A 54,457-nucleotide genomic window follows, 5' to 3' on the forward strand; every position below is an offset into this window, starting at 1 on the left:
GCTCGGCCGCACCGCCGAAGCGGTCGCGCAGCTGGTCGACGAGGCCCGCTATCCGGTGGTGATCGTCGGCGGCCGGGCCCGGTCGGCGCGCGAGGAGCTGATCGCCGTCGCCGACGAGCTCGCGCTCCCGGTGTACAACGCGTTCCGCCGTCAGGACGCCTTCCCCGAGAACCACGCGCGCTACGCCGGCCATCTCGGCATCGGCATCCCCGCCCGGCAGCTCGACGCGCTGGAGCGCGCCGACCTCGTGCTCGCGCTGGGCACGCAGCTCGACGAGGTCACCACCCAGTCCTACCGCTATCCGACGCCGTCGCAGACGCTGGTGCTGGTCGGCACCGGGATCGAGCCGGCCCGGCGCGGCGGCCTGACCTTCCGGGTCGACTCCGAGGTCGAGCCGTTCCTGCGCGAACTGCGTGACGTCGCCTCGCCACGGACGCGCCGCGCGTCGGCCGCGAACGCCGCCGTGCACACCTTCATGACGCCGCCCGACACCAGCGGCGCGACCCGCGTCCACCCCGCCGACGTCATCCGCGCGGTGCGCAAGCTCGCGCCCGAAGACGCGATCGTGACCAGCGACGCGGGCAACTTCGCCCAGTTCATGCACCGCTACTGGTGTTTCACCGCGCCGCGCAGCCAGCTCGGCCCGAGCAACGCGGCGATGGGTTACGCGGTCCCCGCGGCGGTCGCGGCGAAACTCGCCGAACCACGCCGCACGGTGATCGCGATGGTCGGCGACGGCGGCGCGCTGATGACCGGGCAGGAGATCGAGACCGCCGTCCGCTACCGCGTGCCGGTGACCGTCCTGGTGTTCCAGAACGGACTCCACGGTCCGCTCGCCGTGCGCCAGGCGCGCAAGCACGGGCGGCTTTCGGGGGTCACCGTCCCCGTCACCGACTTCGCGTCCTGGGCGCGCGGGCTCGGCGCCGCCGGATACACGGTGGACGACCGGGAGCAACTGGAGCCGATCATCGCGAGCGCGCTGGTCCGGCAACGGCCGTGCGTGATCGACATCAGGACGGATCCGGACGTGGTGACCCCGGACATCCGGCTGACGAGCCTGCTGGGCGCCGCGCGGCCGCAGCAGGGGCAGCAGTAAAGACACGGTTTTCTCAGGGGATACACAGAAACCCTTGTGGCGCCGCCTTCACCTGCTCCAAAAGGTGGGATCGAGATGACGACTCGGCCGACTTTCGGTCGCGGAGACCGGATTTTGTCGGTCGGCCGTGGCACAATCGCCGCAACACCGAGAGTCCGATATGGACCGGACGATCACCGGTGGGGTTGTTGGCACGCAGGGCGTCACGTCCTACTACGAGCATTGTGTTGACACTGGGAGAAAACATGGCTGACGAGACGAAGCCACAGGACAAGTCCGTTTCCGGCGTGGTGCCGGTGCTGTTCAGCGCGGACGCGGAGACCCACGACATCGCCGTCGTGGCCACGAACCGGGAGGCGTTGCGCCGTTCGCCGTTCGGCGCCGAGGTACCGTTGCGGGCGGCCAGCGGGGAATAGCCCTGCCGCCGGGAGCCGCGCCGCCGGGTAGTACAGTGCTGCCGCGCACACAGGGGTGAAGGCGCTTGTCGGCCTGCGTGAGGTGTGCTTTACTGCTCCAGGTCTCGATTTTTGTGTTCGTGTTGGTTCACGCTCGCAGAACTCAGCGGGCGTAGTGTCTCCTCGTGTTTCCGGGGAAGCAAACCGTCTGGTCATGACCCGGGCTGCCGACGTGGCTTCCTGTTTGTTTGTGTTGCATATGGAGATTTTATGACTCAGGGCACTGTGAAGTGGTTCAACTCCGAGAAGGGGTTCGGCTTCATCACTCCCGACAACGGCGGCGGCGACGTCTTCGTGCACTACAGCGAGATCAAGGGCAACGGCTTCCGTACCCTCGAGGAGAACGCCCGCGTGGAGTTCGAGATCGGGCAGGGCGCGAAGGGTCCGCAGGCCACCTCGGTCACCGTGATCTGATCCAGGTTTTCCAAGCAGGGCCGCCATCCCTTCGGGGAGGCGGCCCTGCTGCTTTTCACGGGGGCTTTCCCGGGGCCGCCGCCCGCCGAACTGACCAAAATGGCCGTGTTCGCACAGCGAGTCGCGATGCAACCTCGTGCAACTCTTTCTTTCGCGGCCCGGACGTCGTTTCCTTGTAGGGACTTGGCGCGGCAGCGGAGGACATGTGGGCGAAGCGGTTGCGGGGATCGTGGCGAACCCCGCTTCGGAGCGTGACATCCAGAGCCTGCGCTCGGCACTCCGCGTGGCCGGGGTCGGCCGGGTGATGGTGTGGACCGAGGCGGGGAAGATCATCGGCACGGTCCGCCGGATGGTGGACGCGGGGGCGAGCGTGCTCATCTGCCTCGGCGACGACGGCCTGATGCGGGCCGCCGCGGCCGCGTGTGGCGACGTCCCGCTGCTCATGATGCCGACCGGGAGCACCGACGTGCTGCCCGAGCCCACCGTCGCCGGGCTCGCCGCCGGGCTGCTGGCCACCCACCAGGTGGACGCGGACCTGGTCACGAACCGCGCGACCATCCTCGAAGTCGTCACGAAGGCACGCCGGGAGATCGCGCTCACCGACGTCAGCGTGTCCTCGGAGAGCCAGTGGGGCCCCGCCTCGCTGACCGAGCTGTACTGCACGTTCGCCGTCCCGGACGGGATCGGGCTCTCCAGCATCCCCGGGCGGCTGTGCCCCAGTCCTAAGTCCACTGTGGACGGTGTCGCGGTCTCGCTCGGGCCGGTCGACGAGACGCCGTACGTCGTGCAGGCGCCGATCGCGCCCGGCGAGGTCCGGTCGGTGGGTGTCCGGGGCTGGAGCGTGCTGCATCCCGGGGTCCGCGTCGACCTCCGCGCCGGCGGCGGTTCCATCGCGCTCGACGGTCAGCCGCACTTCGTGCTGAGGCCGGAAGAGAGCGCTTTCGTCGAGTTGAAGCCCGACGGCCCGTGGTGCGTCGACGTCCGCGCCGTGATGGCCGAGGCCACCAGGACCGGCCTGCTCCTCGGACGACGGCCGAAGGGCGCCTTTCCCGCGTCCCGCCTGGCGGACGCGCCCTTCTCCGGGTAAACCTCGCCCAGGTCACAGAGCCCTTCCGCGCGCCGGGATCCCCAGGCACACTGGCCGGAACGGACCAAGGGAGTAGGCCAGGTGCAGCTGGAGGCGGCGTTGCCGGTCGGCGCGGATCCGCGGCGGCACGCGCTCGCCCTCGCGAAGGTGCACGAGGCCGCCCTCGCCGGGGCCACCCTCCCGAGTCACCCGCGCGCGGTCATCGGCGCGTCCTGGCGGCGCATGCGCCGTCTCGGCCTGGACCCGGATCGCGGCGCCCCCGTGCCCGCGCTCACCCCGGAACAGCTGGAGACCCGCCGTCGCCAGAGCGGTCTCGCCGCCGTCCTGCCCACCCTGCGTGGTGGTCTGATCAGTCTCGCCGAGCAGTCCGCGCACATCATGGCCGTCGTCGACGCCGACGGCCGCGTCCTCTGGCGCGACGGCAGCACCGCGGTCCGCCGCCGCGCCGACGCGCTCGGATTCGTCGAAGGCGTCGACTGGCACGAGAACTCCGCCGGTACCAACGCCATCGGGACGGCGCTGGTCGCCCGGCATCCGGTCCAGGTCTATTCCGCCGAGCACTACGTCCGTAACCAGCACGACTGGACCTGCGCCGCCGCGCCGCTGCACGATCCGCGGGACGGCAGGCTCCTCGGCGCCGTCGACCTCTCCGGCCCGGCCTCCACCGTGCACCCGACGACGCTGGCTCTGGTCGACGCGGTCGCGAAACTCGCCGAAGCGCAGCTGCGCACCACCCATCTCTCGGAACTCGAACGGCTGCGCGGGCTGGCTTCGCCCCTGCTCACCAAGCTGAAGGGCCGGGCGGTCATCGCCGACCCGCACGGCTGGGTCGCCGCCTCGGCGGGTTTCGTCCCGGTCGGCCGGATCGCGCTGCCGAACGACGCGACCGCGGGCCGGACCTGGCTGCCCACCTACGGGAACTGCCTGCTGGAACCGTTGCCCGGTGGTTGGCTCGTCCGGGTCGCCGACGAGGAGGACGCGCCGCCGACCCGCGTCGTCCTCGACCTGAAGTCGTCGCGGGAGAGCACGCTGCACGTCTCGGGCGCGGCGGGCACCTGGTCGCATCGGCTGAGCCCGCGCCACGCGGAGATGCTGTACGTCCTCGCGCTCCACCGGGAAGGGCGGTCGGCGTCGGAACTGTCGTTCGACCTCTTCGGCGACGCCGGCCGCACCGTCACCGTCCGCGCGGAGATGTCCAGGATGAGGCGGCATTTCGGCGGGATCCTGCTGGCCAGGCCGTACCGGTTCGACGACGGCGTCGAGGTCGTCGTCGAGCGGCCCGCCGACGGTGGCGAGGTCCTCCCGTACTCCGTCGCGCCCGCCGTCCGCGCCTGAACCTCCACCCCCGGTTCAACCCGGCGACGGTCCCGGTCCACCCCTTGGCGTGCCTAACGTCCGGGCCATGGGAAAAATGAACGTGAAAGGCCTGTTGGGGCTGGTAGTGATAGGTGTCGTCGTCCTGCTGGGGTTCCTGGCGTACCGCCTGATCCTGGTCGAGATGATCACGCGGCTGAGCGATCACTGAGGGAGCACATGGGGAAGCGTGAAAGGCCGCTGCTGCCGGACACGATCGCGCCGAGCTGGCTGGTCGTCCAGCTGCTCGGCACGGCCGCGGTCGTGGTGGTGCTGCTGACCGCACGCGAGTCCAGTGCGTGGATCTGGACGGCGTACGGCGTCTGCGGGGCCTGCTGGCTGGGCTTCGTGGCGGCCTCTCCGCGCTTTCCCCGGGTGGCGACCGTCCTGCTCGCGGTGGCGAGCGTCGCGCCGTCGATCGCGCTCGGCTGGGCGGAGGACTCCTCCGCCATCGTGCTGGCGGTGGTCACGGTCAGCCGGTTCGCCACCCTCACCGAGCCGTCGGTGGCCGCCATCCTGGGGGTGGTGGGGCTCGACGCGAGCCTCGCGGCGGTCACCGGCCTGGTCGCGGGCGCGTCCGAACCGCTCGTGTTCGGCAACGTCGGCGTGCTGCTCGTGCTGATGCTGCTGGGGTTGAACCGGCGGCAGTACGAGGTGCAGGCGGCGCAGGCGGCCGCGCTGCTGGAACAGACCAAACTGGCGCAGAGCGAACACGCGCGGGCGGCCGCGCTCGACGAGCGCACGCGCATCGCCAGGGAGATCCACGACGTCCTCGCGCATTCGCTGGGAGCGCTGGGAATCCACCTGGAGGTCGCCGAGGCCCTGCTGGCCGAGAAGTCCGATGTGGACGGTGCGCTCGGCAGGGTCCGGTTGTCCCGCCGGCTGGCGGCGGACGGGCTCGCCGAGGCGCGGGACGCCGTCGCCGCCTTGCGCAGTGACGTCCCGTCGCTGGCCGAAGCCTTGCGTCAGCTGGCGAACGCGCACCACGCCGGGGTGTCCTACGAGGTTTCGGGGGAGCAGCGGCCGTTGCCGTCCGCCCAGGTGGTCTCGCTGGTGGGGGTCGCACGGGAGGCGTTGACCAACGCGGCGAAACACGCGTCCGGGCGGCCGGTGTCGCTCCGACTGATCTTCACCCCATCGGAGGTCCGCTTGCGGGTGTGGAACGAACTCGGCGACGTCGTCCGATCGGAGGAAACCGGCGGTTTCGGGCTCACCGGGATGAGGGAGCGGCTCGCGCTCGCCGGTGGCACGCTGACCGCGGGCCCGGACGGCGGGCGCTGGACGGTGGAGGCGGTGGTGCGGGCGTGATCCGGGTGGTCGTGGTCGATGACCAGCAGGTGATGCGCGAGGGGCTCGTCGCGTTGCTCGGGCTGATCGACGGTGTCGAGGTCGCCGGTTCGGCGGGCGATGGACGGCAGGCGCTCGACCTGCTCCGTCACACCGCGGCCGACGTCGTGCTGATGGACCTGCGCATGCCCGTACTGGACGTGGTGGCCGCGACCAGGCTGCTCAAACGCGATCACCCGGAGATCGCCGTCGTCGTCCTCACGACGTACGCCGACGACGCGTCGATCGCCGACGCGTTGCGCGCCGGAGCCCGCGGCTACCTGACGAAGGACGCCGGCCGCGCCGAGATCGGGGCGGCCGTCCGCTCCGCCGCCAACGGGCAGGCGATCTTCGCCGCCGAAGTCTCCGACAGACTCGTCGCCGCACTCGAATCGAGAACGGTCACCCGGGCCAAGACCGGATTCCCGGACGGCCTCACCGCCCGCGAAGCGGAAGTGCTCGGCCTCATCGCGCGCGGGTTGTCCAATCCGGAAATCGCCGCCGAGCTGTTCATCGGCGAAGCCACCGTGAAAAGCCACATCAATCACGCTTTCGCCAAGATCGGTGTGCGCAATCGTGCGGAGGCCGTGCGATACGGCCTGGAAAAAGGCCTCTGACCCAGGCGGGAGATCACGTGCCGATGACACACGCCGGTGTCACTGGCTGCGCCGATCCCGACTCGGATACCTTCTTTGCGGGTAGAGCCAATGGGGAGGATCGGCGATGACGAGCACTGTGACCCGGCCGGGGCCGCCGGGCAGCCCCGCGCCGCCCCCTGCGCCGGAAGGCCGCAGCGGGATCGCCGGGCTGCTCGAACTGCCGGGGAACGGGGTCCGCGCGATCATCCGGTCCGCGGCGACCACGCCGGGCAGGCTTTCGGTCATCGCGATCGGGCTCGTCCTGCTGTCCCTGGTCGCGGGCCTGTTCGGCGCGCTCGCGGCGCAGGACAAGAAGGACACGATCAACGGCCTGATCGACCACCGCGAACCCCTCGCGGCCGCCGCGCAGCAGGTCTATCGCGCGCTCTCGGACGCGGACGCGACAGCGGCCAGCTCGTTCCTCTCGATCGGCACCGAGCCGCTCCCGATGCGCCAGCGGTACGAACGCGACGTCGCGGAGGCCGGTGCGGCGCTGGCGAAGGCGGCGTCGGACTCTTCCGGTGTCGACGAAGCGGCCGAGCAGATCAACACCCTCGGCCGTGAGATCCCTGTCTACACAGGACTGATCGAGACGGCGCGCACCTACAACCGGCAGGGTTATCCCGTCGGTGCCTCGTATCTGCGTGAAGCCTCCGAACTGATGCGGGCGAAAATCCTTCCCGCCGCACAGGATCTGTACCGCATCGACACCGACCGGCTCGCCGCCGAACAGGACGACGCGACCGGATTTCCTTGGCTGGCAACGGCTTTGCTGCTCGCCCTGCTCGCCGCGCTGATCGTCACGCAGGTGCATCTGACCCGGAAGACCAACCGGTTGCTGAACGTCGGGCTCGTCGCCGCGTCGGTGTCGGTGGTGGTCGCCCTGCTGTGGGGCGCGGTGGCGCTGATCGTGCAGAGCAGCCTCGTCGGCAGCGGCGAGGAAGACGGCTCGCACCAGGTCGACGTCCTCGTCCGCGCCCGGATCGCGGCTTTGCAGGCACGAGCCGACGAAACGCTGACCCTCGTCGCCCGCGGCGACGGCGCGGCGTACGAAAAGGACTTCGGCGATCTCGCCGCGCAACTCGGCGGGTCGGACGGCCAGGGCGGCCTGCTGGGCGAGGCCCGCGGTCTCGCGGCGGGCGGTGTGGCCGCGGACAAGGTGGACGCGTCCATCCAAGCGGCGTCGGCGTGGTTCAAGGCGCACCGCGAAGTGCGGCGCCTGGACGACGACGGCTTCTACCAGGACGCCGTCGACACGGCCATCCGTGACGACAAGAAGGACGGCGCGGCCGGGGCGTTCCTGCGGCTCGACGAGAACCTGGTGGCCGCGATCAACGTGGGACGACAGGAATTCCTCGACGACACCCGCGGCGGCGAACGCGCGCTGACCCTGCTCGCGCCGGGGATCGCGGTGCTGGCGTTGATCGCGGCGGCGGGGTCCGCGTTGGGGATCCGTGAACGGCTGAGGGAGTACCGGTGATGCGGAACGGTCTGCGAACGGCCGTGCTCGGCGCGGTCTTGGTGCTGGCGACGGCTTGCGGCAGTGCGGGGGCGCCGGTCGATCCGGCTCCCGCCGGTGACGTCGCCCCGCCGCAGCCCGCCAACGTCGGCGGTGCCGACAACGCGGGTGGTGGCGGGACGGCCGACACGAGCTGCAACCCGTTGGCCAGCCTGCGGCCGATCAACGGCACGTCGATCACGAGCGGTTCGACGATGGCGAAGATCAAGGAGAACGGCAAGCTGATCGCCGGCGTCGACCAGACGACGTTCCTGTTCGGTTTCCGGAATCCGACGTCGGGTCAGCTCGAAGGCTTCGACATCGACATGGTCAACGAGATCGCGAAGGCGATCTTCGGCAGCGCGGAAGGCCGCGTGCAGTTCCGGGCGATCCCGTCGAAACTGCGGGAAGAGGTGCTGGAGAAGAAGCAGGTCGACATCGTGGTCCGGACCTACAGCATCACCTGCAGCCGGCTGAAGAAGGTCGGCTTCTCGACGGCGTATTACAAGGCCGGGCAACGGATCCTGGTCGAATCCGGGTCGAACGTCACCCAGCTCTCGGATCTCGGCGGACGGCGGGTGTGCGCGACCAAGACGTCGACCTCGCTGACGAAGATCGCGGCGGATCCGTCGAAGCCGGTGCCCGTTTCGGTGGACAACTGGTCGGACTGCCTGGTGATGTTGCAGCAGAAGCAGGTCGAGGCCGTGTCGACGGACGACGTCATCCTCGCCGGGATGCTCGCGCAGGACCCGACGCTGAAGATCGTGGGGGACCGGTTCAGCGAGGAGAACTACGGCATCGGTGTCCCGAAGGAGAACGAGGACATGGTGCGGTACGTGAACGCCGTGCTGGAAAACGTGCGCGGTGGCGCGTGGCAGGCGAGCTACGCGAGGTGGGTCGGGAACAAGCTCGAAGGCGGGACACCGCCCCCGGCTCAGTACAAGTGAGAACGGGCCGTTCGGGATTCACTCCCGAACGGCCCGTTTCTCGTCACGAGGACTTCTCGCCGATCACCGGCGGCACCGGCTTCATGTCGCCGTCGTAGCCGCCGAACAACACGTCGGCGTCTTCTTCCTGCAGGTAGTTCGGGGCCTTCTTTTCCTTGTCCTCTTCCTTCTGCCCCTTGCCGCCCGGAGCGCCGGCACCCATCGGACCGTGGCCGCCGCCCTTGCCCGCGGCCGCCGCGCCACCCCGGGTGACCCGCTCCTCGGGCAGCTTGCCCGACCCGGATCCGCCCTTGCCCGCGAGCTTCTCGGCCTCACCGGCCGGAACCTTGCCGCCCGCGAGCCGCTCGGCGACGTTGCCCGACCCGCCGTTGCGCCCGAACCCGCCGCCGCCACCGGTCAACCGGCTGGCCGCGCTGCCACCAGGCCCGCTCGGCGTCCGGCCCGGCTTGCCGCGGTACTGCTCGCTGCCCAGCCGTCCGAGGCCGGACGGCCCAGGACCGTTCACGGCCGCCAGCCCCGGCGTCGGCCCCGGCCGGAGCGACCCCGGCGGCCCGCTGAGCGGCTGACCCGGCCCCGGCACCCCGGTGTGCCCGCCACCTGTGGTGATCCCGGGCCCGGGACCCGACGTCGGCCCCGGCCCACCCGAGTAGCCCGGACCGCCTGTGTAGCCCGGCCCACCCGTCTGGCCAGGACCACCCGTCTGGCCCGGTCCGCCACTGAAGCCTTTGGCGTCGGTACCCCCGGAGAACCCGGACGCCGTCGTCGAATCGCCCATTTCCGGCGGCGGGGCGAAGGTGGGCTGCTTGGAATTGACGTCGAAGAGCGACTGGTCGTAGGTGTGCATCACCTGCGCGGCCTGCTGGTGCGCCTGGAACGACTGCTCCTGCTTGGCCGAGATGTTGCCGACCGTCTCCACCGCGCCCGCGAAGTTGCCGTCCCCGAGCTGCTGCATCGCGTTCTTGTACTCGGCGTTGCGGTCGAAGGGAACCTCTTCGGGCATGGAGTTCTTCGCGGTGGTGGCCGCGGCCGCCGACTGGGAGAACCGGTTGGACGCGAGGTAAGCGCCGTCACCCGACGTCTTGGCCCAGGTGCTCAAGCTCTTGAAGAACCCATGAGCCGTGTTGGCGGCCGTCCCTTGCCAGTGCGCCCCTTCTTTGTTGGACGCCGTCATGAGAGCGTCACTGAAGGTATGGAGCGCATCCCCCTGGGTATTCCACAGCTCGCCTTGCCTGTCGACGTCGACGGGATCAAGGTTGTCGGTGACCATGTTCTTGAGGTCGCTATGAGGTCTGGCCTCGTAGCGCTGGTCGGACGGGTTGAGACCCGACCTGAATTCCTGGCCCTGCGCTAGCTTTTCGCCTTGCTGGGCTGAGTATTCACCTGCCCGCATCTCCGCGGTCGCTTTGGCCGTGACTGAGTTGCCACCGGGTCCCTGGGCAGTCCGGTCGTACTCTTCGGAGTAGCGCTTTCCCTCGTAGGTTCGGTGCACCTTGCCGGTCAAGCTTACGTCGATTCCGGATTCCGTCCGGTCGTGGCCGCCAGCCATTGTCCCTCCGCTTCAGCTGCCCTGTGGCAATTTCGAGGCGAGTTGTTCGGCGACTTCTTTGGAAGAGGCGCACGCCTCTTCGTTCGAGCCTTTGAGGAGAGTGGTTCCCACGGTCATGCGAGCTTTGGGGCCCACCGCGACGCCGATCATGCAGGTGTATGTGCCGCCTGACCCCGGAATCTCCACGGCTTCCCGGCCTGCGATCTGTGTGGGAACCTTGGTGCCGCGACCAGGGGTGAGTTCATCGATTCCGGCTTTGTCGACCAGGTAGGTGCTGATGACACCGTATTCGCTTTTCTGCGCCTGGCATCCGTTGTCGCTCTCGTAGTCTTCTTCGGTGGGTTTCGAGAACCCTTTTGGCGTGGTCACCGGTTCGAGCAGTGCGCAGGCCTTCAGGTCTCCGAATATCTTTCCAGAAGGCGTTGTCTGTGGTGAAGAGCCGGCGGAGGCGGAAGTTGATCCGGGACTCGGAGTTCCTGTCTTTTCGGGCGAGCAGCCCGAGGAAGTGAATGCGATCGCGAGGATCGCGGGAATCGCCACGCTGCGGACGTTGATCTTCATTGGCCTTTATCAGTCCCGATCGAATTGCTTGAGTTGGTCGGCGCCATCCGAATCTCGTTGCTTGTATTTGGTTATGGCGATTTCGATGGCTTCGCGCGCTCTGTTCGCAACATCTTGGAGGGCGTCGAGCTGAGTCTTGGCGGAAAGATCGTCGCCATCCGCCACCCGCACCGCGTGGTCCCCGACCTGCTGGGAGTACGGGCTCTTGCCGAGCTTGGGGCTTTGGGCGAGATGGTCGAACCGCGTCTTGGTCCCCATCCAGCTGTCGAGGTAGTCGCGCAGTGCCGTCTTGTACGCCTCTCCCATTTCGGGACTGACAGCGAACTGCCCTTCCTTCGCCGCCGTCAGCATCTGGTCGGCCTGCGCCGAGAAGTCCCCCAGCATCTGCGAGAAGTCGCCCGGTGGTCCGCCGGTGCCGTCAGTCATGGTCTCTCCCCTGTACCAAGTGCCGGTTACTCGTAGCGCTCGTCAGATCACGATATCAGCGGAAACGGCCCCGAAGGCCGCTGTCCGGCGAGGATCACGCGCTGCCGACGCGGGCGGCTTCGACCAGGTCGTGGATCCATCGTGCCAGGTGAGAGCCACTCGTCGGGGTGAACGTGCGGCGGACTTCGCCGTCGGGGAAGCGGTCGGTGGCGAGCATGAAGCGGCCCTGGACGCTGTCGAACCACTGGACGCTCTTCTGCTGCGGTTTCCCCCGATCGTCGCGCAGGGTGATGCCGAGCGTGCCGAGCCGCGCGAGCGGGAATTCGAAGAAGCGGCCGGCCGCGCCCAGACGGAGGTTGCCGGGGTCTTCGTCGAACGGGTCGTCCGGTCGTTTGGCCGGGGGGAGGGTGGTGGATGTTGTCACCCGTCCGGGGAACGGTGGCAGTGACGGCAGGTAGCCGAGGAGGGTCGCGACGACCTGTTCGGGGTAGACCGGCTCGAAGAGGATGTCGAATCCGCGTTGCTGGCTCACGACGCCCAGACGTTGGTTCCAGGCACCCCGATAGAGGTATTCGGCGTCCTGCTCTACCTCGTGCGCCTCCAGGGTGACGACGAAGTCGCCCGTCGCCCAGAGCCGGAGCGCTTGTTCGTAGTCGCGCAAGAGTTCGCGGCCGCGGGCGAAGCCTCGGTCGGCCAGGCCGGCCCAGACCTCTTCGCAGTGCCGCTCGCGTTCGGTGACGGTGGTACCGACGGTCGGGATTTCGAAGGGCAGCACGAATCTGCCGAGCCCGAGTTCTTCGAGTACGACGTCGAGCTGGGCCATCGACATCGAAAATGACGCAGGCACCCGGTCCTCCCCCTCATCACCTGCTGAATCGGTTCTCTCCCGAACCGTAGCGGGTTCGACCCGGCGCGGGCACGACCTGCCTGCTCACGTCTAGGATCAGGTCCCAAGCCGTCGCGGGGATTCGGGAGGTACCAGTGTCGGAAGAGCCGCGCCGTCCTCGGCACGCAGCGCCGGATGACCCCACACCCGAGCGCGAGGCGGAGTCCGCCTCCTGGACGCCGCCGGCGCCGGTCCGCTGGGAAACGCCCGAACCGTCCATTTCCGGCAGGCTCGACTTCTCGGAGCCGCCGAAGGCGAAGCCCCAGCCCCCACCGGAGACGGACGCCGAGCGCACTATCTTCCACGCGCCCGTCCAGCGACCGCAGACGCCGCCGCGCGGCCAGCAGCGGCCGATCCCCGGCGCCGAGGACCCGACGCGTCCCCCGGGCGAGATGGCCCCCGTGAGCCCGCAGACCCAGATCGTCCGCCCCGCCTGGCAGGCCCCGGTCGACGCGCCCCAGCCGACCAGCGTGCTCTCCTCGCCGACGCCGGAGACGCAGAGCATCATGCCGCCGTCGCCGCGCGTCGACCACGGCCCCGGCACACTTCCCGACCCCGGCACCGAAAGCGTCCTCCCCGAACGTTCGAGTGAAAGCCGGGGCACGGGTACCGGCACCGGGACCGGATCGGGCAGCCGGGGCACCGGCACCGGAACGGGTTCGTTCCCCGGCACCGCCCGCCGGACGTCGTCGCGCACCTCTCGTCGCGGCCGCCTCGGCGCCGGGCTCGTCGACGTCCCGCAGGTGCCCTACCGCGACCCGGCGTCCGCCGTCCTCGACAACCCGATGGTGTCGGAGGAGAAACGCTTCTGCGGTAATTGCAGCGCCAAGGTCGGCCGCGGCAAGGACGGCGAACCCGGCTCGCCGGAAGGCAACTGCGAGAAGTGCGGGAACCCGTTCTCCTTCGTGCCGAAGCTGCGGCCGAACGAGATCGTCGGCGGCCAGTACGAGGTGCTCGGCGCCCTCGCCTACGGCGGGCTCGGCTGGATCTACCTCGCGCAGGACCACAACGTCAGCGACCGCTGGGTGGTGCTCAAGGGCCTGATCGACACCGGTGACGCCACCGCGATGGCGGCCGCCGCCAACGAGCAGCGGTTCCTCGCCGAGGTCGAACACCCCAACATCGTCAAGATCCACAACTTCGTGCAGCATCCGGACGGCGACACCGGCAACTCCGTCGGCTACATCGTCATGGAGTACGTCGGCGGCCAGTCGCTGCGCCAGCTCGCGCTCGCGCACCACCGCGAGACGAAGCGCCCGGAGCCGCTGCCGATCGGCCAGGTGATCGCCTACGGGCTCGAGATCCTGCCCGCCATGGGCTACCTGCACAGCCAGAACCTGCTGTACTGCGACCTCAAGCCCGACAACGTCATCCAGACGCACGAACAGCTCAAGCTGATCGACCTCGGCGCGGTCCGCCGGACGGACGACTACGAGAGCCCGCTGTTCTTCACCACCGGCTACAGCGCGCCCGAACTGGCGACCCATGGCGCTTCGGTGGCCTCGGACCTGTACACGGTCGGCCGCACGCTCGCCGTCCTCAGCTTCGAGTTTTCGGGCTACACCAGCAAGTACAAGACGACCCTGCCGGGCCCGGACGTCGTCCCGCTGTTCGCGCTCTTCGGTTCGTACTACCGCTTCCTGAAGCGCGCGACGCACACCGACCCGGATCGCCGGTTCATCGCCGCCGAGGAGATGGGCGACCAGCTGACCGGTGTGCTCCGCGAGATCATGGCGCTGGGCACCGGAAAACCGCGACCGGGCGCTTCGACCGTCTTCGGCCCGGAGACCCGCACGTTCGGCGTCGAGCTGGTCGTCCCTGAGCACGGCGGGAGCGTTCCGCTGCCGGATCCGGGCGAGGTGGTCTCGGGGCTGCCGATCCCGCAGGTCGACACGGACGACCCGGCGGCGGGGGTGCTCGCGTCGACGGTCGCGCTCGACCCCAAGGGCGCGATCGAGTCGCTGGCCGGCGCGCCGCGCGAGTCGATCGAGGTCCGGTTGCGCATCGTCCGCGCCAGGATCGAACTCGGTGAGCTGGTCGAGGCTCAGCGGCAGCTCCAGGCCGCGCAGTACCTCGCGATCAAGGCGGGTTTCCCGCACGACTGGCGGATCGACTGGTACCGCGGCCTGATCGAGCTCGCGGGCGGCCGGTCCCGCGTCGCGCACGTCGCTTTCGAAGCGGTGTACGACGACCTCCCCGGCGAGATCGCGCCGAAGCTGGCATTGGCCGTCAGCGCGGAGGGCGTCGGAGACTACTTCGGCGCCGCGCGCTACTACGAGCTGGTGTGGCGAACGGACCGGTCGTACGTCAGCGCCGCCTTCGGACTCGCTCGCGTGTACCTCGCGCAGGGCGCCAGGGCCAGCGCGATCGAGGTGCTGGAGGCCGTCCCGGCGTCCTCCTCGCACTACGTCGCCGCGCAGGTGGCCGCGATCAAGATCAAGACCAGGATCAACGGCGGCGGCAAGGACCCGGTGATGGTGTCCGAGCGGGATCTCGTCGACGCTTCGTCGAGGCTCGAGCGCCTGCAACTCGACGCCGAACGCCGCACGCGTTTGTCGGCGGAGGTCCTCGAAGCCGCGCACGGCTGGCTCAACGCGCAGAACCGGCCGACGCCGGGCGCGAAGGTGCTGGGTTGCGACCTGGAGGAACGGGATCTGCGGTTCGGGCTGGAGCGGTGCTACCGGACGCTGGCCCGGCTGGCCGGATCGGTCGATCAGCGCGTCGAACTCGTCGACAAGGCCAACGCGATCCGGCCGAGGACCCTGACCTAGAACGCATTTCGTCCTCTGAATGCGGTAGTTGGTACGTCGAACTACCGCATTCAGAGGACGAAATGCATCATGGGTTGATGTCCCACTCGCGGTCGCGCTTGGCCTTTTCGTGCGCGGCGGCGAGCTTTTGCAGCGCCTGGGGATCCCCGTGGGTGCTGAAGTGCTCGAACTCGACCCGCACGAACAACGCCCGCGCCCGGACCGCGACCGGGCCGTCCTCGGCGTCCAGCCGACCGTCGGCGCTCACGTAGATCTTCCGGCCGGCGACGCCGTCCAGTTTCGTGACGATGTAAAGGGTCGAACCGACCGGCACAGGCCGGAGGAAGTCCGTCTCCAGTTTCCCGGTGACGGCGGGGCGCCGCAGCAGGTTGCCCACCGTCGCGCCGAGCGCCTCGTCGAAGGCGCAGGCCAGCAGGCCGCCATGGGCGAGGCCGGGCGCACCCTGGTGGGCGGAGGTGACGGTGAACTTGGAGTACACCGTCGTCCCTTCGCCCACCGTCGAATGCAGGTGGAGCCCGGCCTCGATCTCGTCGCCGCACCCGAAGCATTCACCGAAGTGGATGCCGAGATGGCTGCCCGGCTGCGGGGCTTTCGGGTGGACCGTCGCCGGTTCGACTTCGACCGGCGGCCACGGCTGCGAGATACGGCTCATGGACAGACGTTAACTCGCGGGTAGCTCCGAGGCGCCGCCGGGAGTGGCCGTTTCCGGCTTCCGGCGCCGCGCGATCCGCGAGTTCACGATGCCGCGCAGCGAAACCCCGGCCGTCTCCGGCAGCAGCAGGATCGGGATGGCCGCGATCGCCGCCGCGCCCATCAGGTAGTACGCGGGCCACAGGTTGTCGCCGGTGTTCTTCACCAGGCTGCCGATGATGTACGACGCCGTCCCGCCGAAGAGCGCGGTGGAAACGCTGTACCCGATGGAGAAACCGCCGTAGCGCTCCTGCGTCGGGAACATCGCCGGCAGCGTCGCCGCGAGCACGGCGAGGATCAGCACCAGCGGCACCGCGATCATCACGAGGCCGAGCATGAGCTGCCAGGCGTTCCGGTCGTCGGCGGCCGCGCCCATCAACGAGAACGCCGGGATCGGCAACACCAGGAAGCTCGCGCAACTCGCGATCAGGATGGGTTTTCGCCCGATCTTGTCGGACAGGATGCCGACCGGCACGATCAAGATCAGCATCAGCGCGATGGTCGCCAGGATGATCAGCAACGGTGTGTGGCCGCTGAAGCCGACCACGTCCTTGAGATAGGTCTCCAGGTACGTGATCACGATGTAGTCGGCGACGTTCAGCATCACGACGATGCCGATCAGGTGCAGGATCGACGTCCAGTGCTTCTTGAGCAGCGCCTTCAGCGGCGACTTCTCGACCTGATCCTTCTTCTCGATCTCCTGGAACAGCGGAGTGTCCTCCAGCTTGTTCCGCAGGTAGAGACCGACGATGCCGAGCGGGCCCGCGATCAGGAACGGCAGTCGCCAGCCCCATTCGCGCATGGCGTCGTCGCCGAGGACCACGGTGAAGATCGTGACGAAGCCGGCGCCCATCGCGAACCCGACGAGCGTGCCGAACTCCAGCCAGCTGCCCCAGAAACCCCGGCGCCGGGCGGGCGCGTACTCGGCGATGAACGTCGCCGCGCCGCCGTACTCACCGCCCGCCGAGAAGCCCTGGATGGTCCGCAAGAGGATCAAGAGGACCGCCGCGGCCGGACCGATCGTCGCGTAGGACGGCAGCAGGCCGATGATGAACGTCGACCCGGACATCAGGATGATCGTCAGCGCGAGAACCTTCTGGCGCCCGATCTTGTCCCCCAGCGGACCGAACACGAAGCTGCCGAACGGCCGCACGACGAAGGTGATCGCCAGCACCGCGAAGGTCGCCAGGGCGCCCTCGGAAGTGCTGGAAGCGTTGAAGAAGACCTGTCCCAGAATGGCCGGCATGAAGCCGAAGACACCGAAGTCGTACCACTCGATGCAGTTACCCATCGCCGCTCCGGCGACGGCCTTTCTGATCTGCTCAGGTGGGGCCTCCGCGGGTTCCCCTTTTTCCTGATGCGACGCGCTCAGCGCCTCTTCGGCCATGGGTTTGACCTCCCGACCCACCCGTTTACTTACCCATCGACGAGGGTTTGTTCCCCCGACCGTAGGTGTTCAAACGTCCGGGCTCAGCGCTTTGGATCGATCGCGCGAGGGTCGTTCCCCCAAAAAGGTGACGAACCACCAGGTGAAACCGATGTCGGAGAATTTCCGATTACTTTGGGTGACACCTCGGGATTCGGACGTTCCGGGCACCCGGTCATCGCGTCGAGCTCGCCGGCGGTGGTGGCTCGCTCGGCTCCTTCGTCGGGGTGGGCCCGCCGCGGGGAGGGATCGCCGTCGTCGTGCGCCCCGGCTGAGGGGTCCTGGGCGTAGTACGTGTCTGACCCGATTTCGACGACGTCTCGGGAACGACGGGTGGCGGATCGTGAGGTGCCACCTCCGGACTCGGGGGCGGCTCGGCGGGAACGGGCGTGACGGGCGACGGAGACACGGTGGACAGTCCCGGCCCGGCGGGCTGCACCGGCGCGGTTCCTTCGCCGCCGTGACCGCCGACGGCGATCGCGCCGAGCACGATCACCGCGACCGTCGCCAGCGAACTCCCCGCCACCGCGAGTCGCTTGCGTCGTCGCCGGATCCGGCCACCGCGCTCGATGATGTCCGCCGCCCGGATGCCCAGCGGGGGACCGCTCGCACCGTACGAAAGCACGCCTCTGATGTCCTCGTCCATCTCCTCACCTCCCATCGTCGTGCGCTCCGCTCAGGGCCAGTTCACTGAAATGCGGCCCGAGCCGCTTGCGCAGGGTCGCCAGACCCCGCGCGCCCTGACTCTTCACGTTCCCGGTGCTGCAACCCAGCGCCGCGGCCGTCTCCTCGACGCTGAGATCTTCGAAGTAGCGCAGCACCAAGACCGCCCGCTGCTTCGGGGCGATGCCGGACAGGGCGTGCCTGACCAGCATCTCCTGTTCCGTGCCGCCCGTTTCGCTCGGCGTTTCGGGAAGGGCGTCGGTGAGCTTCTCCCGTTTGCGCCAGACCCGCCGATGCTCGGAGAGAAACGTCCGCAGCACGATCTTGCGCGCGTAGCCGTCGAGCGCGTCGTGCCGGGAGAGCCTCGGCCAAGCCAGGTAGAGCTTCAGCAGCGCGGCCTGGGTGATGTCCTCGGCCTGGTGCCAGTCCCCGCACAGGAGGTACGCGGTGGCTCGCAGGCTGTGCGCGCGCTCGTCGAAGTACCGGGCGAACTCGCCGTCCCACGGCGAGCCCGTCCCGGTCTTCGACGAGCGGCTCGACGACACCTAGTTGCCGGCTCCTTCGACGATGGCGGGGAGGTTCAGGTCCCCGGTCGGCCCGGCCGGGACGGCCTTGGGCACGCGGTGCTCACCCGGGGCGGCGACCTCCGGGGTCCTCTGCGCGGGCCGCGGCTCGGTGGTGGCGCGGGTCGGCGCGGGCGCCGGCTTGTCGGTGGTGGGGGCCTTGGTGGGCGGCTGGGGCGCCGGGGTGACCGTCGACGACGGGGCGCTCTGGTCGGCCGACGCCAGCGACGTGGTCGCGAAGGCGGCACCGCCCGCCAGCAGCAGCGCGCCGAGGGTAAGAGCGATACGAGTACGCAAGAGTGTCTCCTCGATCCGGGCGCCGCTCATTGGCCGCGGCGCCTCACGTCGTTAGACATGCGCCCCGCCCGGCTTGGGGTTGCAGTGACTTTTCCGCGCGCTGACGGAAATATTTCGCCGGGCGCTCGACCGCAGGTCAGCGGCGGTTCACGAGTAAGGCGCCCGGCAAAATATTTCCGTGGCCTCCGGCCGAAAGCGGCGCGCGGGTGAAGTCTTCCCGTCGCGCTGGCGCGCTCCCGGAAGACATGTTCTCGGTCAAGACGCGAACGGCCGGAGACCGCAGGGGTCTCCGGCCGCCCGGTTCCATGGAAGTACTTCAGCTCGCGAGAGCGGAAAGCTTGGACCACTCGGCCCAGTCGTAGGTCCAGTCGCTGTAGTCGCGCGCCCGGTTGATCTTCTGGGTGCTGCCTTCGATCTCGACGGGGTCCCCGACCAAGGCGCCGTCCATGTACGCCTTGGCGTTCGCCGGCGCCAGGTTCACGCAGCCGTGCGAGATGTTCTTCTTGCCCTGCGCCCAGATCGACGGCCCGTATCCGTGGATGAACTCGCCGTTGGTGGAGAACCGCACCGCGGACGGCACGACGATGTTCTCGTAGTTGTAGCGCTCGTTGGTCATCGAGTACGTGTCGTGCTTCGACATCACGACGTGCGTGCCGCTCGGCGTGACGCGGCCCGGGTCGGCGTCGAGGCCGTAGCTGGCCGGGTAGTCCGCGATCTGCTGACCGTCACGGATCACCAGGAGCCGGTGGGTCTGGGTGTTGCCCTTGACGACCTGAGAGCGGCCGATGGTGAAGCTCGCCGAGCGGTCTTCCTTGCCGTACACGCCGTCGCCGATCTTGACGCCGTAGATCTTGGCGTTGAACTTCACCGTGGTGCCGGGCTGCCAGTAGGCCTTGGGCCGCCAGTGCACCGAGGTGTCGTCGTGGACCCAGGCCCACGATCCCTCGGTCTTCGGCGTGGTCTCGACCGACAGCGCCTTCTCGACCGAGGCCTTGTCCGTGACCTTGCTCGGGAACGTCAGCGTGATCGGCATGGCGATGCCGTACGTCTGCCCGTCGAAGACGTTGATGTTCGCGCCCACCTGCTTGCGCGGTTTGACCGTGGTGAAGGCCCCGCCGATCTCGACCGGCTTGCCGTCGGTGCCGGTGGCCTTGCCGGACCACGTGTAGCCCTTGCCGTAGCCGAGCTGTTCGGTGGTGGACCAGCTCTTCTTGTCTTCGGACGGCTGGCCCGCGACCTGCTTGCCGTCCGGGTTGGTCAGCACGACCTGGTCGAGCGTGCCGTCGGCGACGGTGACCTTGATCGGTTGGCCCGGCGCGACATCCTGCGCGCCCACGGCGGGCTCGTAGGTCAGTTTGGCAGGCGCCGCCGCTTTGTCGCCGGTCTCGCCGCTCATCTGGCCGCCGCTGTCCGGCCCGCTGGCCGACACGGTCGGCTCGCTGCTGCACGCCCCCAGCGTCAGAACGGCGACCAGCCCCAGTGCCGCGAACGCCGCCCGGCGGCGCGCGGTTTCAGTGAACCTCAAAGCTTCCCCTTTGCTCCCCTGTACACCGACCATGACGTCCGGACAGCCCTGTTCGTTGATCCGATCCGTAGTGATGCGAGTCACAATCGGGTGGATCCTAGTTCACGATCGGGGCATGACCGACTTCGGTCCGTGTCCGTCCTGGACCCGAGGTCGATGTGCGGCGACAGGGTAGCGAGAGGGTCCGACAGAAGTCGGATCGGTATACGACGTTCCGGTGACCTTGGTACTCGGGGGTGCCCAGAGTCCGATCACGGGCTTCAAATATGGCCAGATCCCGGTACTCTGCCATCAGGCCGTCGTTTTGCGTGTTCGTGGCTTCACACTCGCGGAACTTCTGACGCGAGCCATGAGCCGGTGACGCGCTCTTCGCTCGACTCGTTGGAACCGCCCGGGACGGTCTGGGTGTCGCTTCGGAGGCACTCGAAGCGGATGTGCAACGAGGAGTAAAGCGGTGGCGCAAGGCACTGTGAAGTGGTTCAACGCGGAGAAGGGCTTCGGCTTCATCGCGCAGGATGGCGGCGAGGGCGACGTCTTCGTTCACTACTCGGAGATCGAGGGCCGCGGTTTCCGCACTCTCGAGGAGAATCAGCGAGTGGAGTTCGAGGTCGGTCAGGGCCAGAAGGGCCCGCAGGCCCAAAAGGTCCGCGCGATCTGAGTCCGCCCTTCGGCGTTGCTCAGACTGAACAGAAAAGCCCCCGGCGATCTCGCCGGGGGCTTTTCTATGGTCTTCAAAACTTCTTCGATTGTGCTGTTCCGTTCCGGGGGTGACGGTCAGCGGGGAACGGGCTGCTGCTCCCACGCGTCGGCGTCGAAGTGGAATTCGTCGGTGTGGGCCTCTTCGTGGCGGCGCTGCTGGGCCGAGTTGGCCTGCGATTCCCACGAGAGGCGCTCGAGGATCCATTCCTGCGCCAGCGCCTGCGGCGACAGGTTGCGCTCGGCGGCGGCGTCCTTGAGTTGTTCGCAGGCGATGAGGTTCATCCGCAGCTGGAACACCTGCGCTTCGCCGAAGCGCTTGCCGGTGCCGGTGCTCTCCGGGTCGTTGTCCGGGGCGAGGGCGCGAAGGTAGCTGGTGAGCTCCGTGTCTTCGACGACCGCTTCGGCCTCCTTGGTGGGGGAGTTGCGGTGACGACCCGGGTTGACCGGCTTCATGTTCGTGCGGCTGCCGCTACGACGGCTCAGGGAAGGAAGGGGCACCGGGCCACGATAACGGTTCGGTCTCGGCAAACCAACCACAGTGAGCCACGACACACCGACTTTTCTGTCCCATTCGGCCCAACCCCGAGAGGAAACCGATTTCCCGTGATCACAACCCGCAATCAGAACCACCAATGAGAACCATTCACGAAGCGTGAGATGCGGTCCGGATCCGGACCGAGCGTGGGCTGCCAACCGCCACAGAACGGACCCTGGGGGTTTGGGGGGTGGCCCCCCAAAACACGGAGCGACCCCCGCGCCAGGGGGAGGAACGCGGGGGTCGGAGGGGATCTCCACAGGCGCTGACCGGGGGTGTGTCAGCAAATCGATTGTTGCACGGTTTCCTGAGAAGGGCGAGTGGGCGCGGGCAGAATTCCGGTCGGCGCGCCACCCGTGGTTCGCCTGTGGTTCATGTGGCGACGGTGTGCGCGTGATTGCTCTGCGTTGTGCGGAGCGTGTCGACAGGTTCACTCTCCGGGGGGCTGTGTGTCGCGGCCGGCTCTGGCTAGCCTCGCGGCCAAGCTGTTCGTTGGCCGTCTGGAGGAACCATGGGTGGGTCTGTGGAAGTGCGACAGTTCCTCCTTCGGTACGAAGGTGCCGATGGGGGAAGCTCGACGACGTTGGCTGGTGGTCTGCCGGCGCAGCGCACGGGTCAGGGGGATGCCCAGCGGGTGTCCGACGACCAGGTGCGGCGTGCCCGGCTGGCGGTGGCCAACGGGGCGCTGGGCGTCGATGACTGTGTCCAGTTGCTGGACATGCTGGGGTTGACGCTGGATGAGGACGGGCAGGCGCCCGTCCAGCGCTGAAGTCGTCTCACGAAGCCCGGTCGTGCGGTGTTCGCCGCTCGGCCGGGCTTTCGTTTGTCCTTGACGAGGGAACCGCCAGTTATGTAACACTGTTTTTATTCAACTGGCGGGAAGGTGGCGGGCGGTATGGGTGACGAAGTGGCGATCGCGGCGGCGCGGGAGATCCGGGGCGCGGTGCAGGTGCTGGGCGGGAAGTTCATGACCTCCTCGGAGCTCGCCGAGGTCGAGGCCGAGGTGGGTCTGTCGCCTCGGGCGCTGTACCTGCGCGGGCGTTCGGCGGTGCTGGGCGATCCGCCGCCGAAGGTGGTCGCGAAGCTGTTCGGGATCTTCCCGTCGTGGCTCTTCGAGTTCGCTTTGCCGCCCGCGATTGCGGCTCTGGACGCGGCCTCCGCGGTCCGTGCCTACTCGCGGTCATCGGCGAAGTGGGCTCACGTCAGTCTTTCGGGGGCCGCCGATCCCGGTCGTCTGGCCGATCTGCTCTTCCGGCTCGTCGGCGCCGCGGACGCGAGTGGTCTCGCGTTGTTCGCCGGATGGCAACTCGCCGAACGCCCGGAAGACGACATCGAGCGCCTGGCGTTCGCGCTCATGGTCTTCCGCGAGTTTCGCGGTGGCGTTCACTTCGCGGCCCTTCGCGCGGCCGGCCTGACGGTCCCCGAGGCCGTCGTCGCGGATCCGGAAGGCGGCCGCGGGCGTCTCCTGCGCACCGCGTGGTCCGAGGAGGCGGCCGACGAACTGATCGCCGCGGCGGAGGCGAAGGGTGATCTGCGCGAGCGGTGGCGGCACGCCGAGGACCTGACCGACCGGCGCGTGGCCGAACTCCTCGCCGTCACTCTTACGGACGACGAGCGGGACGAGCTTCGGGGGCGTCTCGGCGCCCTGCGGGACGCGTCGGCCCTGATATCCTGAGCTCGCCGCGTTCTCGCAGGTCCCAGCCCTGTGAACAACTAAGGGACCCCCTGTGCGGGAGCGAAAACAGGGGTGTCCTATAGTTATGTTCGCTCCCGGGGACACCGGAGAGCGCGGGTCGGTCGGTTCGCCGAAACCGAACCGGGCTCCCATCGTCCAGCGGCCTAGGACTCCGCCCTTTCAAGGCGGCAACGCGGGTTCGAATCCCGTTGGGAGTACGCAGTACAGTTACAAAGCAGTATGCAAGGCCCTGTGGCGCAGTTGGTTAGCGCGTCGCCCTGTCACGGCGAAGGTCGCGGGTTCGAGTCCCGTCAGGGTCGCAAGATCGTTCGGCTCCTTGCCGGCGTTCCCGGCCAGGTAGCTCAGTTGGTACGAGCGTCCGCCTGAAAAGCGGAAGGTCGCCGGTTCGACCCCGGCCCTGGCCACCGCTCTCAGAACCGCCTCGATGCATGTCGAGGCGGTTTTTTCATGCCCGGGATCGACTTCGTCGGGATACACAGCGGGCTCACAGGCAATCAACAGGTCATTGCCAAGCAACGGCAGCAGTGTCGCCGCATGACGCGAGCTCGCCCCTCCAGGACCTGGGTGCTCAACGGTGTCCTGATCGTGCTCCTGGCCGGAGCAGGTTTCGGGATATATCAGGCATTCAGTCCCGAACAGAACACCGCGCAGGCCCAGACCCGCAGTACGCCGGTCCGCCGGGCCACGGTCACCGAGACCGTCTCCGCCGCCGGGACGCTCGCCAGCGGGTACACCGGCACCGCGAACTTCGCCACGGCGGGCAAGGTCGCGTCGATCGACGTGAAGGTCGGCGATGTCGTGTCGGTGGGCCAGAAGCTCGCGACCATCGACAGCGCTCAGGCGACGAAGGAGCTTCAGGTCGCGAAGGCGAACCTCGTGGTCGCCCGGGACAACCTCGACACCGCCGAGACAGCGGAGGACACGCCCGCCACCGGACAGAACACCCAAGGCGCCCAGAGCAGTCAGAACAGCGTCGCCTCGGCGCAGGCCAAAGTGGACCAGGCCGAGCTCGACGTCCAGAACGCGCAGACCGCGCTCGGCAACACCACGCTCGGCGCGCCCGGCGCGGGAACGGTCACCGCGATCAACGGCACCGTCGGACAGCAGTCCTCCGCGAGCTCCCAGTCGTCCACGACTGGCGGGAACCAGCAAGGGAACTCCAGTGCCGCGACGTCGTCTTCGTCCAGTGGTGGCAGCGGGTTCATCACCATCACGAACATGACCGACCTGGTCGTCGACACTTCGATCGCGGAGATCGACGTCAGCAAGGTCAAGGCCGGCCAGAAGGCGACGGTGACGCTGAACTCGTCGCCGGACAAACCGGTCCAGGCGACCGTTTCCAGCGTCGATCTGACGCCGACGACCAGCGGCAGCGTGGTCTCCTACAAGACGAAGCTGACGCTGACCGATCCGCCGGAAGGGCTTCGGCCCGGGCAATCCGCGAGTGTCGTGGTCACCGTCGCGGAGGCGCAGAACGCGTTGAGCGTCCCCGCCGCGGCCGTGCGGACCACGGGCAGCAGGAACGTCGTCACCGTGCGGGAGAACGGCCAGGAAACCCAGCGCCAGGTGCAGGTCGGGATCCGCGGCGAGTCGACGGTGCAGATCACCTCGGGGCTCACCGAAGGGGAGAGCGTCGTGCTGACCGCGACGGCCGCCACCGGCACCGGGAACACCGGAGGCACCGGCAGGACGGGTGGTACGGGCGGCTTCCCCGGCGGTGGCCAGCGCGGCACCGGCACCGGCGCCGGAGGCGGTCGGGGATGAACCCGGTGATCGCGGTCTCCGGGCTGCGCAAGACCTACGGGGAAGGGGAAACCGCCGTGCACGCCTTGCGCGGCGTCGACCTCACCGTCCTGCCCGGGGAGTACGTCGCGATCATGGGCGCGTCCGGTTCGGGCAAGTCGACGCTGCTGAACATGCTGGGTTGCCTGGACGTGCCGACCTCGGGCGAGTATCTGCTCGACGGTTTCGGCGTCGGCGAGCTCAACGAACGCCAGTTGGCGTTGCTGCGCAACCGCAAGATCGGCTTCGTCTTCCAGTCCTTCAACCTGGTCCCCCGAACCTCCGCTGTGTCCAATGTGGAGCTTCCTCTCGTCTACAGTGGACTAAAGAGGTCGGTGCGGCGCGAACGCGCGCTCGCCGCGCTGGAGATGGTCGGCCTGACCGACCGTGCCAAGCATCTGCCGAGCGAGCTGTCCGGCGGTCAGATCCAGCGGGTGGCCGTGGCGCGGGCGCTCGTCACCGGGCCGGCGATGCTCCTGGCCGACGAACCCACGGGCAACCTCGACAGCCGCAGCACCGCGGACGTCCTCGGCGTCTTCGACCGGCTGAACCGGCTCGGCCGCACCATCGTGGTGATCACGCACGAGGACGAGGTCGCCGCGCACGCCCGCCGGGTGGTCCGCGTCGACGACGGGCTGATCGTGTCCGACGAGCCGACCCGGGCCGTGGGGGTGGCGTCGTGAACTTCCTGGAGATCCTGCGGTTCGCGATCCGCGGTCTCACCGCGAACAAGCTGCGGTCGGCGCTCACCACGCTCGGCATCACCATCGGCGTCGCGGCGGTCATCCTGCTCGTGGCGGTGGGGAACGGCGCGTCCGCCGCCATCGCGGCGAGCATCCAAGGGCTCGGCACCAACGTCGTCAACGTCTCGCCGGTACGCGGCGGCCAGGGCGCGACGGCGCGCCCGCTGACGGTGCAGGACGCCCACGCGCTCGTCGACCCGGTCGGCGCGCCGGACGTCAAGGCGGCGTCGCCGGTGGTCACGACGACGGCCACCGCGACCCGAGGCCAGACGTCGTACGACATTTCGAGCGTCGTGGGCACCGAACCCGCGTACTTCACCACGACCAACAAGGAGATCGCCGACGGCGCGCCGTTCACCGCCGAGGACGTCACCGCCGGGCGGAAGGTCGTCGTCCTCGGCGCTACGGCGGCCCAGTCGATCTTCGGCACGGCCGAGCCGGTCGGCGGGAACGTGCTGCTCGACGGGATCCAGTTCACCGTCGCCGGAGTGCTGAAGGCCCAGGGGAGCACCGGGCCGCAGAACGCCGACGACGTCGCGATCGCGCCGATCTCGGCGGTGCAGAACTCGTTGGCGGGCTACGGAAGCCTCAGCCAGATCGCCGTACAGGCGGCGGGCGCGGACTCGGTTTCCCTCGCCCAGGCCGAAATCACCGCGATCCTCGACGCACGGCACGGGATCCGCGCCGGCGGCACCGCCGACTACCAGATCCAGAACTCCGAACAACTGCTCGCGACCCGCACTTCGGCCACCGAGACGTTCACCGTGCTGCTCGCCGCCGTCGCGGCGATCTCGCTGCTGGTCGGCGGGATCGGCGTCACGAACATCATGCTGGTGACGGTGACCGAACGGATCCGCGAGATCGGCATCCGCAAGGCCGTCGGAGCACCGCGTTCGGCCATCCTCGGCCAGTTCCTCGCCGAAGCGACCATGCTCAGCCTGTTCGGCGGGCTGCTCGGTGTCGCGATCGGGCTGATCGGCAGCCGGTTCACGATCTCCGGGATCCAGCCGGTCGTGGTGCCGTCCTCGATCTTCCTCGCCTTCGCGGTTTCCGCCCTGATCGGGCTGTTCTTCGGGGTCTTCCCAGCGAACCGGGCCGCGAAGCTGCGGCCGATCGACGCCCTGCGTCACGAATAGGAGTCTCGATGGTGTCCACTGAACCGACCGCGGAGGAGGTCGTCGCCGGTCCGGCGGTGACCGGTGACCTCCACGGCGAGATGCGCCGCGCCGCCCGGCCGTTCTCCCGGACGACGCGGGTGCTGGCCGCCCTGGTCGTTCTGGCGGCGGTGTTCGCCCTCGGCGCCTGGACGCATGCCGCGTTCGGCCCCGCGTCTTCCCCCGTGCCCGTCCGGCAGGCCCGGTGATCTTGACCTCCATCTAGGTGGAGGTGTCAGGCTGGGGTCATGACACTCGCACCTGAGCAGGTCGACGAATGGACCGTCGACACCCTCGATCTCGACGCGTATCTCGGCCGCATCGGCCAGGACCGCGCCCAGCCTTCCGCCGCCGCGCTGCGAGAGCTGGCGAAGGCGCACATCCTGGCCGTTCCGTTCGAGAACGTCGACGTGGTTTTGGAACAGCACAAGGGAATCGCGCTCGAAGACGTGATCGGCAAGCTGGTCCGGCGGCATCGCGGCGGCTACTGCTACGAGCACGGAAGCCTGTTCGCCGCGGCCGCCGAACAGCTCGGCTATCCCGTGCGCCGTCTGGTCGCGCGGGTGCAGCCGCAGAAGAACGGCCCGTACACGCATATGACGCTCGCCGTCGAGGCCGACGGCGTCCAGCATCTGGTCGACGTCGGGTTCGGCGCCGGGATGCTGGTGCCGATGCCGCTGGTCGACGGCGCCGTGGTGGACCAGGCGGGCTGGCCGCACCGGCTCGTCGCCGACGGCGACTGGTGGCGCCTGCAGAAACAGGAGGGCGAGGAGTGGACCGACCTGCACGCCTTCAGGCTCACGCCGATGCACCGGATCGACTACGAGGTCTACCACCACTACACGTCGACGCATCCGCGTTCGCCGTTCACCGGCCAGCTGGTGATCATGCGCCTGGAAGAAGGGCTCAGTCGTAAGCTGGTCGGCACCGAGTTCATCGTCGAACGCCCGGACGGGACCAAGGAGACCACCCCGGTCCCGCGCGAGCGGCTCGACGCGACACTGCGCGAACTGGACGTCGTCCTGACCGAGGACGAACTCGCGAAGCTGCTGAAGATCTACCCGGGCTGAGGGCTCAGAGTTCGAACTCGGCGCGCTTGTCCTCGGGGACGAGGTCCTCGTACTCGCGGTGCTTCGCGATGTACGAGCGCACGTACGGGCAGTAGGGCAGGACGGACCTGCCCTGCGACCGGACGTCGTCGAGAGCGGCTTTCACGAGCTTGCCCGCCAGGCCCTGGCCGGCGAAGTCGTCCGAGATCTCGGTGTGCAGGAACAGGATCGCGTCCGGGCGGGTGCGGGTTTCCAGGAGCCCGGCGGGTTTCCCGTCCACGGCGATGTCGTAGCGGTCTTCTCCGGATGTGATCTCGACACTCATTCAACGGCTCCGAAAAGTTCGTCCGGGGGCGCGGGGCGGCCCAAGTGGAAGCCCTGCGCCTGGTCACAGCGCAGCTCACGCAGGACCGCGAGCTGCTCTTCGTCTTCGACGCCTTCGGCGACGACGATCAGGTCGACGGCGTGCGCCATCGCGATGATGCTCTTGACGATCGCGGCCGCGTCGCGCGATTCCGCGATGCCGGTGACGAAGGTGCGGTCGATCTTGAGCGTGTCCAGCGGGAGCCGTTGCAGCTGCGCGAGCGACGAGTAGCCGGTGCCGAAGTCGTCGATCGCCAGCGTGACACCGAGATCGCGCAACGACGTCAGGACTTCGGCGGCCGCGGCCTGGTCGCGCATCAGCGCGCTCTCGGTGACCTCCAGGGTCAGCGCGTGCGGCGGGAGCCCGGTCGTCTTCAGCGCGTCCTGGACTCCCGCCACCAGCTGCGGGTCGTCCAGCTGCCGGGCCGACAGATTGACCTTGAGGTTCAGGTCGATGCCGAGTTGTTCGCGACGGCGGGCGATCTCGCGTGTGGTCGTGCGGAGGACGTACTTGCCGATCAGGTTGATCAGGTCGCTTTCCTCCGCCAGCGGGATGAACTCGGCGGGCGAGATCGTGCCGTGCGCCGGATGTTTCCAGCGCAGCAACGCCTCCACGGCGACCATCTCGCCGGACTCGATGTCCACGACGGGCTGGTACGCGGTCCAGAGCTCCTCGTTCTGCAAGGCGTCGCGCAGGTCCTGCTCCATGCGGAGCCGCCGCTGCATTCGCTCGCGCAGCTCGACGTCGAAGAACTCGTAGCGCGCCCGGCCGAGCGTTTTCGCTTGGTACATGGCTACATCCGCGTCCCGCAGCAGATCTTCGGCGGTCCGGGTGTCGTCGTTGGCCGCGGTGACGATGCCGATGCTGGCGTCGATGTGCAGCTGCCTGCCGTTGACCGTGATCGGTTCGGTCAGCGCCTCACGCAGATGCTCGGCGAGCGCCTTGATCTCGTCCGGTTCGGTGATCTCCGCGGTGACGACGACGAACTCGTCGCCCCCGAGCCTGCCGACGAGATCGCTCTCGCCGATTCCCCGGCGCAGCCGTTCACCCGCGATGCGGAGCACCTTGTCGCCGACGGAATGCCCGAGGGAATCGTTGATCACCTTGAATTTGTCGAGATCGATGAACAGCAAGGTGGTCAGTTCGGCGCGGCCGGCGCCGGACAGCGCCTCGGCCAGGCTGTCCAGGACCAGCGTCCGGTTCGCGAGTTCGGTGAGCGGGTCGTGCGTCGCCTCGTGGGCGAGCCGTTCGCCGATGGCGCGGCGTTCGGTGATGTCGGTGAACGAGGTGACCACCGCCATCGCCGACGGGTCTTCCGGGGTCAGCAGCCGGGAGGTCAGCGAGATCCAGACGTCGCTGCCATCGGGCCGCCGCAACCGCAGCACGAGCCCGGTCTGGGTGACCCTGGTCCGCCTGGTCACCACCGACGGGATGCGGGCGGGTGGAATGCGGCCCTGTTCGTCGTACAGTTCCAGCGTCACGCACGGGACGCCGATGAGATCGTCGTGCTCGATGCCGATGATCCGGCACGCCGCCGGGTTGGCCGATTCGATGAGGCCGCCGGGACCGACCACGACCACGCCTTCGTCGAGGGACGCGACTACCGTGCTGTAGTGCTGTTCGGCCCGCCGCCGGGCGGTTTCGTCGGCGCAGACCAGCACGAAACCGTTGTTCATCTCCGCCGCCGAGATGCGGATGGCCAAGGTCGAGCCGTTGCGATGACGGTGGGTCGTCCGCAGGACACCGCCCCGGCGCAGCACGGTTTCCGGGTCGAGCGCGGCGCCGACGAGGTCGCTCACCGTGCCGCCGATCGCCTCGCCCGCTGTCCAGCCGTAGACGTTCTCCGCGGCGGGGTTCCAGCTGGTCACCATGCCCGTGCCGTTGGTCGCGATGATCGCGTCGCTGACGTGGCTGATCAACGCGGCCTGGTAGCGCAGTGTCGCTTCGGCGGCCTTCTGCGCGCTGATGTCGCGCATGATGACCTGGAACGCGGGCCTGCCCTCCCAGGTAGTCCGCACCGAGATGCTCTGGACCAGGTATTTCGTGCCGTCGAGGCGGAGCATGACGGTGTCGGCGGGATCGGTCGACGCGCCGAGGCGGTGCAGCGACGCGATCCTGTCCAGCAGGGCCGGGAGCGATTCGTCGGCGACGAAGTCCATGATCGGCCGCCCGATCAGTTCGGCGGTCGAGGACGCTCCGAGCGCGGCGACGGCCGCCCGGTTCACGTACGTCACGACGCCGGCTTCGTGGACGCAGACCGCGTCGGGGCTCAGCTCGACCAGAAGCCGGTAACGGTCAGTGAGATCTTCGAGGGCTTGCCGGTTCTCGCGGACGTCGGTCACGTCGGTGGCGATCCCGAGCAGACCCGACGAGCCGTTGTCGTCACCGATGGTGCGGGCGCGCAGCCGGACCCAGCGGATCTCGCCCGCCGGGTTCCGGAACGACTGCTCGAGTTCGAACTCGCGCCAGGGCGGGGAAGTGCGGGTGCCGGAGGTCAGCGGCGCCACCAGATCGGCGAGCCGGGACTCGATGTCGGTTTCGGGGAGGGCGGCTCCGCCCAGCAGGTTCTCCAGCCCGGGCAGCCAGGACAGCCGCTCGGTATCGAAGTCGTACGACCAGATGGCGGCATGGTCGCCCGCGAGGCCGAGATCGCCGACCGGCTCGTTTCCGAGCGGTTTGCCTGTCGGACGACCGGAATTTCCGGCTCCCGGCACGGCGAGGGCGTCAGCCTCCATGATCCGTCCGTACCCCCCTCTACCGGTGCTGGCACCGTCGATTACACCACCCGCGAAGGGCGCTGTATACGCGAACCGAAGGCGGGCCACCGCTGATATGCGCGAAAGCATATGAATACACGCTGTGTGACCGACATGCGCTAACGTGTTCCATCGAGTGAATAATTTTTGGTTAACTTCACCCATTCGGCGGTGAGTTGCGGTAAAACTACTGTTCGCTCGTTCCCGGTGTGAAAGGTCCCAGCTGGTGGATGACGACGACGTTTCGGTCGCCGACCTGCTCATTCGCGAGGGCTGGGACGACCACGAGGAGTCACGGGCAAAGTCACGCTGGAGAGTTATCGCGGTGGTGATCGCCGTGGTCGTCGCCTGCGGTGCGGCCGGTGTTCTCGTCGGATTCGATTCGGCCCCCGAGCAGAACGCGCAGCCGAATCAGATCAGCGTCATCGAGATGCCGAAGCGTCCCTCGGAGAACAGGGGAGCCGGCGCGACGTCGGCGGTTCCGTCCACCGAGACGGTCGAAACCGGCGAAGGCGGGACTCCGACGCAGTCCAGCAAGACGACGTCGTCGAGCCGTCGCACGTCGAGTTCGGCCGCGTCGACGTCCGACACCCCGGACACCCCCACGACTCCGACCTCGTCGCGCGAACCCGCCGACCCGCCGAAGCCGACAGGATCGACGGTCCCTTCTCAGCCGCCCCACCAGACCCCGCCGCCGCCCTCCACGACGCCGACCGAAGAGTGCAACCTGTGGCCGAAATGGCTCTGGTGCTAGGGCGCCCGCAGTAGGTCCGGCTCCCGGCGTTCGCCGAGGTGGTTGAACAGCAGGTTGAGGGTGAAGGCGACGATCGCGGCGACCGTGATCGGGCTGCCGCAGATGGTCTGCAACCACGCCGGGAAATGCTGGAAGAAGATCGAGTTCCCGAACTGGTTCGTGGAGAACGCCGGCAGCAGACCGACGCCGAACGACACCGCGACGATAAAGGTGTTGTGGTTGCCGGAGAACTCCACCTTCTTGAGGTTCTGCACGCCGACCGCGGCGACCATCGCGAACATGACCACCGCGACGGCGCCGATCACCGGCTCCGGCACGGCCGCGACGAAGGCGCCGACCTTCGGCACCAGGCCCATCAGCACGAGCAGGCCGCCCGCCATCGCGACCACCCAGCGGCTGCGCACCCCGGTCATCTGCACGAGACCGACGTTCTGCGCGAAAGCCGTGTCCGGGAACGAGTTCATCGCGCCGCCGAGGATGGCCGAGAGACCGTCGGTGGCGAGGCCGCGCGCGAGGTCGGAATCGGTCGCCGGGCGTCCGGTGATCTCGCCGACCGCGACCAGGTCCGCGGTGGATTCGGTGTAGGTCACCAGCATCACGACGCACATCGAGAGCACGGCCGCGATCGGGAAGGTCGGCGGGCCGAAGTGGAACGGCGACGCGAGGCCGAACCAGGCGGCGTCGGCGACGCCGTCGAAGCTCACCAGGCCCATCGGGACGGCGGCGGCCAGGCCGATCACCAGCGCCAGCAGCGGGCCGATCTGGTTCGCGAACCCGCGCAGCACCCGCGTGAACAGGACGATCACCGCGATCACGCCGAACGCGAGCCCGATGTTGGCGGGCCTCGCGTAGTCCGGCGACGTGGTGTCGTGGCCGGCGATCAGGCCGACGCCGGGCCCGATGAGCGAGATGCCGATGACGACGAGCAGCGTGCCCGAGACCAGCGGCGGGAAGAACCGGATCATCTTCGCGAACGGCTTCGCGATGAGCAGGCCGAACACCCCCGACGCGATCATCGCGCCGTAGACGGCCTGCATGCCGTACTGGGACGCGATCATGATCATCGGGTTGACCACGGTGAACGTCGCGCCGGCCACCACCGGCAGCCGGATGCCGAAAAGCCGTCCGATCCCGATCGCCTGAATGAGGGTCGCGATGCCCGCGACCAGCAGATCCGCGTTGACCAGCAACGCGATCGTCGCCGCGTCGAGCTTCAGTGCGCTGCCCACGACGAGCGGGACGGCCACCGAACCCGCGTACATGATCGTCATGTGCTGGAGGCCGAGCAAGGTCAGCTTCGGCAGCGGCGGGCGGGCGTCGACCGGGTGGACCTCAGGCCTGCTCATGCGACCCTCCTCACGTGCGGGAACACCAGTGGACTCGTCGCGCATGACCGTAGCGCTTCCTCCGTGTGCGGATCACGTGTCGAAACGGCCGGAGCTGTGTTGAATGGACAGCGGGCACAACGGAAGGAGCGCCGATGGAGACCGTCCTCGTCGTAGGGGCCGGGCAGAGCGGGTTCGGAGTGGCGACCTCGCTGCGGGACAAGGGGTTCGACGGGCGGGTGGTGCTCATCGGCGACGAACCCGGGCTGCCGTATCAACGTCCTCCGCTGTCGAAGGGCTATCTCGCCGGGACGGCGGGTGACGCTCAGTTGCGCTTGCGGCCCGAGGACTTCTTCGCGGAGAAGAGCATCGAGCTGATCCCGGGCCGCGTCGCGTCGGTGGATCGCGACGGCGCGAAGGTGGTGCTCGAAGACGGGAGTGCCCACGAGTACGACCATCTCGTCCTGGCGACGGGCGCGGTCAACCGAGTGCTGCCGGTGCCTGGATCCACTTTGGACGGTGTGTTCACCTTGCGCACCAAGGACGAAGCCGACGTCTTGCGCGCCGCTCTGGAAAGCGCGGAGAACGTGGTCGTGGTCGGAGGCGGGTTCATCGGGCTGGAGTTCGCCGCGCACGCCGGACGGCCCGTGACGATCGTCGAGGCGCAGGACAGGCTGATGGCCCGCGTCGCGACTCCGGAGGTCTCCGCGTGCTTCGCGGCTCTGCACGAGGGAGCCGGGCACACGATCCTGCTCGGCAAGGGCGTCTCCGCGTTGCGCGGCGAGGGCCGGGTGACCGAGGTGGAACTGAGCGACGGCAGTCTGCTGCCCGCCGACTTGGTGCTGGTCGGGGTCGGAGTGGAGCCGCGGACGCTGCTCGCCGAAGAGGCCGGGCTCGCCGTGGCGAACGGTGTCGTCGTCGACGAACACCTGCGCACGAGCGACCCGAAGATCTCGGCGGTCGGGGACTGCGCGAACTTCCCGTGCGTCCAGGCGGGGACGGCGACGCGGCTGGAGTCGGTGCAGAACGCCGTCGACCAGGCGCGGGCGGCGGCCGCCGTCATCACCGGCGAACCCGCGCCCTACGAAAGCCTGCCGTGGTTCTGGACCGACCAGCTCGGCGCGAAACTCCAGATCGCCGGGATCCTGACCGGGGCGGAGAAGACCGTCGTGACCGGGGACCGAGAAGGCGGGAAGTTCTCGGTGCTGTCGTTCCGGGACGGCGTGCTGGCCGGGGTCGAGTCGGTGAACCGGCCGCCGGACCACATCGCCGCGCGGCGGCTGTTCGCCGCGGATCCGGCGCCGCGGTTCGAGACGCTGGAGGCCAACGGCTTCGATCTCAAGGCGACCTTCGCGTCAACCCGAGGTTGACGATTAAGGTTGCGTCAACCTAGAGTTGACGGCATGACGAATCCAGTCCGGCTCGACGACCTCATCTCCCACATCAAGCAACAGCATCCCGACGGGGACGTGCTCGGCCAGCTTTCCGACGCGGTCTTCCTCGGCGAGCACCTCGGCGAAGTGGCCGACCACCTGATCGGCCACTTCGTCGACCAGGCGCGGCGCTCCGGCGCCTCCTGGACCGAGATCGGCAAGAACATGGGGGTGTCCAAACAGGCCGCCCAGAAGCGCTTCGTCGAATCGAGCGGCTCTTCACTCGAAGACCTGGTGAAGGTGTTCAGCCGCTACACCGACCGCGCGCGGCACGTCGTCGTCGCTTCGCGGGACGCGGCTGTCACGGCGAAGAGTCCGCAGATCGAGCCCGTACACCTGGTCCTCGGCCTGCTCGCCGAACCCGCCGCTCTCGCCGCCGGGGCGATCTTGGCGCAGAAGGTGACCCTCGAAGCCGTCCGGGAGGCCGCGGAGGCGGCGCTACCGGATCCCGCCGCCGAACCGGCGGAGGCGGCGAAGATGGCTTTCGGGGCGCAGGCCAAGAAGGCGCTTGAGCTCACCATGCGGGAGTCTCTGCGGCTCGGGCACAACTACATCGGCACCGAGCACATCCTGCTGGCCCTGTTCGAACTCGGCGACGGCCTGCTGACCGGGCTCGGGCTCACGAAGGAAGCGACCGAGGCCGCGATCCTGCGGGCGTTGGCGGAGATCGTCGCGGCACGCGGGGAATGACGCGGGTCGCGCTCACCGTCCTGGTCTTGGTCGCCCTCGTCCTGCTGGCCGCCTGTACATGAAGGCCCCCTTACTTGCGCCTAGGTACATAAAGGGGGCCTTCATGTACCTGTGTCAGGCGGAGGACTCGGGACGGCCGTCGGCGGCCCAAGCGGTGTGGAACGAACCTTCCCGATCGACCCGGCGGTACGTGTGGGCACCGAAGTAGTCCCGCTGCCCCTGCACCAACGCGGCGGGGAGCCGCTCCGCGCGCAGGCCGTCGTAGTAGGCCAGCGCGGTCGAGAAGCCCGGGGTCGGGATGCCGAGCCGCACCGCCGTGGAGATCACCGAACGCCAGGAGTCCTGGGCGTCCTCGACGGCCTTGCGGAAGCCTCCGGAGGTCAGGAGCGTCGGCAGCGCGGGCTCGTCGGCGTACGCGGCGGTGATGTCGTTCAGGAACTTCGCGCGGATGATGCAGCCGCCGCGCCAGATGGACGCGACCTTGCCGAGGTCGATGTCCCAGCCGTATTCGGCGCCGCCGGCCTGGATCTGGTTGAAGCCCTGGGCGTACGCCACCACCTTCGACGCGTACAGCGCCTGCTCCACGTCGTCTGCGAAGGTGTGCAAAGCGGACCCTGTCAGCGGAGCGCGCGAAGGACCGCCGAGACCGCGGGAGGCCTCGCGCAGGTTCGACGAACCGGACAGTGAGCGCGCGAAGACGGCTTCGGCGATTCCGCTGATCGGCACGCCCAGGTCCAGTCCGATTTGGACGGTCCAGCGGCCGGTGCCCTTCTGCTCCGCCTGGTCGGCCACGACGTCGACGAACGGTTTGCCGGAAGCGGCGTCGGTGTGGGCCAGCACCTGCGAGGTGATCTCGATCAGGTACGAGTCCAGCCGTCCGGAGTTCCACGTCTGGAAGACCTGGGCGATCTCGGCGGGGGAGTAGCCGCCCGCGCCGCGCAGCAGGTCGAACGACTCGGCGATCAGCTGCATGTCGGCGTACTCGATGCCGTTGTGCACCATCTTCACGAAATGCCCGGCGCCGTCCGCGCCCACGTGCGTGCAGCACGGTTCGCCGTCGACCTTCGCCGAGATGTCCTCGAACAGCGGCCCGAGCGACTGGTACGACTCCTTGGAGCCGCCCGGCATGATGCTCGGCCCGTGCAGCGCGCCCTCCTCACCGCCGGACACACCGGTGCCGACGAAGTGGATGCCCTTCTCGCGCAGCGCGGCCTCGCGGCGCCGGGTGTCCGCGAAGTGCGCGTTGCCCGCGTCGACGATCACGTCGCCCTTCTCGAGGAGCGGGACGAACTCGTCGATCACGGCGTCCGTGGGCGCGCCGGCCTTGACCATGATCACGACCTGACGCGGCCGCTCCAGCGCGTCGACGAACGCCTGCGCCGAATACGCCGGGATGAAGTCGCCTTCGTCGCCGAACTGCTCGACCAGTTCCTTCGTCCGCTGCTCGGAGCGGTTGTGCAGGGCCACCGTGTGCCCGTGCCTCGCCAGGTTCCTGGCCAGGTTGCGGCCCATGACCGCCAGGCCGGTGACCCCGATGCTCGCCTTCTTGCTCATCCGCACCCTTCCGCTTCGATTCCCGTGCCGAGCCTATCCCCGTTGAGGGATACGGCGCCGGGGCGAGAAGGGATCAACCCCGAGTTGTCCACAACCTGCTCTGCCTGTGGACAACTCGGCTCGACCACCCTTGCCTGCCGGGGGGTGCCGATACGCTGGGTGCGGGGCCGTCCCCCAGGGACGGGTGGGGGGCTGGGTTCGGGGGTGCGGGCTTTTCGGGAGGTTGTGAAAGCCACTTTCGCAACCTTCAACGTCAGGGTCTCGGCAACGTCGTGTAAGCGGGTCGTGTGGCGTTTCGGGTTCTATTGAGGGCCAAGGCAAATGTGGCGTGTCCGCGGAACGCGGTCAGTGACTCAGCGTGGCACCGGAACTCGGGCGCCGACTGTGTGGATTTTGGTGCGTTGGACGCTCAGAAATCCACACAGTCCCGCGGCCAGGTGGCCCGAGAATCTCCAGGGTGTGTGGAAATAGGGACATTCAACGTCCCTATTTCCACACACCCCTCACTCTGAGTGACAGCTCACGCTCTCGCCGACCACAACGACCCGACACCGTTGCCTCGCCCCTCAATAGCCCGAGACGCCACTAACGACCACCTGGACCGCGCTGTGCGCGGGTGGTGTCGGGATCGCGCCGGTCCGGCGGCCCCGGGGCATTCAGCGGACTCAGTGCGCGACACGCCGGCCCAGGAGAGGGCTCAGGAGCGGCCCAAGGAGGCGAGCCGCGGCGGGGTGAGCGCAGCCGTCAGGAGAAGCAGCGGATCGGCGCGCCGTTGAAGGTGACCATGTCCGCCATCGCGGCCCCCAGATCGATCGGCGCGCCCCACTCCAGGCCGTCCAGTTCGGCGTAGGCCCGATGCAGGTTCGCGGGCAGGCGTTCCTGTTCGGACAGTCCCTCGTAAGGCCCGAGATCCGCTTCGCGCGCGGCCTGCAGAGGCGTCAGACCGGCGGCCTTCCCCCGTGACGCGAGCTTTTGCAGAAAGCCCAGATACCCGTCGACGACGTCGATCGCCTCGGGCCCGCACACCGGTCCATGGCCCGGCACGATCGTCTCCGGCTCCAGCTCGCGCACCAGGTCCAAGGCCTTGCGCCAGCCAGCGGGCGAGCCCATCAGCGCGAACGGGCTGCCACCGTTGAAGATCAGGTCGCCGACGAACAGCACCCGCCGCTGGGGCAGCCAGACCAGCACGTCGTTGGTGGTGTGCGCGGCGTGCCCGGGATGGATCAGCTCCAGCCGCACGTCACCGGCGTGCACGGTCAGCCGGTCGTCGAACAGCACCTCAGGCGGCCGCAGCTCCAGATGCCCCCAGTCGCTTCCCGTGAACGAGTTCTCGTAGGTGTTGATCCCGGTCGCGACCATCACCTCGCGCGTCTTCCGGTGCCCGATGATCGTCGCGCCCTCCGCCAGGTAGTTGCCGTTCGTGTGGTCGCCGTGGTGATGCGTGTTGACCACGGTCGTCACCGGCGCCCCACCGGTCGCCGCCGCCGTCTCCAGCAGGGCACGCGTACGCCGTTCGGTGGAACAGGTGTCGATGACCACGGTGTGATCACCCGCGGCGACGAAACCGCAGTTGTTGATCCACCAGGAGCCGTCGGGTTGCACGTACCCGAAGACATCGTCGGAGACCCGCCGGGCGAAGGGGGATTGGTCCACCCGGTCACTATGCCCGGTGAACGTGCCCGAAATGTGACGAGATCGTTCCGCCACCAGGGTGACGTACCAGGTGACTGGTGTTTTCGGCCGTTTCCTGGAACGCTGCGCAATGTCATCATCGAACCCCGCAAGGTGAAGTACCCTGGGTGGGTTCGAGTATTCGCGCGCAGGACGGCGGGAAGCCGCGGTCCTGGCTATGTGGTCCGGGAGAGCAAGGCTGATGGCCAGCACCGTCACCTCGCGCCGGAAGCAGCTCGGGAACGAGCTCCGGCATGCCCGCAACGCCGCGCGGATGACACAGCAGCAGGTCGCCGAGGTTCTCGGTTGCACCCAGGGCAAGGTCAACAAGATCGAGTCCGGTGCCGTCGGGGTCAAACTCGGGGATGTGCGATCGATGCTGAACGCGTTCGGGATCAACGGCGACGAGGCCGACACGCTGATGAACCTGGCCCGCGCCGCGGCCGGGCAGCGCGGCCACTGGTCCGGCTACCGATCCGTGGTACCGCACTGGTTCCGCACCTTCACCGACCTCGAACCCGCGGCCGCGGAGATCCTCACCTGGCACGGCGAGCGCATCCCCGGCCCGTTGCAGTCCGAGCACTACATGCTCAAGCAGTTCACCGAAGCCGGCGCCACCGACGTCACCTCGCTGGTCCGCAACCGGCTGGACCGCAAAGCCGTCTTCGAGCAACAGCAGCCGCCCTACTACCGGTTCATCATCAGCGAAGGCGCCCTGCGCCGCGCTCCCGGCGGTTCCGCCCCGGCGGTGATGCTGGACCAGGTCGAACATCTGCTGGCGCTGGAAAAGCATCCGCGCGTGTACGTGCACGTGCTGCCGTTCGGCGCGCGCCTCGCCGCGGTGCCCAACGACTTCACCATCATGCGTTTTCCCGACCGCACCAGGGATTTCGTCTACATCGAGCATTCCGCGGGCGGGTTGTACCTCGACGACGTCAAGGACTTCAACATTTTCGTCGACTCCTGGGACAGGCTGCGCGGCGCCGCGCTCGAACGTCAGGAGACCCGCCAGTTCCTCAAGGAACTCGCCGAGCTGTACCGCAATCAGATGCAATCCTGAGAGCTCGCCGTCTCCCTTCGGTAGGGTTGTGCGCACAGGCGCGGTCGAGTGGACAGGGGCTGGACGTGGACCCGCAGTTCCTACCCGAAGGCGTGGATCTCGAACGTCCCAACGCCGCCAGGATCTACGACTGGGCCCTCGGGGGAACCGCGAACTGGGCGGTGGACAGGGAATTCGGCGAGCAACTGGTCAAGTCCTTCCCGCTCATCCGCTCCCTCGCCAGAGCCAACCGGGCCTTCCTCGGCCGCGCGGTGCGGCACTGCGCCGAACACGGCGTGAACCAGTTCCTCGACCTCGGCTCCGGCGTGCCGACCGTCGGCAACGTCCATGAGATCGCCGGAGAGGCCGACGAAGACAGCCGCTGCGTGTACGTCGACAACGAACCGGTCGCCGTCGCGCACGCCAAGATCCTGCTGGAGAAAAGCGGGGACCCCACCCGGCACGCGGTGATCGGCGGCGACCTGCGCGACGCCGACGACGTCTGGGAACGCGCCCTCGACACCGGCGTGCTCGACCCGGCCGAACCGGTGGCCCTGCTCACCGTCGCGGTCCTGCATTTCGTGCCGGGCCCCGAACTCGCCGCCGTCATCGCGAGGTACCGAAGACTTCTGCCCCCGGGCTCCTTCTACGTCCTTTCCCACGTCACGACGTCCGACGTGGAAGGCGACGAGCTCGAACAGATCAAACGCGTCGTGAAGCAGTACGAACAGTCCAGCACCCCCGCGTCCTTCCGCGACAAGGAAGAGATCCGGGGTTTCTTCGGGGATTTCGACCTCGCGGCGCCCGGTCTGGTCCCGGTCGGCGCCTGGCGGCTGGACGACCCCCGATCGCCTGCGCTTAACTGCACCATCGGCGGGGTCGCCCGCAAACCCGGTACCTGACGAGGTGTGACGGCATGACGACGCAGCAGGATCCCAGAGACCCTGAAGCCCCCGAAGGTGTCGACCTCGAACGGCCCAACGTGGCAAGGGTGTACGACTGGTTCCTCGGCGGCTCCGCCAACTGGGCCGTCGACCGCGAGTTCGGCACGCAGGTACTCAAGCAGTTCCCCGAGGTCAAGACGTTCGCCAGGGTCGGGCGCGACTTCCTCGGCCGCGGCGTGGGATACCTGGCCCGCCAAGGGGTCACCCAGTTCCTCGACATCGGCTCCGGCGTGCCCACCGTCGGCAACGTCCACCAGATCGCCAGTGCGATCAACCCGGACAGCCGCGTCGTCTACGTCGACATCGAACCGGTCGCCGTCGCGCACTCCCAGCTGCTGCTGGAACGGGAGGGCCTGCTCGGGCGGCACGCGGTCCTGCAAGGCGACGTGCGGGATCCCGCCGACATCTGGAAGCGCGCCCTGGAGACCGGGGTGCTCGACCCCCGGCAGCCGATCGGGCTGGTCCTGGTCGGCCTGCTGTACTTCCTCGGCCCGGACGAACCCGTCCACGAGATGGTCCAGCGCTACATCGACCTGCTGCCGCCGGGTTCGTACTTCCTGTCCTCGCATCTGACCGAGGACGGCGTCACCCGCAAGGAAGGCGACAACCGGGAGAACGTCCAGGAGCTCTACAAGAAGACCAGCGCGCCGTTCCACCTGCGGTCCCGCGCGGAGTTCACCGCGTTCTTCGACGGCCTGGAGCTGGTGGAGCCGGGTATCGACTGGATGGCCACCTGGCACCTCGACGAAGCGGCTTCCCGGGCGAGCGACCGGTTCGCGGACGATCCGACCTTCACCGGTGGGCTCGGCGGCCTGGGCCGCAAGCCCTGATCCCTCAGACCCGGCCGGTCAGATGCCCGATCAAGGGCGTCAGCTCGAAATGACCTTCGAGCGGCCGGCCGGTCCTGATCAGGTCCCGGTGCGTGCCGCGCTGGACGGGGAAGTCGACTTCGGAGTTCCACGGCGGCTGCTTGCGCAGCGGGGCCTGGATGAGGCTGAACCCGAACCGCCGGCGCAGTTCGAGCCCGATGTTGCGGCGCTTCGCCGAAGCCAGGCGTTCGTCCTCACGGCGGAACAACAGCGTGGTGAGGCGGACGGCCATGACGGTCACACTCCCCGGCTCGGGCGCGGCAACCGCGTCTGGTCGAACGAACCGGCCAGGCCGAGACAACGCTCACACGGCATCCCCGACCCGACGGGGATCCATTCCAGGTGGTCGTAAGGCATCGCCGCGCCGCAACGGGTGTGCAGGAACTCGGGGTGCGAACCCCCGGAGTGCAGGTCGAAAAGGTGCGCGGACCGGCGGCTTTCGCCCGCCGTCCCGGCCATGAGCCTGCCGACGGCGAGTACCGTCGCAGGCATCGTGTCCTGAATGATCACGCTGATCCTCCCCCACGAGGTCGGCGGTGGGTGGTCGTGCGCCCCGGGGTCGCGTCCAGGCCGGTCACCTGCCGTCGATGACCTGCTGGAACGGATGAACTCCCTGGTGAGCGCCCCCCGGTGGCAGCTGTCGCCGAGGTTTTCGCATACTGCGGGCGAATCACCAACAACCGAGCCCCGGCCGCTGCGATTAATCCTACTCCTGGAATAATCTTCATGTCGAGAGTGGGCGGAGTTGATCACCCACTTGGCCGTGCGGGATAGTCCCGTTGAGGCAAGGAGAAGCTGGGGCCGTGACGGTTCGCGCAGGTCGCCACCGCATCCCCGACCGACGTTCGGAGGTACGACCAATGGCCGATTATCCATCGGCGGCGGATTACGATCCGACCACGGCCGTGTCGCTGTTCGACGACTCCGCGTGGGAGAAGTCCTTCGCGAGCGAGCCCAACGGTGGCAACTGTGTCGAGGTCAACCTCGGCAGGGAAGGCCTGGTCGGGGTGCGTGACACCAAACTGGCGAAGAGTCCCGTCTTCGTCTTCGATTCCGGTGAGTGGAACGCCTTCCTCGAGGCGGTCAAGGCCGGGCAGTTCGATTTGAGCCCATGACGAGAGACTCGCGTGCCCCCGCGCGGCACGCGAGTCATCCGATCTTCGGTCACTTCGAGTCACACCGTCGCCGGGAGCCCGTTCCCGCGCAGCCTGGATCTGGTCCTGCGCCAGGCGACGGTGATCAGGACGGCCAGGACGATCAGCGGGATCAGGCTGATCGACCAGCTCACCGCCATCGGCGGTCCCGGCTGTTCGAGCACCGTGAGGTCGCGGAGTTCCCCCGTGCCCTTGCCCGCGGGCCCCTCGATCTCGAACCGGAACGTCCACGCCCCCTGCGTCTGCAGGGCCCGGATGTCGAGTCCCCACACCTCCAGTTTCCGCGGATGCTTCGCCAGCGGCTGCGGGCGGCCCAGCCGCCCGGTCTCCGGGTTGAGGAACGCGAGCGTCCCCGACTTCCCGGCGATCCCGTCGTCCGGGATGAACGTGAAGTCCAGCGATTGCATGGCGCGCAACGGCCACGTGCTGAACCCGACCGTCATCCCGTACGGGCCGACCTGCACCCGTTCGGTGTGGACGATGTTCACCGGTTCGTAGGCGTTCGCCGCGGGCGTGGTCGCGAACAGCAACCCGATCGCCGCCGCCAGGGCCAGCAGTGTCTTACGCATGCGCGTCGTCCCCCTTCGCCGGGGCCAGCAGCCTCAGCATCCCGCCGAACCGCCACCCGGCGAACCCGCCGAGCAGCCCGAACACCGCGCCGACGGCGGCCGTCGCGAACACCGCCGCCCAATCCACGTGCGCGGCCCCGTACACGAGCACGTTCTGGATCGGCATGCTCGCGCCGATCAGGAATCCGCCGATCCCGCCCGCCAGCAGCGAAACCCGCCCGGCGGGGAGGCCACGCCGCGAGAGCGGGTAGACCGCTTCGAGCACGGCCGCGATCGGCAGCAACGCCATCGGCATCATCGCGGGCATCGCGGGCACGCCGTCGATGTAGTCCCGCATCGGCAGGCCGACGGCGCTCGCGTACGCCTCCGCCGCCCACGGCGAGAACCACCAGGTGATCGCCTGGATGACCGCCAGCGACGCGGCGACCCGGACCGCGCCGCCCGGCCGCCCCCAGAACCCGGCGCCCGCCGAAACCAGCAGCACCGAAAGCAGTGCGATACCCACCGAGATGACGTCGACCAGGTCGACGTCGATCTGCTGGAGCCCCAGCACGGTGACCGTGCTGAACGCGATCAGCACGCCGAGGGTGCCGACCACGCCGAGCGTGCCCCAGCGGTGCTCCCGCGCGGCCGCGAACACCATGACCGTGCCGATGATGCTCAGCGTGATCGACAGCAGCAGCCCGATGTGCGGCGGCGAGTCGATGACCGCGTCGAAGCCGTACAGGCCGTGCCACCACTGGTCCCACAGGCCGTACAGCAGGAACATCGCCGCGCCGGTCCCGGTCACCAGGTAGCCGGCCGGTGCGGCGAAGAGCCTGCCGAAGACGTTGATCGCGCGGCCGCCGACGCGCGCGTCGACCGGACGGCCCGCCCGGCGCGCGGCCGTGGTCATCAGCACGACCACGAGGCTCGCGAGCCCCGAGATCGCGCTGCCCGAATACAGGAACAGATGCGGCAGCGTGAAGAACGTGTCCGGGCCGACGTCGCCGTGCCACTGGATGTCCCAGGTCAGCCCGATCAGCGAGATCACCGACCCGGCCAGCACCGTACCCGCCGGCACGAGCCCGGTGCGTTCGCTTCGTGCCACCGAGGCGACCCGCGCCCCTCCCGCGGTGAGATCCATACCCCCGACCTCCCTCTCCTACTTGACCAGCAAAGGAAAAACGTGCTGCGTGGCGCCGGACGGCCCGCGCAGTGAAACGGTGATCTCCCATTGCCCCGACATCGGCAGCAGGACGTCGCCGGTGCGGAACCGGCCCGGTGCCTGGGCGATCGCGGGCGACGGGGCGAGCGCGTGCCCCATCTGCGGCATCACCGGCTCGACGGTGACGACGTCCGGCGTGGCCCCGGTGACGGTGAGCGCGAAGACATTGCCGCCCTGGCGCGGATCCTCGACCGACAGCTGCACGGTGTACGGGCCCTGGGTCGAGCGCTGCACCTGTTCCCCGCCGCCGCTCGGCCACACCAGCCAGGCCACGATCGCCGCCGCGAGCACGGCGACCACGGAGATGAGCAGGACGGGCTTACGTCTGTCCACTGTAGACGTCTCGGTGGTCATTGCGGCGCCCCTTCCGGCGGGACTTCGAGCTGCATGGGCACGGTCAGCACCGTGTAGTCGCGTTCGGCCTGCAACCAGATCCGGTACTTGCCCGGCGCGGCGAAGGTGTAGGTGAACGGGACGTCGGGGCCGTACGCGGCGACGGTCTCATCGGGCTTTCCCGGCATACCGGGTGATTGCGGGATCATCGAGTGCACATGGGCCCAGGTCGGCGCGGCAGCGGCATCCGCGCCGACCCGGTCGTCGCCGGTTATCGGGCCGACGACGATCAGGTGGCCGAGCATGCCAAGCCAGGGTTGGAGATCCGCTTTGCCGAACCGCGCGGTGATCGTGGTCGGCGTCCCCGGCTCGACCTCGACGTCGACCGGGTTCCCGTTCACGACCTTCCGGCCGGCGCCGGTCGGCACCGGTTCGGCGGTGGAGCCGGTGCCCGCCACGACCCCCATCGTGGCGCGGACCAGCTGCACCCCACCGCCTCGCCGGGCGACCTCCGCGGCGACCGCGTAGGTCCCGGCCTCGGGTGGCGTGAACTTCACCCGGTAGTCGCCGGGCGCGACGCGCACCGGATGCAGATGCCAGAGCCTGCCGGTCGGCGAGATGACGACGAGATGCACCAAGGCGTTGTCGTGCACCAAAAGATCGTCGACGGGGCGGCCGGTGGCGCCGTCCGCGAAGGCGAGCCGGACCTCGGTGAGGCCACCCGAGCGCGCGTTCGGCGCGTTCACGGCCAGGTTCACCGGCGGCCTGGAGAAGTCCACAGTGGACATCTGAGCGTTCGCGTACGGGTCCTGGACGTTGTCGATCGTCGGGTCCAGCGCCGCACCCGGCGCGGGTGGTGCCGGTGTCGACGCCGAAAGCATCGCGCCGGTGACCGCGACAGCGAGCGCGGCGACCATCCCGCCGGCGGGGATCAGCGCGAGCTGCGGCCGCCGGACGCGCATCGCGACCACGAGCCCGATCACCAGGAACACGCCCGCGGCGACGAAACCGCCGAAGGTGGCCTTCTCCCAGGGAGGAATGACCCTGGCCGGAACGAGGAACGGGATCGACGCGGTGTCCGTCCCATCGTCGAGGCCGAGCTCCCACGGACCGGGCTGGTCGACCCGCAGCAGCGCCGGATGGGCGCCGGGCTTCCCGTCCAGCTGAACGGTGGTCTCGGAAAACGTCGTCCCGGCCGTCGAAGCGCGCAGTTTCAGCGTTCCCGGCACGCTTCCGGCGTGCGTGACGACGTCGACGTGCAGCGGGCCGGGCGCGATGTCCATCCGCCGCAGCACGATCGTGAGATCCCGGGTGCCGAGCGTCTGCGCGACCTGGACGTCCGCGCCGCTCGACACGCCGTCCGCCCGGGCCGTGCCGCCCAGCAGCAAAGACGCCAGCGCGCAGAGCACGAGTACGCGGGCGATGACCAACGGCGCCGCGCGCCGCCCCCTCGGTGAATTCCCCATCGTGGCCGAAGGTAACGACGGAGGCCGGGGAAAGCGTCACGGCGCGGGGTGAACCCGGGTCCCCCGTGAAGGGGACTACCCCCTTACTCCGGTAGGGGAGCATCCAGAGGACTAAAGGCGGGAGTTTCCGGGGCCGTTGCCGCCACCCAGGAGACGGTAAGCCCGCAGATGCGCCCGGAACCAGACATTCAGCCTGCCGATCCGGCGCACGAGCGAGGACCGCAACGTCACCGGCACGAACCCGACCGTCACTCTCACGACTCTGCGGAACCGGTCGAACCGGCGCTGCTCCGCATCTGTCCACTGTAGACCGAGACGCTTTCGCAGCGCGGGCTGAAGGGCGCCGCGCAAGAGGAACATTTGCTCCCGTCGCAGCCTCGCCCAGAGTCCGTCGGGCAGCCACCGTAGGGGCTTCTCCACCGTCCGGATCGTCTCGAACAGCGTCGAGATCGTCTCGTTCGGGCCGAAGCCGTCGATCGTTTCCGCGTAGTAGCGCTCGAATTCCGGCCACGTCGACGGCATGTCCTGTTCGCGGAGGCCGAGAAGGCGTCCGACGTCGCACAGCTGCGCGTAGTACTCGTCCAGTTCGGACGCGGTCATCGGTTTGCCGTAGAACCGTTGCGTGTCAACGGGAGCCATGACGAGCGTGGCGTGCACCCAGGCGTACGCGCGCGGGTTCAGCGCGCTGTAGCGGCGCCCGTCGTCGTCGACCCCGGTGAAATCGCGATGCAGCGCGCGCAACCGGTCCGCTTCGTAGCGGGCGCCTTCCGGGCCGCCGTAGATGTAGATCGACAGCGACGCGGCCGTGCGCATCAGCCGCGTCCACGGATCCTCGACGTAGTCCGAATGATCCCGCACCCCGGCCGCGACGACCGGATGCGCGACCTGCAACACCAGCACCTGCTCCGCCAGCAGGCCGGCCCGGAAGTCGCCGAAGTACCGCCAAGCCGCCGTCCCCTTGACGATCGGGGGACCGCTCACGACGCGCCGCGGACGAGCATCATCAGCGACTGCGCCACCCCGACGCCGTCGTCGCCGGTGGCCAGCCTGCGCAACTGCAGCCCGGCGATCAGCGCCACGACCGGCCCGGTCAGCCGGTCCGGCGAGGGCACCCCGAGCGTTTTCAGGATCACCAGCGCGAGTTCGTCGTAGGCGGCGAAACACCGCGCGGCCGCGTCCTGGAGCCCGGGGTCGCGAGCGGCCTGCAGGTACAGCTCGTGCGCGCCGAGTTCGTCGGTGCCGAACGGGAGCTGCGAGATGACCTGCTCGACGACCGACGCGGCCTGCTCGACACTCAAGCCCTGCTCGCGGTAGGTGTCCACGAAGCCGGTCAGCTTCGTGGTCTCCTCCTCGACGAACAGCAGCATCGCCTCGCGCAGCAACGCCGTCTGGCTGGGGAAGTGGTAGGTCAGCGTGCCTGGCGAGACGGCGGCCGCGGTCGCGATCCGGCGGTTGGTCAGCCCGCCGACACCCTGTTCCCCGACCACCTTGAGCGCGGCGTGGAGGATCGTCTCGCGGGTGTTCACCAAACGGTCTCGGGCTTGCGGTCCTGCCACCGTTCGACCTCTTCCAGTTGCGCGGCCAGCGAGATCAGCCGTTCCTCCGCGTGCGAGGGGCCGAGCAGCTGACCGCCGAGCGGCAGGCCTTCCGGGCTCAGCCCGGCGGGGACGTTGACCCCCGGCCAGCCCAGCACGTTCCACGGCCAAGCGTAAGGGCACGCGGCGATCATGGCCTGGTCGGTCTGCCAGCCGGTGAGCTTGTCGAAGGTGCCGATCCGCGGCGGCGGGGTCGCGGTGGTCGGCGTGAGCACGACGTCCACCCGGCCGAACACCGAGCCGATCTGCCGTTGCAGCAACGGTTCCGTGGCCCTGGCGAGCCGCAGCGCCGGTCCGGCCAGTGCCGAGCCCTGCCGCGCGTTGGCCCGCGTGCGCGGGTCGAGCCGCCCCTGGTCCGGGACGCGACGGGACCAGTCACGCACGCCGACCAGCGAACGCGGCAGGAAGGTGAGGCCGATCAGCCGGTAGTCCGGTTCGATCTCGACGATCTCGTGGCCGAGTTCGGCGAACCGCTCCGCGAGCCGGACGACGGCCGCGTGCGCGTGCGGGTCGAGCCGGGTTTTCGTGGCGGTGAAAGGGATCCTGGTGGACAGGCCGATCCGCATCCGGCCCGGTTCGCGGCGTGCGGCCGACTGGAACGCGGTCCCGGTGCCCGCCGCGACGTCGAGCAGCAGGGCCGCGTCGGCGACGGTGCGCGCGAGCGGGCCGACCACGGTCAGGCCGTGGAAGAGTTCGCGTTCGGTCGGGACGCGGCCGCGCTGCGGTTTGATCCCGACCAGATCGGTCCACGCGGCCGGGATCCGGATCGACCCCGCCCCGTCGGAACCCAGCGCGGCGGCGATCACCCCCGACGCGATGGCCGCCGCCGCGCCGCCCGAGGAACCGCCCGGGGTGCGCTCGGTGTCCCACGGGTTGCGGGTCGCGCCGAACGCGGGGCCTTCGGTGAACGGCCATTGGCCGAGTTCCGGGGTGTTGGTCTTGCCGATGAGCACCGCGCCCGCCCCGCGCAGTGCGGCGACGGGCGGGGAATCCGTTGTCGCCAGGGAGAAGTCGCCTTCGCAGCCGAACGCGGTCGGCAGCCCGGTGACGTCGAGGTCGTCCTTGATCGCGGTGGGAGCGCCGAGCAGGGGAGCGGTCTCCCCGGCGGCCAGCCGTCGGTCGGCCTCCTCGGCCTCGCGAAGGGCCTCTTCGGGGCGAAGGCTTTTGAAGGCGTTGAGAGTCGGCTGACTGGCTTCGGCCTTTTCGAGCGCCAGGCGCGTGAGCTCGACCGACGTCGTGGCCCCGGCGGCGAGCAGCGAGGCCTGTTCGGCCAGTCCGGTGAAGGCGAGTTCCGGTTTCGACGTGGTCATGGCTCCCCCTTGCCGCTCTCGTTCGTTCAAACGAACGATACCACCGGGGTAACCTCGATCGCCGCTCTTCGGTGTGGTTACGTGACCTGCATGAACCTGGACCGCTTCCCCCGCGTCGACCTCGGCGGCTACCCGACGCCGCTGCATCCGGCACCCCGGCTGGGCGAAGCCCTCGGCTTGCCGAACCTGCTGCTCAAGCGGGACGACGTGCATCCGCTCGGCGTGGGCGGCAACAAACTCCGCAAACTCGAGTTCCTGCTCGGCGCGGCGATCGAGAACGGCGCCGACACGGTGATCACCTTCGGCGCCTTGCAGACCAACCACGGCCGCCAGACCGCCGCGGCCTGCGCGAAGCTCGGGTTGCGGTGCGAGCTCGTGCTCACGGCGAAGGTCCCTCGCGACGGCGACGCGTACGAGCGGTCCGGCAACGTGTCCCTCGACCATCTCTTCGGCGCGAACGTGCACGTCTGCCGCGACGGCGAGGAGACCGGCCGGACCTACGACCGGCTGATCACCGAGGCCGCGGCCGAGGGGCGCAAGGTGGCCACGTTCCCGGTCGGCGGCTCCGACGGCGTCGGGGCGCTCGGCTACGTGGCGGCCGCGCGGGAGATCGCCGGGCAACTCGCCGGACTGGGTGTCACCAAGGCACGGCTGGTCGCGCCGCACGCCAGCGGCGGGACGTCCGCCGGGCTCGTCGTCGGAACGGCGGACCTGGACTGGCTGACGCTGGACATCGCCTGCGTCAGCCATCCGGTCGACGAAGCCCTCGACAACCTGGCCGATCTCACCATCGCGGCCTCCGTACTGCTGGGGAGCGAACCGCCGTCACTCGACGGCCTGCATCTCGACGACCGCACGATCGGCCCCGGCTACGGGATCCCGACCGCCGGCACGTGGGACGCGGTACGGCTTTTCGGTCGCACGGAAGGGATCGCGCTCGATCCCGTGTACACCGGGAAGGTGGGCGCCGCGATGGTCGAGTGGGCCGCCGAAGGCCAGTTCGCGGCCGACGAGCACGTTGTCTTCCTGCACACGGGCGGGCTGCCCGGCCTTTACGGGTACGCCCCCGAATTCACCGACGCGGTGAGCCGCTGACGCGACCTTCAGCATCCCGGCGATCAGGATCACGTGCGCCACCAGCGAAAGCCGTTGCGTGACACCGACCGGCACGACGTCGGTCAGCGTCTTGAAGAACGGGATGTCGGCCAGGCGCACGAAGATGAAGCTGAGCCCGAAGACGACCAGCCCGGCCGCGCTGCCCCAGGCCAGGCGGCCGATCTGCCTGGCCGCCGGGGTGCCGCGCAGGTTGTCGCGCAGGGTGAACCCGGCGGCGGGCAGACTGAGGAACGCGATGAGGCACGCGTAGAGGTGGATCTCGCCGCTGACCGGGTCCGGGTACTCGGGGTAGCTCGCCGGGAAGATCGCGGCCGCCGCCAGCCCCAGCGACCACAGCACGAACAGCAGTTTCGTGGTGCGGCCGAGCGGGATCCCGGCGGCGGCCAGCGCGCCGAGCGCGGTGAGCGAGCCGATGGACAGGGAAAGCACGCTGGCCCCGAGCATCCCGGTGCCGCGGTCGACGTAGGCGTAGCTGGACAGCGTGTCGAACACCGGATCGCGCGAGCTGATCAGGTGGAGCACGACCATGGTGAACAGAGCCCAGCCGATGGCGGCGCCCGACGCGATGAGCCAGGGTCTGGCCCGCGGTCTCTCCCCAGGGAACGTCATGCGTCCAGCCTGCTCGCGCGGGCGCGGATTTCCGATCCGGGAAGCCCCCGGTTCTACCCTGGGGCTACCCCGAACTCGACCAGTACCAGTAGCTGGTCATCGTGCCTTTTCGCGCGGGGCCAGCGGACGCCGTCCGGATCCTGTTTCTCCGCCGTGCGCACCGCGTCGAGGACCGCGTCCGGACCACGCTCGCGGCTGAGGGCGAGCACTTCCGGCCAGTCGAACAGGTCGTATTCGTCGACCCCGATGGAGACGCCGTCGGTCGCCAGAAGCAGGGCTTCGACCTCCGAGCGCGGCCAGCTGCGGCGGACGGCCTCGTCGGCCGCCTTCGGTTCCGCTTCGGCGACCCAGAAGCCGCCCGGCGCGTTGCGTTTCGCGCGGACGTCGGCGCCGGTGCGGAGCTGACCGCTGTCGCGAAGCGAAACTAGCCTGTCGTCGGTGAGCGGGTCCGGGCCCGAGGGACCGAAGGCGATGATGGGGCTGTCGGCAAGCACCAGCGCGTCGACGGACTCGTCCGTCCAGCGCGCGATCGCGACCGTGCTCGACGGCGATCGTCCCGGTTCGAGGCCTTCGCGACCCGCGACGTCGGCGATCGACCCGGCCAGCAGGACCGCGAGGTCCGCTTCGGGTTCCGCGGTCAGCGCCTGCGACAGGCTGCGCACGAGCAGGCCCGCGTACCAGCCGCCGGACGGCAGATCCGGTCGCGGCGCGGTCGCCCCGTCGAGCACCACCACGGCGTTGCCGAGTACGGCGACGTGGTCTTCGGTCGGGCGCGACGCTCCGTCCGCACCTACTCCGTCCCTTTCCGCCACTGCGATTTCGACCATGGCCCGACCCTAACTGTCAACTGAGGTTGACGCGGGCGAGATGTCAACGTAGGTTGACGTCATGACCGAAGCGACAGATCTGGCCGCGCGAGCCGGTGACCGCGATCCCCGCGTGGGACTGCGCGCCGTCGCCGCCTTGCGCCGGCTGTTGGAACAACTCGAAGCCGTGCAGGTCCGCAGCGCGCGGGTGCACGGCTGGTCCTGGCAGGAGATCGCGGCCGAGCTGGGGGTCAGCAGGCAAGCGGTGCACAAGAAGTACGGGAGGCACTGATGTTCGAACGGTTCACCACCGAACTCCGCGAGGTCGTCATCGGCTCGCAGCTCGTCGCGGCGGACGAAGGCGCGCCCCGCATCGATCCGCTGCATCTGCTCACGTCACTCGCCCGGCGCACCGGCGTGCTCACCGCCTTGGGCTGTCCCGCGGACGAACTGGCCGACGACCTCCGGCGAATCCGCCGCCGGGGCGGCATGAGCGACGCCGACGTCGAAGCTCTGAGCGGCTTCGGCATCGACGTCGAGCACATCGTCGAGCGGGTCGAGCAGACCCACGGACCCGGCGCGCTTGCCGGTGGGCAGCGCGCCGGACGTGGTCATCGGCCCTTCACGCCGGAGGCGAAGAAGGTGCTGGAGAAGAGCCTTCGCGAGGCCATCGACGTCGGCGGCAAGCGAATCGAAGGCGAGCATCTCCTGCTCGCGCTGACCGCCGTTCCCGGCGTGGCCGCCGACGTCCTCGCGCAGCGTGGCATCGACTACCTGGCCGTGCGGCGCCTGCTTGAGCAACGCGCCGCCAGCTAGTGATCGGTCCCCAATCACGCGAGTCACGGCTCTGATCACGCGAGTCACGTCCCCAATCACGCGAGTCCCGCGCTCGGCTACGCGGCGGAGCGCTCCCGCCACACGACATGCGGCAGGAAAGCCTGCGTCAGCGGCCCGATGGCCAGCGCGTAGAGCACCGTGCCGACACCGACGGTCCCGCCGAGCAGCCAGCCCGCCGCGAGGACGGTGATCTCGATCAGGGTCCGGACGAGGCGGATCGACTTGCCCGTCCTGGCCGCGAAACCGGTCATCAGCCCATCACGAGGGCCGGGACCGAGCCGGGCGCCGACGTAGATCGCGGCGGCGAGGCCGTTGAGCACGACCCCGGCGACCAGGTTGAAGAGCTGCCAGCCGAGGACGTCCTGGTCGGGCAGGACGAGCCGGACCAGGTCGACGGTGAGCGAGATGACCACGATGTTGGCGAGCGTCCCGATCCCGGGCCGCTGCCGCAGGGGGATCCACAGCAGGAGTACCAGGACCGAAGCGATCGCGGTGACCGTGCCGAACGAGAGCCCGGTGAGCTTCATCAGACCTTCGTGGAGCACGTCCCACGGGTCGAGTCCGAGTCCCGACCTGGTCAGCATGGCCATGCTGCCGCCGTAGAGGGCGAGCCCGCCGACGAGCTGGAGCGAGCGGCGGGTGGTGTCCTGGGAGATGCCGACCGGTCTGAGGTCGAGTTTAAGTGCCACGAGTGCACCATCAGGGGTAAGTGGCTATCTTGACCATGACCAATCTGGAACAATTGGCCTTATGGAACCGCTGATCCCGCTGACTGGACGCGTTTCAGGGTTGAAATTGGCCATTTTGCTGGGGAGTTGGCGCCAGAGTGGTTCTCGACACGGTGCCGCGGATCTCGCGGCGGCTGTCGAGCTCCTGGTCCTCGACGGCAGGCTCCCACTCGGCACGAAACTCCCGGCCGAGCGGGAGCTCGCCGACGCCCTGGACGTCAGCCGCACGCTGATCGGCGCCGCACTGGACAAACTGCGCGCCGATGGGCTGGTCGCCAGCCGGCGCGGGGCCGGGTCCTGGATCGCGTCTCCCGGGGGCAGGGGCCGCGACGCGATCCTGCCGTCCGGGGAGGACCTCATCGACCTGGCCCAGGCCTGCCCGCCCGCCATCCCTGGCCTGGTCCCCGCGGTGGACGCCGCGCGGAAGACGTTGGTGGACCACCTCGGCGAGAACGGCTATCACGTGCGCGGCCTGCGGATCCTGCGCGAGCGGATCGCCCGCCGCTTCACCGAGCGCGGGCTGCCGACCAACGCCGACCAGGTGATGGTCACCAACGGCGCGCATCACGCGTTCGTGCAGGTCCTGCGCATGCTGGCCGGTCCGGGTGACCGCGTGCTGGTCGAGCAGCCGACGTATCCGAACGCGCTGGAGGCCATCGCCGCCGCACACGCCATCCCGGTTCCGGTGCCGCTCGACCCGGCCACCGGCTGGGACGTCGTCGGGATCGAGGCCGCGCTGCGGCAGTCCGCGCCGAGGCTCGCGTACTTCGTCGCGGACTTCCAGAACCCGACTGGCCTGCGGATGAAGGCGACCGACCGGGAGCGGCTCGCGGCCGCGCTGAGCCGCGCGCGGACGCCCGCGATCATCGACGAGACGCTGGTCGAGCTGGACCTCGAAGGTGATCCGGCCGACGGGCCGCCACCGCTGGGCGCGTTCGCGGGCGACCTCGGCATCACGATCGGTTCGGCGTCGAAGTCGCACTGGGCCGGGCTGCGGCTCGGCTGGATCCGCGCTTCCGAGGACGTCATCGGCAGGCTGATCGCGGCCCGGTTCGCCGTCGACCTGGGCTCGCCGGTCTTCGAGCAACTGGTCCTCGCCGAGCTGCTCGACGACGGCGGGGCCGCGCTGGCACACCGTCGCGAGGAGACACTGGCCCTGCGCGACGCGCTGACCGGGGCACTGAACTGGTACTGCCCCGATTGGACGTTCACCGTGCCGCCCGGCGGGCTTTCGCTGTGGTGCCGTCTCCCGGAGCCGATGAGCACGCGCCTGGCCGTCGCCGCGGCGGGACACGGGGTGCAGGTGGCGCCGGGTTCGCGGTTCGGTGTCCACGGTGGACTGGAGCGCTGGCTGCGCCTGCCGTACTCGCTTCCGGCCGACAGGCTGTTCGAGGCCGTACGGCGGCTGGGCGCGGCCGCCGCTTCGGTGGCCGCGACACCCGCCACGGCCGCTCCGGTGGCCGTCCAGGTCACCTGATTCCCGCATTTCGTCCTCTGAATGC

Annotated in this window: 57 protein-coding genes, 3 tRNA genes and 1 pseudogene; 33 read left to right on the forward strand and 28 right to left on the reverse strand. The window is 69.0% G+C overall.

Annotation, left to right across the window (positions count from 1 at the left end; genetic code table 11):
- From CFP71_RS27445 to CFP71_RS27480, 10 genes are all read left to right on the forward strand, one after another.
- The coding region (locus CFP71_RS27445) for a thiamine pyrophosphate-binding protein (protein ID WP_093936839.1) at positions 1-1,096 on the forward strand (1,096 nt) is incomplete at its 5' end.
- 245 nt (positions 1,097-1,341) lie between these two features.
- Entirely contained in the window at positions 1,342-1,512 is a 171-nt protein-coding gene (locus CFP71_RS44300; protein WP_005163371.1) for a hypothetical protein, read from the forward strand.
- 249 nt (positions 1,513-1,761) lie between these two features.
- Complete coding sequence (locus CFP71_RS27450) at positions 1,762-1,965, forward strand: cold-shock protein (RefSeq protein WP_005163378.1); 204 nt, start codon at positions 1,762-1,764, stop codon at positions 1,963-1,965.
- Positions 1,966-2,170: 205 nt separating this feature from the next.
- Positions 2,171-3,052: an NAD(+)/NADH kinase gene (locus CFP71_RS27455; protein WP_093936840.1), complete on the forward strand. Its 882-nt coding sequence runs from the start codon at positions 2,171-2,173 to the stop codon at positions 3,050-3,052.
- 81 nt (positions 3,053-3,133) lie between these two features.
- Positions 3,134-4,387, forward strand: a complete 1,254-nt coding sequence (locus CFP71_RS27460) for a GAF domain-containing protein (RefSeq protein WP_093936841.1) — start codon at positions 3,134-3,136, stop codon at positions 4,385-4,387.
- A gap of 67 nt (positions 4,388-4,454) precedes the next feature.
- Positions 4,455-4,577 carry a hypothetical protein gene (locus CFP71_RS45410; RefSeq protein WP_279629241.1) on the forward strand — a complete coding sequence of 41 codons (123 nt, stop codon included), beginning with the start codon at positions 4,455-4,457 and terminating at the stop codon, positions 4,575-4,577.
- Between the two features lie 8 nt (positions 4,578-4,585).
- Positions 4,586-5,713, forward strand: a complete 1,128-nt coding sequence (locus CFP71_RS27465; RefSeq protein WP_093936842.1) for a sensor histidine kinase — start codon at positions 4,586-4,588, stop codon at positions 5,711-5,713.
- Positions 5,710-6,348, forward strand: coding sequence for a response regulator (locus tag CFP71_RS27470; RefSeq protein ID WP_093936843.1), 639 nt, complete (start codon positions 5,710-5,712; stop codon positions 6,346-6,348). The genes CFP71_RS27465 and CFP71_RS27470 overlap by 4 nt, the downstream gene beginning before the upstream one ends.
- 106 nt (positions 6,349-6,454) lie before the next feature.
- Positions 6,455-7,849: a hypothetical protein gene (locus CFP71_RS27475; protein ID WP_093936844.1), complete on the forward strand. Its 1,395-nt coding sequence runs from the start codon at positions 6,455-6,457 to the stop codon at positions 7,847-7,849.
- On the forward strand, positions 7,849-8,814 hold the full coding sequence (locus CFP71_RS27480; protein WP_093936845.1) for a glutamate ABC transporter substrate-binding protein: 966 nt from the start codon (positions 7,849-7,851) through the stop codon (positions 8,812-8,814). Before CFP71_RS27475 ends, CFP71_RS27480 begins: the two co-directional genes overlap by 1 nt.
- 43 nt (positions 8,815-8,857) lie before the next feature.
- Here CFP71_RS27480 and CFP71_RS27485 read toward each other — a convergent pair whose 3' ends face one another.
- The 4 genes from CFP71_RS27485 to CFP71_RS27500 form a co-directional block, all read right to left on the reverse strand.
- A complete protein-coding gene (locus CFP71_RS27485; RefSeq protein ID WP_244199851.1) occupies positions 8,858-9,985 on the reverse strand; it encodes a hypothetical protein in 1,128 nt (375 codons plus the stop codon).
- A gap of 387 nt (positions 9,986-10,372) precedes the next feature.
- On the reverse strand, positions 10,373-10,921 hold the full coding sequence (locus CFP71_RS27490; RefSeq protein WP_093936847.1) for a DUF3558 family protein: 549 nt from the start codon (positions 10,919-10,921) through the stop codon (positions 10,373-10,375).
- 9 nt (positions 10,922-10,930) lie between these two features.
- Positions 10,931-11,347 carry a hypothetical protein gene (locus tag CFP71_RS27495; protein WP_093936848.1) on the reverse strand — a complete coding sequence of 139 codons (417 nt, stop codon included), beginning with the start codon at positions 11,345-11,347 and terminating at the stop codon, positions 10,931-10,933.
- A 94-nt stretch (positions 11,348-11,441) separates the two neighbouring features.
- Positions 11,442-12,194, reverse strand: a complete 753-nt coding sequence (locus CFP71_RS27500) for an ESX secretion-associated protein EspG (protein ID WP_244199852.1) — start codon at positions 12,192-12,194, stop codon at positions 11,442-11,444.
- A gap of 134 nt (positions 12,195-12,328) precedes the next feature.
- Between CFP71_RS27500 and CFP71_RS27505 the strand changes: the two genes are divergently transcribed.
- Positions 12,329-15,004 carry a serine/threonine-protein kinase gene (locus tag CFP71_RS27505; protein ID WP_093936850.1) on the forward strand — a complete coding sequence of 892 codons (2,676 nt, stop codon included), beginning with the start codon at positions 12,329-12,331 and terminating at the stop codon, positions 15,002-15,004.
- A 67-nt stretch (positions 15,005-15,071) separates the two neighbouring features.
- Here the strand turns inward: CFP71_RS27505 and CFP71_RS27510 are convergent, their stop codons facing one another.
- From CFP71_RS27510 to CFP71_RS27535, 6 genes are all read right to left on the reverse strand, one after another.
- Positions 15,072-15,656, reverse strand: a complete 585-nt coding sequence (locus CFP71_RS27510; protein ID WP_093936851.1) for a PaaI family thioesterase — start codon at positions 15,654-15,656, stop codon at positions 15,072-15,074.
- 9 nt (positions 15,657-15,665) lie between these two features.
- Positions 15,666-17,081, reverse strand: coding sequence for an MFS transporter (locus CFP71_RS27515; RefSeq protein WP_093936852.1), 1,416 nt, complete (start codon positions 17,079-17,081; stop codon positions 15,666-15,668).
- Positions 17,082-17,295: 214 nt separating this feature from the next.
- Positions 17,296-17,766, reverse strand: a complete 471-nt coding sequence (locus CFP71_RS27520; protein ID WP_244199853.1) for a hypothetical protein — start codon at positions 17,764-17,766, stop codon at positions 17,296-17,298.
- Between the two features lie 4 nt (positions 17,767-17,770).
- Positions 17,771-18,328: a SigE family RNA polymerase sigma factor gene (locus tag CFP71_RS27525; protein WP_093936854.1), complete on the reverse strand. Its 558-nt coding sequence runs from the start codon at positions 18,326-18,328 to the stop codon at positions 17,771-17,773.
- Complete coding sequence (locus CFP71_RS27530) at positions 18,329-18,643, reverse strand: hypothetical protein (protein WP_244199854.1); 315 nt, start codon at positions 18,641-18,643, stop codon at positions 18,329-18,331.
- Between the two features lie 316 nt (positions 18,644-18,959).
- Entirely contained in the window at positions 18,960-20,201 is a 1,242-nt protein-coding gene (locus tag CFP71_RS27535) for a L,D-transpeptidase (protein WP_093936856.1), read from the reverse strand.
- A 421-nt stretch (positions 20,202-20,622) separates the two neighbouring features.
- Here CFP71_RS27535 and CFP71_RS27540 point away from each other — a divergent pair, with 421 nt between their 5' ends.
- The gene (locus tag CFP71_RS27540; protein WP_003097368.1) at positions 20,623-20,826 is read left to right on the forward strand and encodes a cold-shock protein; all 204 of its coding nucleotides are present in this window, start codon (positions 20,623-20,625) and stop codon (positions 20,824-20,826) included.
- Positions 20,827-20,942: 116 nt separating this feature from the next.
- Here the strand turns inward: CFP71_RS27540 and CFP71_RS27545 are convergent, their stop codons facing one another.
- Positions 20,943-21,365 (reverse strand): hypothetical protein, encoded by a 423-nt coding sequence (locus CFP71_RS27545; protein ID WP_093936857.1) that lies wholly within the window; start codon positions 21,363-21,365, stop codon positions 20,943-20,945.
- Positions 21,366-21,913: 548 nt separating this feature from the next.
- On the opposite strand from CFP71_RS27545, the gene CFP71_RS27550 reads away from it, so the two are divergent.
- From CFP71_RS27550 to CFP71_RS27595, 10 genes are all read left to right on the forward strand, one after another.
- Positions 21,914-22,171: a hypothetical protein gene (locus CFP71_RS27550; RefSeq protein WP_020633070.1), complete on the forward strand. Its 258-nt coding sequence runs from the start codon at positions 21,914-21,916 to the stop codon at positions 22,169-22,171.
- A 126-nt stretch (positions 22,172-22,297) separates the two neighbouring features.
- Complete coding sequence (locus CFP71_RS27555) at positions 22,298-23,077, forward strand: SCO6745 family protein (protein ID WP_093936858.1); 780 nt, start codon at positions 22,298-22,300, stop codon at positions 23,075-23,077.
- Positions 23,078-23,222: 145 nt separating this feature from the next.
- Positions 23,223-23,295 (forward strand) — tRNA-Glu (locus CFP71_RS27560).
- Between the two features lie 28 nt (positions 23,296-23,323).
- Positions 23,324-23,397: transfer RNA gene (locus tag CFP71_RS27565), tRNA-Asp, on the forward strand.
- A gap of 31 nt (positions 23,398-23,428) precedes the next feature.
- Positions 23,429-23,502 (forward strand) — tRNA-Phe (locus tag CFP71_RS27570).
- A 130-nt stretch (positions 23,503-23,632) separates the two neighbouring features.
- Positions 23,633-24,862, forward strand: a complete 1,230-nt coding sequence (locus tag CFP71_RS27575; protein WP_093936859.1) for an efflux RND transporter periplasmic adaptor subunit — start codon at positions 23,633-23,635, stop codon at positions 24,860-24,862.
- Positions 24,859-25,563, forward strand: coding sequence for an ABC transporter ATP-binding protein (locus CFP71_RS27580; protein WP_093936860.1), 705 nt, complete (start codon positions 24,859-24,861; stop codon positions 25,561-25,563). The genes CFP71_RS27575 and CFP71_RS27580 overlap by 4 nt, the downstream gene beginning before the upstream one ends.
- On the forward strand, positions 25,560-26,759 hold the full coding sequence (locus CFP71_RS27585; RefSeq protein WP_093936861.1) for an ABC transporter permease: 1,200 nt from the start codon (positions 25,560-25,562) through the stop codon (positions 26,757-26,759). The genes CFP71_RS27580 and CFP71_RS27585 overlap by 4 nt, the downstream gene beginning before the upstream one ends.
- A gap of 8 nt (positions 26,760-26,767) precedes the next feature.
- A complete protein-coding gene (locus tag CFP71_RS27590; protein WP_244199855.1) occupies positions 26,768-26,986 on the forward strand; it encodes a hypothetical protein in 219 nt (72 codons plus the stop codon).
- A gap of 39 nt (positions 26,987-27,025) precedes the next feature.
- Positions 27,026-27,847 (forward strand): arylamine N-acetyltransferase family protein, encoded by an 822-nt coding sequence (locus CFP71_RS27595; RefSeq protein WP_093936862.1) that lies wholly within the window; start codon positions 27,026-27,028, stop codon positions 27,845-27,847.
- A gap of 4 nt (positions 27,848-27,851) precedes the next feature.
- On the opposite strand, the gene CFP71_RS27600 is transcribed toward CFP71_RS27595, so the two are convergent.
- Positions 27,852-28,151 (reverse strand): GNAT family N-acetyltransferase, encoded by a 300-nt coding sequence (locus CFP71_RS27600; protein ID WP_093936863.1) that lies wholly within the window; start codon positions 28,149-28,151, stop codon positions 27,852-27,854.
- The gene (locus CFP71_RS27605) at positions 28,148-30,925 is read right to left on the reverse strand and encodes a sensor domain-containing protein (protein ID WP_093936864.1); all 2,778 of its coding nucleotides are present in this window, start codon (positions 30,923-30,925) and stop codon (positions 28,148-28,150) included. Before CFP71_RS27605 ends, CFP71_RS27600 begins: the two co-directional genes overlap by 4 nt.
- Before the next feature lie 247 nt (positions 30,926-31,172).
- On the opposite strand from CFP71_RS27605, the gene CFP71_RS27610 reads away from it, so the two are divergent.
- On the forward strand, positions 31,173-31,700 hold the full coding sequence (locus tag CFP71_RS27610) for a serine/threonine protein kinase (RefSeq protein ID WP_093936865.1): 528 nt from the start codon (positions 31,173-31,175) through the stop codon (positions 31,698-31,700).
- On the opposite strand, the gene CFP71_RS27615 is transcribed toward CFP71_RS27610, so the two are convergent.
- On the reverse strand, positions 31,697-33,046 hold the full coding sequence (locus tag CFP71_RS27615; protein WP_093936866.1) for a nucleobase:cation symporter-2 family protein: 1,350 nt from the start codon (positions 33,044-33,046) through the stop codon (positions 31,697-31,699). The genes CFP71_RS27610 and CFP71_RS27615 overlap by 4 nt on opposite strands.
- Before the next feature lie 134 nt (positions 33,047-33,180).
- Between CFP71_RS27615 and CFP71_RS27620 the strand changes: the two genes are divergently transcribed.
- Both CFP71_RS27620 and CFP71_RS27625 read left to right on the forward strand, forming a co-directional pair.
- Positions 33,181-34,395, forward strand: a complete 1,215-nt coding sequence (locus CFP71_RS27620; RefSeq protein WP_093936867.1) for an NAD(P)/FAD-dependent oxidoreductase — start codon at positions 33,181-33,183, stop codon at positions 34,393-34,395.
- Positions 34,396-34,428: 33 nt separating this feature from the next.
- Complete coding sequence (locus tag CFP71_RS27625; RefSeq protein WP_093936868.1) at positions 34,429-35,148, forward strand: Clp protease N-terminal domain-containing protein; 720 nt, start codon at positions 34,429-34,431, stop codon at positions 35,146-35,148.
- A 114-nt stretch (positions 35,149-35,262) separates the two neighbouring features.
- Here CFP71_RS27625 and gndA read toward each other — a convergent pair whose 3' ends face one another.
- On the reverse strand, positions 35,263-36,702 hold the full coding sequence (gene gndA, locus CFP71_RS27630; RefSeq protein ID WP_093936869.1) for an NADP-dependent phosphogluconate dehydrogenase: 1,440 nt from the start codon (positions 36,700-36,702) through the stop codon (positions 35,263-35,265).
- 744 nt (positions 36,703-37,446) lie between these two features.
- A complete protein-coding gene (locus CFP71_RS27635) occupies positions 37,447-38,355 on the reverse strand; it encodes an MBL fold metallo-hydrolase (RefSeq protein WP_093936870.1) in 909 nt (302 codons plus the stop codon).
- A 220-nt stretch (positions 38,356-38,575) separates the two neighbouring features.
- Here CFP71_RS27635 and CFP71_RS27640 point away from each other — a divergent pair, with 220 nt between their 5' ends.
- The 3 genes from CFP71_RS27640 (at position 38,576) to CFP71_RS27650 (ending at position 41,186) form a co-directional block, all read left to right on the forward strand.
- On the forward strand, positions 38,576-39,433 hold the full coding sequence (locus tag CFP71_RS27640) for a helix-turn-helix domain-containing protein (protein ID WP_044855139.1): 858 nt from the start codon (positions 38,576-38,578) through the stop codon (positions 39,431-39,433).
- Positions 39,434-39,498: 65 nt separating this feature from the next.
- Positions 39,499-40,314, forward strand: coding sequence for an SAM-dependent methyltransferase (locus CFP71_RS27645; protein ID WP_167406296.1), 816 nt, complete (start codon positions 39,499-39,501; stop codon positions 40,312-40,314).
- A 14-nt stretch (positions 40,315-40,328) separates the two neighbouring features.
- Positions 40,329-41,186: an SAM-dependent methyltransferase gene (locus tag CFP71_RS27650; protein WP_093936871.1), complete on the forward strand. Its 858-nt coding sequence runs from the start codon at positions 40,329-40,331 to the stop codon at positions 41,184-41,186.
- Between the two features lie 4 nt (positions 41,187-41,190).
- On the opposite strand, the gene CFP71_RS27655 is transcribed toward CFP71_RS27650, so the two are convergent.
- Complete coding sequence (locus CFP71_RS27655; RefSeq protein WP_167406297.1) at positions 41,191-41,457, reverse strand: hypothetical protein; 267 nt, start codon at positions 41,455-41,457, stop codon at positions 41,191-41,193.
- 5 nt (positions 41,458-41,462) lie between these two features.
- Positions 41,463-41,735, reverse strand: a complete 273-nt coding sequence (locus CFP71_RS27660) for a hypothetical protein (protein ID WP_093936873.1) — start codon at positions 41,733-41,735, stop codon at positions 41,463-41,465.
- 350 nt (positions 41,736-42,085) lie between these two features.
- Between CFP71_RS27660 and CFP71_RS27665 the strand changes: the two genes are divergently transcribed.
- Positions 42,086-42,340: a DUF397 domain-containing protein gene (locus tag CFP71_RS27665; RefSeq protein ID WP_093936874.1), complete on the forward strand. Its 255-nt coding sequence runs from the start codon at positions 42,086-42,088 to the stop codon at positions 42,338-42,340.
- Positions 42,341-42,399: 59 nt separating this feature from the next.
- Here the strand turns inward: CFP71_RS27665 and CFP71_RS27670 are convergent, their stop codons facing one another.
- The 7 genes from CFP71_RS27670 to CFP71_RS27700 form a co-directional block, all read right to left on the reverse strand.
- A complete protein-coding gene (locus CFP71_RS27670) occupies positions 42,400-42,948 on the reverse strand; it encodes a hypothetical protein (protein ID WP_093936875.1) in 549 nt (182 codons plus the stop codon).
- Complete coding sequence (locus CFP71_RS27675) at positions 42,941-44,074, reverse strand: hypothetical protein (protein WP_093936876.1); 1,134 nt, start codon at positions 44,072-44,074, stop codon at positions 42,941-42,943. Before CFP71_RS27675 ends, CFP71_RS27670 begins: the two co-directional genes overlap by 8 nt.
- Positions 44,075-44,092: 18 nt before the next feature.
- Positions 44,093-44,509, reverse strand: coding sequence for a FixH family protein (locus CFP71_RS27680; RefSeq protein WP_093936877.1), 417 nt, complete (start codon positions 44,507-44,509; stop codon positions 44,093-44,095).
- On the reverse strand, positions 44,506-45,954 hold the full coding sequence (locus CFP71_RS27685; RefSeq protein WP_093936878.1) for a hypothetical protein: 1,449 nt from the start codon (positions 45,952-45,954) through the stop codon (positions 44,506-44,508). The genes CFP71_RS27680 and CFP71_RS27685 overlap by 4 nt, the downstream gene beginning before the upstream one ends.
- A gap of 111 nt (positions 45,955-46,065) precedes the next feature.
- Complete coding sequence (locus tag CFP71_RS27690; RefSeq protein WP_093936879.1) at positions 46,066-46,935, reverse strand: oxygenase MpaB family protein; 870 nt, start codon at positions 46,933-46,935, stop codon at positions 46,066-46,068.
- The gene (locus CFP71_RS27695) at positions 46,932-47,480 is read right to left on the reverse strand and encodes a TetR/AcrR family transcriptional regulator (protein WP_093936880.1); all 549 of its coding nucleotides are present in this window, start codon (positions 47,478-47,480) and stop codon (positions 46,932-46,934) included. The genes CFP71_RS27690 and CFP71_RS27695 overlap by 4 nt, the downstream gene beginning before the upstream one ends.
- Positions 47,477-48,859 (reverse strand): amidase, encoded by a 1,383-nt coding sequence (locus CFP71_RS27700; protein ID WP_093936881.1) that lies wholly within the window; start codon positions 48,857-48,859, stop codon positions 47,477-47,479. The genes CFP71_RS27695 and CFP71_RS27700 overlap by 4 nt, the downstream gene beginning before the upstream one ends.
- A 90-nt stretch (positions 48,860-48,949) precedes the next feature.
- Here CFP71_RS27700 and CFP71_RS27705 point away from each other — a divergent pair, with 90 nt between their 5' ends.
- Entirely contained in the window at positions 48,950-49,954 is a 1,005-nt protein-coding gene (locus CFP71_RS27705) for a D-cysteine desulfhydrase family protein (RefSeq protein ID WP_093936882.1), read from the forward strand.
- Positions 49,955-50,032: 78 nt separating this feature from the next.
- Here the strand turns inward: CFP71_RS27705 and CFP71_RS27710 are convergent.
- Positions 50,033-50,584, reverse strand: a pseudogene (locus tag CFP71_RS27710) (DUF998 domain-containing protein); the annotation flags it as partial.
- A 53-nt stretch (positions 50,585-50,637) separates the two neighbouring features.
- On the reverse strand, positions 50,638-51,411 hold the full coding sequence (locus CFP71_RS27715; RefSeq protein ID WP_093936883.1) for a PP2C family serine/threonine-protein phosphatase: 774 nt from the start codon (positions 51,409-51,411) through the stop codon (positions 50,638-50,640).
- A 61-nt stretch (positions 51,412-51,472) separates the two neighbouring features.
- On the opposite strand from CFP71_RS27715, the gene CFP71_RS27720 reads away from it, so the two are divergent.
- Together CFP71_RS27720 and CFP71_RS27725 are read left to right on the forward strand one after the other, a co-directional pair.
- The gene (locus CFP71_RS27720; protein WP_004559389.1) at positions 51,473-51,682 is read left to right on the forward strand and encodes a sigma factor-like helix-turn-helix DNA-binding protein; all 210 of its coding nucleotides are present in this window, start codon (positions 51,473-51,475) and stop codon (positions 51,680-51,682) included.
- Entirely contained in the window at positions 51,682-52,206 is a 525-nt protein-coding gene (locus CFP71_RS27725; RefSeq protein WP_093936884.1) for a Clp protease N-terminal domain-containing protein, read from the forward strand. Before CFP71_RS27720 ends, CFP71_RS27725 begins: the two co-directional genes overlap by 1 nt.
- Before the next feature lie 77 nt (positions 52,207-52,283).
- Here CFP71_RS27725 and yczE read toward each other — a convergent pair whose 3' ends face one another.
- Positions 52,284-52,916 (reverse strand): membrane protein YczE, encoded by a 633-nt coding sequence (yczE, locus tag CFP71_RS27730; protein WP_093936885.1) that lies wholly within the window; start codon positions 52,914-52,916, stop codon positions 52,284-52,286.
- Between the two features lie 61 nt (positions 52,917-52,977).
- Between yczE and yczR the strand changes: the two genes are divergently transcribed.
- Complete coding sequence (gene yczR, locus CFP71_RS27735) at positions 52,978-54,432, forward strand: MocR-like transcription factor YczR (RefSeq protein ID WP_093936886.1); 1,455 nt, start codon at positions 52,978-52,980, stop codon at positions 54,430-54,432.
- Positions 54,433-54,457 lie beyond the last annotated feature (25 nt).

This window comes from Amycolatopsis thailandensis, from assembly GCF_002234405.1.
Taxonomy (GTDB): Bacteria; Actinomycetota; Actinomycetes; order Mycobacteriales; family Pseudonocardiaceae; genus Amycolatopsis; species Amycolatopsis thailandensis.

Coding starts and splice junctions, on each gene's coding strand:
- CFP71_RS27640 (WP_044855139.1), top strand. CDS start 38,576: ATGGCCAGCACCGTCACCTCGCGCCGGAAGCAGCTCGGGAACGAGCTC.
- CFP71_RS27535 (WP_093936856.1), bottom strand. CDS start 20,201: ATGGTCGGTGTACAGGGGAGCAAAGGGGAAGCTTTGAGGTTCACTGAA.
- CFP71_RS27725 (WP_093936884.1), top strand. CDS start 51,682: ATGTTCGAACGGTTCACCACCGAACTCCGCGAGGTCGTCATCGGCTCG.
- CFP71_RS27670 (WP_093936875.1), bottom strand. CDS start 42,948: ATGCGTAAGACACTGCTGGCCCTGGCGGCGGCGATCGGGTTGCTGTTC.
- CFP71_RS27680 (WP_093936877.1), bottom strand. CDS start 44,509: ATGACCACCGAGACGTCTACAGTGGACAGACGTAAGCCCGTCCTGCTC.
- CFP71_RS27700 (WP_093936881.1), bottom strand. CDS start 48,859: ATGACCACGTCGAAACCGGAACTCGCCTTCACCGGACTGGCCGAACAG.
- CFP71_RS27450 (WP_005163378.1), top strand. CDS start 1,762: ATGACTCAGGGCACTGTGAAGTGGTTCAACTCCGAGAAGGGGTTCGGC.
- CFP71_RS27510 (WP_093936851.1), bottom strand. CDS start 15,656: ATGAGCCGTATCTCGCAGCCGTGGCCGCCGGTCGAAGTCGAACCGGCG.
- CFP71_RS27655 (WP_167406297.1), bottom strand. CDS start 41,457: ATGGCCGTCCGCCTCACCACGCTGTTGTTCCGCCGTGAGGACGAACGC.
- CFP71_RS27520 (WP_244199853.1), bottom strand. CDS start 17,766: ATGGACGAGGACATCAGAGGCGTGCTTTCGTACGGTGCGAGCGGTCCC.
- CFP71_RS27475 (WP_093936844.1), top strand. CDS start 6,455: ATGACGAGCACTGTGACCCGGCCGGGGCCGCCGGGCAGCCCCGCGCCG.
- CFP71_RS27480 (WP_093936845.1), top strand. CDS start 7,849: ATGCGGAACGGTCTGCGAACGGCCGTGCTCGGCGCGGTCTTGGTGCTG.
- CFP71_RS27550 (WP_020633070.1), top strand. CDS start 21,914: ATGGGTGGGTCTGTGGAAGTGCGACAGTTCCTCCTTCGGTACGAAGGT.
- CFP71_RS44300 (WP_005163371.1), top strand. CDS start 1,342: ATGGCTGACGAGACGAAGCCACAGGACAAGTCCGTTTCCGGCGTGGTG.
- CFP71_RS27715 (WP_093936883.1), bottom strand. CDS start 51,411: ATGGTCGAAATCGCAGTGGCGGAAAGGGACGGAGTAGGTGCGGACGGA.
- CFP71_RS27620 (WP_093936867.1), top strand. CDS start 33,181: ATGGAGACCGTCCTCGTCGTAGGGGCCGGGCAGAGCGGGTTCGGAGTG.
- CFP71_RS27685 (WP_093936878.1), bottom strand. CDS start 45,954: ATGGGGAATTCACCGAGGGGGCGGCGCGCGGCGCCGTTGGTCATCGCC.
- CFP71_RS45410 (WP_279629241.1), top strand. CDS start 4,455: ATGGGAAAAATGAACGTGAAAGGCCTGTTGGGGCTGGTAGTGATAGGT.
- CFP71_RS27465 (WP_093936842.1), top strand. CDS start 4,586: ATGGGGAAGCGTGAAAGGCCGCTGCTGCCGGACACGATCGCGCCGAGC.
- CFP71_RS27555 (WP_093936858.1), top strand. CDS start 22,298: ATGGGTGACGAAGTGGCGATCGCGGCGGCGCGGGAGATCCGGGGCGCG.
- CFP71_RS27600 (WP_093936863.1), bottom strand. CDS start 28,151: ATGAGTGTCGAGATCACATCCGGAGAAGACCGCTACGACATCGCCGTG.
- CFP71_RS27580 (WP_093936860.1), top strand. CDS start 24,859: ATGAACCCGGTGATCGCGGTCTCCGGGCTGCGCAAGACCTACGGGGAA.
- CFP71_RS27490 (WP_093936847.1), bottom strand. CDS start 10,921: ATGAAGATCAACGTCCGCAGCGTGGCGATTCCCGCGATCCTCGCGATC.
- CFP71_RS27675 (WP_093936876.1), bottom strand. CDS start 44,074: ATGGATCTCACCGCGGGAGGGGCGCGGGTCGCCTCGGTGGCACGAAGC.
- CFP71_RS27720 (WP_004559389.1), top strand. CDS start 51,473: ATGACCGAAGCGACAGATCTGGCCGCGCGAGCCGGTGACCGCGATCCC.
- CFP71_RS27650 (WP_093936871.1), top strand. CDS start 40,329: ATGACGACGCAGCAGGATCCCAGAGACCCTGAAGCCCCCGAAGGTGTC.
- CFP71_RS27705 (WP_093936882.1), top strand. CDS start 48,950: ATGAACCTGGACCGCTTCCCCCGCGTCGACCTCGGCGGCTACCCGACG.
- CFP71_RS27485 (WP_244199851.1), bottom strand. CDS start 9,985: ATGACGGCGTCCAACAAAGAAGGGGCGCACTGGCAAGGGACGGCCGCC.
- CFP71_RS27595 (WP_093936862.1), top strand. CDS start 27,026: ATGACACTCGCACCTGAGCAGGTCGACGAATGGACCGTCGACACCCTC.
- CFP71_RS27590 (WP_244199855.1), top strand. CDS start 26,768: ATGGTGTCCACTGAACCGACCGCGGAGGAGGTCGTCGCCGGTCCGGCG.
- CFP71_RS27665 (WP_093936874.1), top strand. CDS start 42,086: ATGGCCGATTATCCATCGGCGGCGGATTACGATCCGACCACGGCCGTG.
- CFP71_RS27495 (WP_093936848.1), bottom strand. CDS start 11,347: ATGACTGACGGCACCGGCGGACCACCGGGCGACTTCTCGCAGATGCTG.
- yczR (WP_093936886.1), top strand. CDS start 52,978: ATGGAACCGCTGATCCCGCTGACTGGACGCGTTTCAGGGTTGAAATTG.
- CFP71_RS27575 (WP_093936859.1), top strand. CDS start 23,633: ATGACGCGAGCTCGCCCCTCCAGGACCTGGGTGCTCAACGGTGTCCTG.
- CFP71_RS27515 (WP_093936852.1), bottom strand. CDS start 17,081: ATGGCCGAAGAGGCGCTGAGCGCGTCGCATCAGGAAAAAGGGGAACCC.
- CFP71_RS27615 (WP_093936866.1), bottom strand. CDS start 33,046: ATGAGCAGGCCTGAGGTCCACCCGGTCGACGCCCGCCCGCCGCTGCCG.
- CFP71_RS27625 (WP_093936868.1), top strand. CDS start 34,429: ATGACGAATCCAGTCCGGCTCGACGACCTCATCTCCCACATCAAGCAA.
- gndA (WP_093936869.1), bottom strand. CDS start 36,702: ATGAGCAAGAAGGCGAGCATCGGGGTCACCGGCCTGGCGGTCATGGGC.
- CFP71_RS27605 (WP_093936864.1), bottom strand. CDS start 30,925: ATGGAGGCTGACGCCCTCGCCGTGCCGGGAGCCGGAAATTCCGGTCGT.